At 65.5% G+C, this 57,671-nt stretch carries 43 protein-coding genes and 2 tRNA genes (1 of these 45 running past the window's edge); 15 read left to right on the forward strand and 30 right to left on the reverse strand.

All coding sequences use genetic code 11. The features are described 5' to 3' along the window. Positions 1-550 (reverse strand): ATP-binding protein (locus QOL79_RS18455; RefSeq protein WP_283420342.1); only part of this gene is annotated, 550 nt, incomplete at its 3' end. Beyond that, complete coding sequence (gene istA / locus QOL79_RS18460) at positions 537-2,051, reverse strand: IS21 family transposase (protein ID WP_283420343.1); 1,515 nt, start codon at positions 2,049-2,051, stop codon at positions 537-539. The genes istA and QOL79_RS18455, both read right to left, overlap by 14 nt. Positions 2,052-2,281: 230 nt before the next feature. Between istA and QOL79_RS18465 the strand changes: the two genes are divergently transcribed. Both QOL79_RS18465 and QOL79_RS18470 read left to right on the forward strand, forming a co-directional pair. After that, positions 2,282-2,971, forward strand: coding sequence for a helix-turn-helix transcriptional regulator (locus QOL79_RS18465; protein WP_058455295.1), 690 nt, complete (start codon positions 2,282-2,284; stop codon positions 2,969-2,971). Between the two features lie 47 nt (positions 2,972-3,018). Beyond that, positions 3,019-3,678 carry a class I SAM-dependent methyltransferase gene (locus QOL79_RS18470; protein ID WP_058455296.1) on the forward strand — a complete coding sequence of 220 codons (660 nt, stop codon included), beginning with the start codon at positions 3,019-3,021 and terminating at the stop codon, positions 3,676-3,678. Between the two features lie 25 nt (positions 3,679-3,703). Here QOL79_RS18470 and QOL79_RS18475 read toward each other — a convergent pair whose 3' ends face one another. The 12 genes from QOL79_RS18475 to QOL79_RS18530 form a co-directional block, all read right to left on the reverse strand. Continuing rightward, a complete protein-coding gene (locus tag QOL79_RS18475; protein WP_058455297.1) occupies positions 3,704-4,009 on the reverse strand; it encodes a hypothetical protein in 306 nt (101 codons plus the stop codon). Between the two features lie 190 nt (positions 4,010-4,199). After that, entirely contained in the window at positions 4,200-4,844 is a 645-nt protein-coding gene (locus QOL79_RS18480; protein ID WP_058455298.1) for a DsbA family protein, read from the reverse strand. Then, positions 4,841-5,275, reverse strand: coding sequence for a disulfide bond formation protein B (locus QOL79_RS18485; protein ID WP_058455299.1), 435 nt, complete (start codon positions 5,273-5,275; stop codon positions 4,841-4,843). The genes QOL79_RS18480 and QOL79_RS18485 overlap by 4 nt, the downstream gene beginning before the upstream one ends. Next, on the reverse strand, positions 5,272-5,757 hold the full coding sequence (locus tag QOL79_RS18490) for an SRPBCC family protein (RefSeq protein ID WP_058455300.1): 486 nt from the start codon (positions 5,755-5,757) through the stop codon (positions 5,272-5,274). The genes QOL79_RS18485 and QOL79_RS18490 overlap by 4 nt, the downstream gene beginning before the upstream one ends. Before the next feature lie 13 nt (positions 5,758-5,770). Next, positions 5,771-8,950: an efflux RND transporter permease subunit gene (locus tag QOL79_RS18495; protein ID WP_058455301.1), complete on the reverse strand. Its 3,180-nt coding sequence runs from the start codon at positions 8,948-8,950 to the stop codon at positions 5,771-5,773. 44 nt (positions 8,951-8,994) lie between these two features. Beyond that, entirely contained in the window at positions 8,995-11,535 is a 2,541-nt protein-coding gene (locus tag QOL79_RS18500; RefSeq protein ID WP_058455302.1) for a heavy metal translocating P-type ATPase, read from the reverse strand. Between the two features lie 190 nt (positions 11,536-11,725). Further along, positions 11,726-12,196 carry an SRPBCC family protein gene (locus QOL79_RS18505; RefSeq protein ID WP_058455303.1) on the reverse strand — a complete coding sequence of 157 codons (471 nt, stop codon included), beginning with the start codon at positions 12,194-12,196 and terminating at the stop codon, positions 11,726-11,728. Positions 12,197-12,277: 81 nt separating this feature from the next. Beyond that, the gene (locus QOL79_RS18510) at positions 12,278-12,622 is read right to left on the reverse strand and encodes a DUF190 domain-containing protein (protein WP_058455304.1); all 345 of its coding nucleotides are present in this window, start codon (positions 12,620-12,622) and stop codon (positions 12,278-12,280) included. Positions 12,623-12,631: 9 nt separating this feature from the next. Then, on the reverse strand, positions 12,632-15,874 hold the full coding sequence (locus QOL79_RS18515; protein WP_058455305.1) for an efflux RND transporter permease subunit: 3,243 nt from the start codon (positions 15,872-15,874) through the stop codon (positions 12,632-12,634). Positions 15,875-15,877: 3 nt separating this feature from the next. Then, positions 15,878-17,047 (reverse strand): efflux RND transporter periplasmic adaptor subunit, encoded by a 1,170-nt coding sequence (locus QOL79_RS18520; RefSeq protein WP_058455306.1) that lies wholly within the window; start codon positions 17,045-17,047, stop codon positions 15,878-15,880. Between the two features lie 109 nt (positions 17,048-17,156). Beyond that, complete coding sequence (locus QOL79_RS18525; RefSeq protein ID WP_156416613.1) at positions 17,157-18,464, reverse strand: TolC family protein; 1,308 nt, start codon at positions 18,462-18,464, stop codon at positions 17,157-17,159. Positions 18,465-18,529: 65 nt separating this feature from the next. Further along, on the reverse strand, positions 18,530-18,892 hold the full coding sequence (locus QOL79_RS18530) for a hypothetical protein (protein ID WP_058455308.1): 363 nt from the start codon (positions 18,890-18,892) through the stop codon (positions 18,530-18,532). Between the two features lie 564 nt (positions 18,893-19,456). On the opposite strand from QOL79_RS18530, the gene QOL79_RS18535 reads away from it, so the two are divergent. From QOL79_RS18535 to QOL79_RS18555, 5 genes are all read left to right on the forward strand, one after another. Further along, positions 19,457-19,795 carry a hypothetical protein gene (locus QOL79_RS18535; protein ID WP_156416612.1) on the forward strand — a complete coding sequence of 113 codons (339 nt, stop codon included), beginning with the start codon at positions 19,457-19,459 and terminating at the stop codon, positions 19,793-19,795. A gap of 64 nt (positions 19,796-19,859) precedes the next feature. Next, complete coding sequence (locus QOL79_RS18540; RefSeq protein WP_058455310.1) at positions 19,860-21,095, forward strand: TolC family protein; 1,236 nt, start codon at positions 19,860-19,862, stop codon at positions 21,093-21,095. Then, positions 21,092-22,354 carry an efflux RND transporter periplasmic adaptor subunit gene (locus QOL79_RS18545; RefSeq protein WP_058455311.1) on the forward strand — a complete coding sequence of 421 codons (1,263 nt, stop codon included), beginning with the start codon at positions 21,092-21,094 and terminating at the stop codon, positions 22,352-22,354. The genes QOL79_RS18540 and QOL79_RS18545 overlap by 4 nt, the downstream gene beginning before the upstream one ends. Before the next feature lie 17 nt (positions 22,355-22,371). Then, positions 22,372-25,533, forward strand: a complete 3,162-nt coding sequence (locus QOL79_RS18550; RefSeq protein WP_058455312.1) for an efflux RND transporter permease subunit — start codon at positions 22,372-22,374, stop codon at positions 25,531-25,533. A gap of 117 nt (positions 25,534-25,650) precedes the next feature. After that, entirely contained in the window at positions 25,651-26,247 is a 597-nt protein-coding gene (locus tag QOL79_RS18555; RefSeq protein ID WP_283420344.1) for a cation efflux transmembrane domain-containing protein, read from the forward strand. 195 nt (positions 26,248-26,442) lie between these two features. Here QOL79_RS18555 and QOL79_RS18560 read toward each other — a convergent pair. Then, positions 26,443-26,517 (reverse strand) — tRNA-Gly (locus tag QOL79_RS18560). A gap of 191 nt (positions 26,518-26,708) precedes the next feature. Here QOL79_RS18560 and QOL79_RS18565 point away from each other — a divergent pair. Both QOL79_RS18565 and QOL79_RS18570 read left to right on the forward strand, forming a co-directional pair. Continuing rightward, positions 26,709-27,620, forward strand: a complete 912-nt coding sequence (locus QOL79_RS18565; protein WP_283420345.1) for a tetratricopeptide repeat protein — start codon at positions 26,709-26,711, stop codon at positions 27,618-27,620. Continuing rightward, complete coding sequence (locus QOL79_RS18570) at positions 27,620-28,273, forward strand: LON peptidase substrate-binding domain-containing protein (RefSeq protein ID WP_204993440.1); 654 nt, start codon at positions 27,620-27,622, stop codon at positions 28,271-28,273. The genes QOL79_RS18565 and QOL79_RS18570 overlap by 1 nt, the downstream gene beginning before the upstream one ends. Before the next feature lie 16 nt (positions 28,274-28,289). Here the strand turns inward: QOL79_RS18570 and QOL79_RS18575 are convergent, their stop codons facing one another. The 4 genes from QOL79_RS18575 to QOL79_RS18590 form a co-directional block, all read right to left on the reverse strand. Further along, positions 28,290-28,997: a sigma factor gene (locus QOL79_RS18575; protein WP_283420346.1), complete on the reverse strand. Its 708-nt coding sequence runs from the start codon at positions 28,995-28,997 to the stop codon at positions 28,290-28,292. A 93-nt stretch (positions 28,998-29,090) separates the two neighbouring features. After that, a complete protein-coding gene (locus tag QOL79_RS18580; RefSeq protein WP_283420347.1) occupies positions 29,091-30,320 on the reverse strand; it encodes an FAD-dependent monooxygenase in 1,230 nt (409 codons plus the stop codon). 67 nt (positions 30,321-30,387) lie between these two features. Further along, positions 30,388-32,481 (reverse strand): RelA/SpoT family protein, encoded by a 2,094-nt coding sequence (locus tag QOL79_RS18585; protein ID WP_058456042.1) that lies wholly within the window; start codon positions 32,479-32,481, stop codon positions 30,388-30,390. Between the two features lie 166 nt (positions 32,482-32,647). Further along, on the reverse strand, positions 32,648-32,977 hold the full coding sequence (locus QOL79_RS18590; protein ID WP_282950250.1) for a CC_3452 family protein: 330 nt from the start codon (positions 32,975-32,977) through the stop codon (positions 32,648-32,650). 127 nt (positions 32,978-33,104) lie between these two features. Between QOL79_RS18590 and QOL79_RS18595 the strand changes: the two genes are divergently transcribed. From QOL79_RS18595 to QOL79_RS18605, 3 genes are all read left to right on the forward strand, one after another. Beyond that, positions 33,105-33,614, forward strand: a complete 510-nt coding sequence (locus QOL79_RS18595; protein ID WP_058455974.1) for a winged helix-turn-helix transcriptional regulator — start codon at positions 33,105-33,107, stop codon at positions 33,612-33,614. 91 nt (positions 33,615-33,705) lie between these two features. Then, positions 33,706-34,836 (forward strand): sensor histidine kinase, encoded by a 1,131-nt coding sequence (locus QOL79_RS18600; RefSeq protein WP_058455973.1) that lies wholly within the window; start codon positions 33,706-33,708, stop codon positions 34,834-34,836. Beyond that, entirely contained in the window at positions 34,833-35,639 is an 807-nt protein-coding gene (locus QOL79_RS18605) for a LytR/AlgR family response regulator transcription factor (RefSeq protein ID WP_283420348.1), read from the forward strand. Before QOL79_RS18600 ends, QOL79_RS18605 begins: the two co-directional genes overlap by 4 nt. Positions 35,640-35,758: 119 nt before the next feature. Here QOL79_RS18605 and ribA read toward each other — a convergent pair whose 3' ends face one another. The 9 genes from ribA to gdhA all read right to left on the reverse strand — a co-directional run bounded on the left by ribA (position 35,759) and on the right by gdhA (position 52,302). Then, a complete protein-coding gene (ribA, locus tag QOL79_RS18610; RefSeq protein ID WP_283420349.1) occupies positions 35,759-36,826 on the reverse strand; it encodes a GTP cyclohydrolase II in 1,068 nt (355 codons plus the stop codon). Then, positions 36,823-37,614 carry an exodeoxyribonuclease III gene (locus tag QOL79_RS18615; RefSeq protein ID WP_283420350.1) on the reverse strand — a complete coding sequence of 264 codons (792 nt, stop codon included), beginning with the start codon at positions 37,612-37,614 and terminating at the stop codon, positions 36,823-36,825. The genes ribA and QOL79_RS18615 overlap by 4 nt, the downstream gene beginning before the upstream one ends. Positions 37,615-37,916: 302 nt before the next feature. Beyond that, on the reverse strand, positions 37,917-38,558 hold the full coding sequence (locus QOL79_RS18620; protein ID WP_283420351.1) for a LolA family protein: 642 nt from the start codon (positions 38,556-38,558) through the stop codon (positions 37,917-37,919). 110 nt (positions 38,559-38,668) lie between these two features. Then, positions 38,669-40,981, reverse strand: a complete 2,313-nt coding sequence (locus tag QOL79_RS18625) for an FtsK/SpoIIIE family DNA translocase (protein WP_283420352.1) — start codon at positions 40,979-40,981, stop codon at positions 38,669-38,671. 196 nt (positions 40,982-41,177) lie between these two features. Then, complete coding sequence (locus QOL79_RS18630) at positions 41,178-45,509, reverse strand: hypothetical protein (protein ID WP_283420353.1); 4,332 nt, start codon at positions 45,507-45,509, stop codon at positions 41,178-41,180. Between the two features lie 3 nt (positions 45,510-45,512). Next, positions 45,513-47,453 (reverse strand): hypothetical protein, encoded by a 1,941-nt coding sequence (locus QOL79_RS18635; protein WP_283420354.1) that lies wholly within the window; start codon positions 47,451-47,453, stop codon positions 45,513-45,515. A gap of 3 nt (positions 47,454-47,456) precedes the next feature. Continuing rightward, positions 47,457-49,433, reverse strand: coding sequence for a heme-binding protein (locus QOL79_RS18640; RefSeq protein ID WP_283420355.1), 1,977 nt, complete (start codon positions 49,431-49,433; stop codon positions 47,457-47,459). A gap of 4 nt (positions 49,434-49,437) precedes the next feature. Next, the gene (locus tag QOL79_RS18645) at positions 49,438-50,898 is read right to left on the reverse strand and encodes a multiheme c-type cytochrome (RefSeq protein ID WP_283420356.1); all 1,461 of its coding nucleotides are present in this window, start codon (positions 50,896-50,898) and stop codon (positions 49,438-49,440) included. A gap of 48 nt (positions 50,899-50,946) precedes the next feature. Continuing rightward, complete coding sequence (gene gdhA / locus QOL79_RS18650; protein WP_283420357.1) at positions 50,947-52,302, reverse strand: NADP-specific glutamate dehydrogenase; 1,356 nt, start codon at positions 52,300-52,302, stop codon at positions 50,947-50,949. 158 nt (positions 52,303-52,460) lie between these two features. Between gdhA and QOL79_RS18655 the strand changes: the two genes are divergently transcribed. Continuing rightward, positions 52,461-53,399: a tetratricopeptide repeat protein gene (locus QOL79_RS18655; RefSeq protein WP_283420358.1), complete on the forward strand. Its 939-nt coding sequence runs from the start codon at positions 52,461-52,463 to the stop codon at positions 53,397-53,399. Here QOL79_RS18655 and putA read toward each other — a convergent pair. Continuing rightward, on the reverse strand, positions 53,396-56,488 hold the full coding sequence (gene putA / locus QOL79_RS18660) for a bifunctional proline dehydrogenase/L-glutamate gamma-semialdehyde dehydrogenase PutA (RefSeq protein WP_283420359.1): 3,093 nt from the start codon (positions 56,486-56,488) through the stop codon (positions 53,396-53,398). The two genes, QOL79_RS18655 and putA, sit on opposite strands and share 4 nt — an antisense overlap. A 99-nt stretch (positions 56,489-56,587) precedes the next feature. Here putA and QOL79_RS18665 point away from each other — a divergent pair, with 99 nt between their 5' ends. Continuing rightward, positions 56,588-57,058: an Lrp/AsnC family transcriptional regulator gene (locus tag QOL79_RS18665; protein WP_283420360.1), complete on the forward strand. Its 471-nt coding sequence runs from the start codon at positions 56,588-56,590 to the stop codon at positions 57,056-57,058. Between the two features lie 51 nt (positions 57,059-57,109). After that, positions 57,110-57,183: transfer RNA gene (locus tag QOL79_RS18670), tRNA-Gly, on the forward strand. On the opposite strand, the gene QOL79_RS18675 is transcribed toward QOL79_RS18670, so the two are convergent. Next, positions 57,149-57,671: the 3' portion of a transglutaminase-like domain-containing protein gene (locus tag QOL79_RS18675; protein WP_283420361.1), read on the reverse strand. The gene runs 284 nt beyond the window's last position; only the last 523 of its 807 coding nucleotides appear in the window; its start codon lies off the right edge, out of view; its stop codon occupies positions 57,149-57,151. The two genes, QOL79_RS18670 and QOL79_RS18675, sit on opposite strands and share 35 nt — an antisense overlap.

Genomic DNA, 57,671 nt, shown 5'->3' on the forward strand with positions numbered 1-57,671 from the left:
GATGGAACAGTAACTGGCCGCCTGAGCGGGCGAACGGCAGATAGCCCAGCTCATCGAGCACGATCAGATCGAGGCGGGATAGCTGGGCGGTGAGTGTGCCGCCCTTGCCGATCCTGGCCTCCTCTTCGAGGCGGGTCACCAGATCGACGGTGTTGAAGTAGCGGCCTCGCGCACCCGAGCGAACGACATTGGCGGCGATGGCGATGGCCAGGTGGGTCTTCCCGGTGCCCGTGCCGCCGACCAGGACGATGTTGCGCCGAGCGGGCAGGAACGCGCCGCTGTGAAGCGAACGCACCAGTCCTTCATTGATCGGCGTGCCCTCGAACCGGAACGCGTCGATGTCCTTCACGACCGGCAGCCGGGCGGCCGCCATCCGGTATCGGATCGACGCGGCATGGCGATGTGTTGCTTCCGCCCGCAGGAGGTCGGTCAGTATCTCCATCGTGGTGCGCTGGCGCTGAAGGCCGGTGGTGACCGCATCATCGAACGCGCCCGCCATGCCCTTGAGCCCAAGCCCGCGCATCGCCTCGATCATGTCATGCCGCTGCATCGAAGGTCCTCAGCTGGTCGTAACGGGCGCAGTCGGCGATCGGCGGATGGCGCAGCGCGCTATCCTCGGAGGTGATGATCGTAAGTGGGCGCGGCGGCTCGCGGTGCCGCGCCAGGATGTTGAGGATCAGATCGTCGCTCGCCGTGCCGGTCGCCAACGCTTCGCGCACGGCCGCTTCGACCGGCTCGAGGCCATCGGTCAGCACGGCCGACAGCACACGGACGAACCGGCGGTCGGCATCGTCGCCATTACCAAGCTTGCGGCGCAGGCGCGCCAGCGCAGGTGGCAGGTCCCAGTCCTGGAAAGGGGCGCCGTTCCGCAGCGCGCCGGGCTTGCGGGCCAGCACCGGCAGATAATGCCAGGGGTCGTAAATCGTGCGGTTACGCCCGAAGGTGCGAGGATGCTCAGCGACAACCTCCTCGCCGCAGCGCACGATGATGCGGTCGGCATAGGCACGGACCTGCACCGTGCGCCGCGCCATCGTCGAGAGAACCGAGTAGCGGTTGCGGTCGAAGCTGATCAGGCAGGTGCCCGTCACCGCATGCTCGCTCTCGTTGAAGCCGTCGAACGGCCCCAACATCGGTTGCAGTGCCGATCGTTCGATCTCCAGCGCCTGCGCTACGGTTAGCTCGCCCTGTTCAGGATGCGCCTGCCGTTCCGCCCAGCGCCGACACTCGGCCTCCAGCCAGCCATTGAGCTCCTCGAGGCTGGCGAACCGCAACCGGGGCTGGAAGAAGCGACCCCGGATCGTCTGCACCTGGTTCTCGACCTGCCCCTTCTCCCATCCCGCCGCAGGTGAGCAGGCGGTCGGCTCGATCATATAATGGGCGGTCATGATCAGGAACCGCCGGTTGAAGACCCGTTCCTTGCCGGTGAACACGCTCGTCACCGCCGTCTTCATATTATCGTAGATGCCGCGGCCTGGCACCCCGCCGAAGAAAGCAAAGCCGCGCGCATGCGCGTCGAACAGCATCTCCTGGCTCTCGCGCGGATACGCCCGGACATAGACTGCCCGCGATGCACACAGTCGCATATGCGCGACCTTCACCCGCATCGGCTTGCCCGCGATCTCCACATCCTCATGGCTCCAGTCGAACTGGTAGGCCTCGCCGGGCTTGAACATCAGCGGGATGAAGGCGGTGACACCATCGCCGGCATCCTTGCGCCGATCGGCCTTCCAGCGCGCCTCGTAGCGCCGCACGGCATCGTAGGAACCCTCAAAACCCTCGCGCTCCAACAGATCATGGATCCGCGTCATCCGCAGCCGCTCGCGCTTGCCGCGCACCTCATTCTCTTCCAGCAGTGTGTTCAGGCGATCCTGAAACGGCCCGATCCGCGGCAGCGGCTGAACCTTGCGCTGATAATCGAATGCGCCTTCCGGCGCCCGGATCGCCTTGCGGATCACCTTCCGCGATACATGCAAATCCCGCGCGATCGCCTTGATCGCCTTACCACCGGCATACTCGCGCCGAATCCGAACCACTGTCTCCAAAACCAACATCCCGATCTCGCCGCCTGATTATCCAGCCGGCTGCTTAAACCATCGAAATGAGGGGTCCCTTTTAGACGCCGATCACCCCGCTAACGGGGTCCTTTTTGCACGCCGATCCACAATCACGGGGTCGGCGCGCTCCTCCCAGGCTGTGCTGGGGCCCCCGAAAAGAGCCTCCGAGCCAGAGAGATTACCCGGCGCCCGTTACGCACACGAGTTAGGCCTGCTATCGAAACCCGATGCCCGACACGTCCAACTGGAACGGCCGACTTAGCCTCGGCGACTATCATGCTCTCTGGTCGGGTTCGGTTGGCGATGCCGCCGCGCACCGCCATTTTGCAGCGCAAGCAGTGTTTTGTTCCGAGCCGCTCACGGTGGTCGACGCCGTTGGTGCGCGCCTTTCGGGGCGCTGCTTGCTCATCGAACCCGATGCCGCACACCGGCTGCTTCCCGCGCCCGCAGCCGAACTATGGTTCGTCGAGCCGACAGTGGGCTTCGGTCCGCCGGTAGAACTGAAAAACCGGCTGATTTGCTCCGATCCGATTCATGTCGCGATGCCGGGACAGCAGTCATTCTGGAAAAACTGGCTCACGCGAGGCGCCCGCCCCCCGCTCGATCCGCGCATCACCCGCGCCGCCGCCTCGATTGACCGCCTGATCCCCACGGGCTCTGTCCGGCTCGCGGATGTGGCGGAGGAGAGCCGCCTTTCGCTCGGCCGATTCCGGCATCTCTTTGCCGCCGAGATCGGCATGCCTTTCCAGCGATTTGTGCTCTGGCGACGCTTGATCATCGCCTTCGACGTTTTGGGAAGGCGCCGCAGCGCGACCGAGGCCGCACATATGGCGGGGTTCAGCGACAGCGCGCATTTCGCCCGCACGATCAAGGTCATGTTCGGTATTCGGGCAAGCGACCTTTTCATCGAACCATAGCCTCTCCGTTCAAGCCGGTGCGTGACGGCACCTAGTAGAGGGGCGTCATGTCAGACGCACACAGAGACTTCGTCCCGGCACTCGGCAAGAGCGGATCGCTCGACCGCTATGATGCCGCCATAGCCCTCATGACCAGAGAGAAAAGATGGCGAAGCGACTTGCTGTGCTTCGCCGAACCGCAGCCGGGCGAGCGGATCGTCGATATCGGGTGCGGCACGGGGACGTTTGCAATCGCCCTTAAGCAGGCGGCGCCGGAGAGCATGGTCCTCGGGGTCGATCCCGATCCCGCCGTACTGGAAATCGCACGCGCCAAGGCTAAGGTTGCCGAAGCCGAGATCCAATGGTTCGAGGCCATGGGGGACGAGCTGGACGGCATCGACGCACTCCGGCAATGCGACAAGATCGTATCGAGCCTCGTTCTCCACCAGTGCCCAATGGACGTGAAGAAGGCGATTGCCGCGCAGATGTTCAGGCTCCTGAGGCCCGGCGGGACTCTCTTCATAGCCGATTATGGCGAGCAGCGCTCGCTGCTGATGCGCATGCTTTTTCGACAGATCCAGCTGCTCGACGGGTTCGAATATACCGAACCCAACGCGAAGGGCTGCGTCCCGGAAATCCTTACAGCCGCGGGTTTCGAGGCTGTCGAGGAAGTGAAGGTCATCCCGACACCGACCGGCTCGATCTCAATCTACCGGGCGAGGCGGTAGCCTCTCGCCCAGCGCGCGGATTCCGCTAACCGCGCCAGTGACGCCCACGGTGGTGGTGGTGCATCCGGCGCTTCTGGTAGCGCCGCTCGTAGCGGTCCCGGCGTTCATAGCGGCGGTCGTTTCCGCGATAATAGGGGTCGTAACCGCGATAGCCCCGGTCATTGCCATAATAGGGCCGGTCGTGCCGGTTGGAACGATAGTCGCGATCATGGCCCCGCGGCGCATCATGGCCGCGGCTATATCCGCCGCGATCGCCATGGTGCTGGGCAAGCGCCGTTCCGGGGAGCGCGAAGGCGAGCATCGCGGCCGCGATCGTCATCAGTTTTCGCATGTCAGTCTCTCCTTTGCGTGGCGTTCAAACTCCCCCTTCGTCGTTGAATGCGCTGTGAATATTAGCTCTTTCTTCCCCGATTCGACGGTGACCCGGCATCTCCATGCGACGGGCCGATGGCGAGTGAGGCAGCATCGCGACGGATGCTAGGCACCCGTCCCGCGTGGACGAAGCGGGACGGGTGCGGGTCTTATTTGCCCTTTGCCGCTACCGCGGCCTGGACTCGGGCCTCGACCTGTTCGGGGCTGGGTTGGACGAGCATCTCGCCATTGACGAAGAAGGTCGGGGTGCCCTTGACGCCGACCGCGCGCGCGTCGGCAATGTCCTGCTCCATCCACGCCATCGCATCGGCGGTTGGCATCGCGCGCGCCTTCGCGACATTGAGGCCGGCCTTCTCGGCCGCGGCCCAGGCGCCGTCCATCTTGCCGTCGTGCCAGTCGGGCTGCGCCTCAAGCAGCGCCGCCGTCACCGGCTCGAGCTTGCCCTGGACACGCGCGGCTTCGAGGATCACGATCGCCTCGGCCGAACCGGGGTGCAGCGGCAGGTAGCGCATCACGAGACGCACATCCTTGGGATATTTGGCGACGATACCCTTGACTGTCGGATAGAAGGCACGGCAGGCCTCGCACGACGGGTCGAAGAATTCGACGATCGTGACCGGGGCATTTTTCGGCCCAATGATCGGCGAGTGCGGGCGAATGAGGCTGTCGACGGGTCCCGCCACGACCTTCTTGGTGGGTTCGCCCTCGGCGCTCCCGCTGTAGAGCATCGCGCCACCGGTAAAGGCGAGCGCCGACAGGGCAAGCGTGGCCATCACTCCGATTCGACGGTTCATGATTTCAGTCTCCTTTGGAAGTTGAGCAAGAGGGTCAGGATGAGCGCGAAGGCGGCCAGCGACAGGAGGGGCAGCGGCACGCCTCCGACTGCCATGCTCTCTCCCGAGCATGACGGGCCGCCGGTGCAGGGGACGATCGGAGCCGGAATGACGCCGACATAGAGCAAGCTGTGATAGAATGCGACGAGAGCACCGCCGGCCGCCAGCGCCAGTCCATAAGGAACAACGGCGCGGTCCGACTTGAACGCTGCGATGCCGAGAATGATCGAGAGCGGGAACATGAAGGCGCGCTGGAACCAACAGAGATCACACGGCACTTGGCCCATGACCTCGCCGACGAAGAGGACGGCTAGGCTCGACAGGAAGGCAATTGCCCAAGCTACGCCGAGCGGACGCCATTTGTGCGGTGCCAGCAGCGGAAAGCTCGTCATCGCCGACCACCTTTGAACTTGGACTTGGGCCGTCGCGGCGGCGATTGCGGCTTGCTGTATTTGGACTTCAGGTAGCTGAGCAGGATGCCGTCGATCGAGGCGAGCATTCTTTGAAAGCTGGTGCGGAGGCCGGGAAGCGGGAGCCAGGCAAAAGGCCCGCGGCAGCGATAGCGGTGAACGAACTTCGTCCCGCTTGCCGTCGGCGTCAGGATATAGCTTTCCTCAAACTGGAGGATGAAGCTCGGCTTTACGTCGAGTATCAGCTCTTCCCCGGGGCGCGCGGAGAGCACCGCCGCGGAAACTTCAAGAAACTTGGGCTTTTGCGGATCCATGCGCATCGAATAGCGGATCGCGACCGGGTCCTCGGCAAGCCGCTCGATCCGGACATAAGGGTTCCAGATCCGGTGATTGTCGAAATCGCCGAGGACCGCCCATATTTGTTCCGCACTATAGGGGAGGTCATGCTCCCGCTCGAACTCCATCAGCTTCACTCCTCTATCGATCGGCCGCCGGGCTTTGCCCCGCGCCGATGTCGGTGACGCCCGCAGGCGATGGGTCGGCATGCGCGCCGCCCGTGGTGAACCAGCGGCGCAGGCGCGGTGCCATCCTGCGTTCGAAGCCCGCCGCAAGGCTGAAGGACGCCGGCACGATCAGCAGCGTCAGCATCGTCGAAAGGATAAGCCCGCCGATCACCGTGACCGCCATCGGCGCGCGCCATGCGCCGTCGCCGGTCAGTGATAGCGCGGTCGGGATCATGCCCGCGACCATCGCGACCGTGGTCATCAGGATCGGCTGCGCGCGCTTGTGTCCGGCGTCGACGATCGCCTCGTCGCGCGGCACCCCGGACGCCATTTCCTCGATCGCGAAATCGACCAGCAAGATGCTGTTCTTGCCGACGATACCGAGCAGCATCAGCACGCCGATGAACACGGGAAGCGAGAGCGGATAGCCCGTCAGCAGCAACGCGATCGCCCCGCCGAGGGGGGCGAGCAGAAGCGAGCCCATGTTGACGAAGGGTGGGATGATCTTGCGATAGAGCAGGATCAGGACCGCCAGCACGAGGAATATCCCCGAAACGACCGCGATCGCGAAGTTGCGCAGCATCTCGGCCTGCCATTTGGCACTCCCGAGCACCAGCCGGGCGACCCCGGCGGGTAACGTCTTCAGCGCCGGCAACGCCTCGACTTTCTCCATCGCCTGACCGGTCACGAGACCCGGAGCAAGGTCGGCCCCTATGGTGAGCTGGCGCACCTGGTTGGTCCGATTGATCTGGGTGGGGCCGGCGCCGAAGCCAATCTCTGCGACGACAGAAAGCGGCACCGTTCCCCCGTTCCGGGTCGGAACCGGCATGTTGCGCAGTGTATCGAGCCGCTCGCGCGCGGTTTCCGCTAGCGCGACGCGCACCGGTATCTGCCGGTCGGACAGCGAGAATTTGGCGCTGTTCTGGTCGATCTCGCCAAGCGTCGCGACGCGGATCGACTGGCTGAGCGCCTGGGTGGTGACGCCGAGCTGCGCCGCGAGCGCGAAGCGCGGGCGAATGACGATCTCGGGCCTTTGGAGATTGCCTTCGACACGCGGCGAGCGAATCTCCTTCACACGGGCCATTTCGGCAAGCAGCCGGTTGCCGATATCTTCGAGCTTCTTCGGGTCGTCGCTGCCTAGCGTGATCGAGATGTCACGGCTGCTCCCGCCGCCACCGCCATGCTGCGATTGGAAGTTGATGCGGGCATCGGGAACCTGCGCCAGCCGCGGCGCGCGGTCCTTTTCGAACTCGGTGGAGGTGAGCTCACGGTCCTTGCGCAGTTTCAGATAGACCGTCGCCGTGCCGACATCGATCCGCGACAAGGCGGATTCGACGAGCGGATCGCGCTTCATGAGATCGGTCACTTCGTCGGCCACCGCCTCGGTCTGTTCGAGCGTCGCACCCGGTGCGAGCTGGATGGCGACGCGGCTCGTATCGGAATCGATCGACGGCTGGAAGGTCATGGGAAGCAGCGAGAAGCTGAAGATGGTCGCGAACAGCGCCAGCACGCCGATGCCGACCACCCAGATGCGATGGTCCTTTAAATAGCCGAGCCATTTCCAGCGCCCGCCGCGCGCACGCGCGGCAGCGGCCCCGCTGGTATCGAGGCTCCAGCGCAAGATGCGCATATAGGTGTCGATCAGCGGGCCCTCGCCATGCTTTTGCGGGCCCTGCGCAGAGAGAAAATAGGCAGCGAGCATGGGCGTGATCATGCGCGCGACCGCGAGGCTCATCAGCACCGCGGCCACGACCGTCAGCCCGAAATTCTTGAAATATTGCCCGGCGACGCCCGGCATCAGCCCGACCGGCAGAAACACCGCGACGATCGTCATCGTCGTGGCGAGCACCGCGAGGCCGATCTCGTCGGCGGCGTCGATCGAGGCCTGATAGGCCGATTTGCCCATCCGCATGTGGCGCACGATATTCTCGATCTCGACGATCGCATCGTCGACCAACACGCCGGCAACGAGGCTAAGCGCGAGCAAGGTCATCATGTTGAGCGAGAAGCCCATGAGGTCCATGAACAGGAAGGTCGGTACCGCCGACAGCGGGATGGCAAGCGCCGAGATCAGCGTCGCCCGCCAGTCGCGCAAGAAAAGGAAGACGACGACGACCGCGAGGATCGCGCCTTCGACCATCGCATTGATCGCCGAATGATATTGGCCCTTGGTATATTCGATATCGCTGAACAGCTCGGTGAATTTGACCTTGGGATTCTCCTTCTCGAGCTTGCGCAGCTCCTCGACCGCCGCGTCGTAAACGGTGACATCCGAGGCGCCCTTGGCGCGCTCGAACCCAAAGGTCAGCACCTGCCGCCCGTCCTGCTTCGAGACCGAGCGCTGCTCGGCGTAGAGATCCTTGACCTCGGCGATATCGGCGAGGCGCACGGTCCGGTTCGTTCCGACCGAGATCAGCGTCTCGCCGAGGGCGTTGGCGCTGCTGGCGTTGCCGAGGATGCGGACCGCCTGCTCGGAGCCTGCGACCTCCATCCGGCCGCCGGCCGCATTGACGTTGAGCTGGACGAGCTGGGTGTTCACCGCGGCGGCGGTGAGACCATAGGCACGCATGCGCTCGGGGTTGAGGATGACCCGGATTTCGCGGCTGACGCCGCCCCGTCGGTAGGCGTCGCCCATACCGGGGACCGCGATCAGCCGCTTCGCGACGACATTATCGACATACCAGCTCAATTCCTCGAGCGTCATGTCGGTGGCCGAGGCCGACCAATAGGCAAGCGTGTTGCCCGAGGTCGACAGGCGGATGACCTGCGGTTCGAGGATGCCGTTCGGCAGGTTGCTGCGGATCTGGGTGATCTTGTCGCGGATATCGGTCACCGCCCGGTCGATCGGTGTGCCGATCGCGAACTGGACGAAGGTCTGAGACTGGCCTTCGGTAACCGTCGAATTGAGCTCGTCGATCCCCTCGATCGTCCGCACCGCCGCCTCGACGCGCTGCGTGACCTGCGTTTCGAGTTCGGTCGGCGCGGCGCCCGGCTGGGCGATGATGACGATGGCGCCCGGAAAATCGATGTCGGGATCGCTCTGGACCCCCATCATGAGGAAGGAGACGATGCCCGCCACCGTCAGACCGAAGAACATGACGAGCGGCGGGATCGGGTTCCGGATGGACCAGGCCGAGATATTCTTGAAGTTCATCCTCTCTCCCCCTTCCGGTTCGATCGCGCCGCGACTGCGCGCCCTCAGCCCATGCTGCGATCGCGATAGGCGAGCAGGCGAAGCGCGTTGGCGACGACGACGAGGGTCGAGCCTTCGTGCGCCGCGACCGCCGCACCAATTCCGAGCCCGAAGATCGTCGCCGGCACGAGGACCACGACGACGCCGAGGCTGACCACCAGATTCTGGCGGATGATGCGGCGCGTCTGGCGGCTGAGCCCGATCGCGAACGGCAGATGAGCGAGGTCATCGGCCATCAGCGCGACGTCGGCGGTTTCGAGGGCGACATCGGACCCTGCGGCGCCCATCGCGATCCCGACGGTGGCGCTCGCCATCGCCGGTGCGTCATTGACGCCGTCGCCGACCATGGCGACCGGCTGCTGCGCCTTGAGGTCGCGAATGGCATCGACTTTCTGGTCGGGCATAAGGTCGCCCCAGGCCTCGTCGATCCCGACTTCTGCGGCAATCGATTCCGCGACCTTCTGGTGGTCGCCCGAAATCATGATCATCCGGCCGATGCCGAGTTCGCGGAGTTTGGCGATCGCGGTGCGCGCCGCTTCGCGCGGCGTGTCCATCAGGCCGATCGCGCCAAGATCGCGGTCGCCCATGCGGACCACCATCGTCGTGCGGCCCTGTTCGCGGAGGCCTGCGATCGCCGCCGCCACTTCGCCCCCGATCGGTGCGATGCCGTCGGCACCGAACATTTCGGCCCTGCCGATCAGAACGGTCTCGCCCTCGACCTTCGCCGTGACGCCGCGCCCCGTCAGGCTGTTGAGGTCGTCCGCGATCGGTACGCGCGCCGATGTCAGCATGGCCTCGCCATCGCGCGCGATCGCAGCGGCAAGGGGATGGTCGCTCAGCCGTTCGACGGCCACCGCGATGCGCAGCAGTTCCTCCTTCGGCACGCCGCTTGCCGGCAGAACATCGGTGATGCGCGGCTTGCCCTCGGTGAGCGTGCCCGTCTTGTCGAAAGCGAGCGCAGTCAGCGAGCCGAGATTTTCGAGCGGGCCGCCGCCTTTGACCAGCACGCCGCCGCGCGCCGCACGCGCAACGCCGGACAGGACGGCGCTCGGCGTCGCAATGGCGAGCGCGCACGGGCTTGCCGCGACGAGGACCGCCATCGCCCGATAGAAGCTGTCGCGGAAAGGCTCGTCGACGACGACCCAGGCGAAGAGCAGGACGAACACCAGCGCGAGCACGCTCGGCACGAAAATCCGCTCGAACTTGTCGGTGAAGCGCTGGGTTGGCGATTTCTGCGTCTCCGCCTCGCTCACCATCTTCACGACCTTGGCGAGCGTGGTATCGGCAGCGAGGCGCGTCACAGCGATCTCGATCGCGCCATGACCGTTGATCGTGCCTGCGAAGACGCGATATTTCGCCTCGAGCACATCGGGCTTCGCGGCGGCAGCGGCGCGATCGGGTACCGGCTCCTTGTCGACCGGAACGCTCTCGCCCGTCACCGGAGCCTGATTGACCGCCGAGCGTCCGACGATGACGAAGCCGTCGGCGGGCAGCCGCTCGTTGGGCTTGACCACCACGGTGTCGCCGATCTGCAGAAGCTCGACCGACACTTCGCGGGTGCTGCCGTCGGCCCCCTTCACGATCGCGGTCTGCGGCGCCAGCTCGGCGAGCGCCTCGATCGCGCGCTTGGCCCGGCCCATAGCATAATGTTCGAGCGCATGACCGAGGCTGAAGAGGAAAAGGAGCAGCGCGCCTTCGGCCCACGCACCGAGCGCTGCGGCGCCCGCAGCGGCGACGAGCATCAGCGTGTCGATCTCGAAGCGCTTGAGCTTCAGATTCTCGATCGCCTCGCGGACCGTAAACCAGCCGCCGAAACCATAAGCGGCAATGTAGAATGCGAGCGGTACCCACTCCGGCGCCGCAGCCAGCTTCTCGATGGCAAAGCCGATGCCGAGCACGAGACCGCACAGCAACGCGAAGATCAGCTCGGTCCGCTCGCCGAAAATGCCGCCATGATCATGGCCATGGTCGTGGCTGTCCTCGCCCGTGTGGCCATGTTTGTGATCAGGCCCATGCGCATGATCCGGTCCATGGTCATGGCCATCATCGCCATGTTGGTGCGGGGGTTGTGCCGGGGTAGCCGCGGCGACGGCAGTCGATTTCTGTGTGACGCCCATATCCGACAGTGTCTTTCTGATCGTTTCGATGGAGGTCTCCGAGCGCTGGAACTCGGCGCGCAGCGTGCCGGCGGCCCCGACTTCGGCCTCGATCACGCCCGGCATTTCGCGAAGCTTAAGTCCGATCGTCCGCGCGCGCCGGGCGTGGCCGACGCCTTCGAGGTCGTCCCAGAAGAGATGCTGATATTGGTCAGTGAGCTCGGCACCGGCGCTGCGCGCGAGCTGCCGCACGCGTTCGAGCGGGAGAATATCCGGACGGTAATGGATGCAGAGCTGCGGCGGCGAACCATCGCTTGAGCGGACCACATGGACCTTGTCGACGCCTTCGCGTCCTTCGAGTTCGCCCATCAGGCGCGCGACACAGCGGTCGGCGGTATCGGCGACTTCGGGGAGGAGAAGCGGAATATCGAGCCGCAACTGGTCACTCATGATGCCATCCTTTTCTCTTGGCCATCGGCACTGTGATCCGGACATACACTAAACGCCGGGCAGGATGAGGTGCGGGAGCCTCTGCGGGATGCGACCCGGCTCCCGCACCTCCCCGACCGCCGGAGATCCCTGCCCGTGGTGAGGGGGGCGAATGAGAGGGGCCTCCGACGGCCAGGTTTCGAATTTACAATCATGCGCGACGTCCGCTCGGCCGCGCGTAGCGGGACTGAACGGTCGTGCGGCGGAAATGCTTTTCGAGCGCAGCGTTTGAGCGGCGCAGGAACACCGCGCACGCGCGGCGCAGGAATGGATAGCCGAGCCACGAGAAGAAGCCGCGGCAATCGAGCCGATGCGTCACCTCGACGCCTTGGCCTAACTTCTCGAGCCGATAGCTCTCCTCGATCACGAGCAGGCCGCGCATGCCCGTTCGCCACGAAAAGCCCTTGAGCCAGTCGAGACCGGTGATCCGCCCTTCGGCGGCCAGCTCCGGCCCGCGCGGCCCACGCGGGGAATAGACATAGTCGATGCGCTCCTCATCTCCCGGATGCTCCGATAAGCGCAATGTCGGATGCCAGTCGGCATAGCGCTCGATGTCGATGAGCAACCGCCAGACGCGGCCGATCGGGACCGGCAGGCGGAGCGAGGTCCCTACCGAGAACATCGGCAGCTCCCTCGCTCCGGCAAGCTGGTCCGCGACGCAGGCCGGGGACCTGCGCCGCGGTGGAAACCGGCAATTTGCCGGTCAGCTCTGGACATCGGGAGGCTCCACGGCGGATTTCCCGCCGAGGATGTCGACCGCTTCGAGCGTTATGAGCCCTATGTCCGGTATTTCGGACAGCTGCGCCGCAAAGTCGCGGAGCCGCTGCTCCTCGTCGATGATCTCGATCACGACCGCCCGGTCATTCTCCAGCGCATGCTTGCGGTGGAGATGTGCCGAGCGGCCGAAACCGAGGACCGCTTCGAGGACGGTGACCCCCGCCAGCTTTTGCTGGCGGGCGAGTTCGGAAATGAACTCGAAGACGCGCTGGTCGCCGAAGAAGGCAGACTCGTCGGTATAAACGCGCAATAGCTTGGATGCTTTTTGCATGGTCCTCTCCTATTCCGTGACCGGCGCTTCGGCCGGCTCGGTTTTGCGTTTCAGGAAACCGGGCTGCCAATTCGCGCCAAGAACGACCTTCGCGATGGCCGGGAGCACGAGAAGCGTCAGGATGGTCGCTGCGATGAGGCCGCCGATGACGGTCGTCGCGAGCGGCTTCTGCACCTCGGCGCCTGTCCCCGTCGCGATCGCCATCGGCACGAAGCCGATCGCGGGCACGAAGCCGGTCATAATCACCGCGCGCATCTTCTCGATCATGCCCTCGCGGATCGCCTCGGTGAGCGGCACGTCATTCTCGAGCCGCTCGCGGATCGCCGTCATGACGACGAGACCGTTGAGCACCGCGACGCCGGCGAGACAGATGAAGCCCACCGCTGCGGACACGGAGAAGTTGATGCCCGTAAGCGCGAGGGTGAACACCCCGCCTGCGAGCCCCAGCGGGACCGCAAGGAACACGGCAGTTGCTCGGCCGAAAGTGCCAAGCGCCATGTACAGCAGGATGAAGATACCCGCGAAGCAGAGCGGCACCACGATGGAAAGCCGCTTCGAGGCGGCCTGCAGGCTTTCGAACTGCCCGCCCCATTCGAGATAATAGCCCGCCGGAAGCTTCACATTGGCAATCTTCGCTTGCGCCTCGGCCACGAAGGAGCCCGCATCGCGGCCTTCGAGGTTCACCTGTACGACGACGCGCCGCTTGCCATTCTCGCGGCTGATCTGGTTGAGCCCTTCGGTCAGCCGGATCTGCGCCACTTGCGCAAGCGGTATCTGTCCGCGGTTCCCGCCTTCCGAGGGAAGGAGCACGGGAAGCGCGCGAATGTCGTCGAGATTGACGCGGGTCGCGTCGGGAACGCGCACGGTGATGTCGAACCGGCGATCGCCTTCGTAAAGGAGACCCGATTCACGCCCGCCAAGCGCCGCCGACACGGTGTCGGCGACTTCCTGCACCGACAGGCCGTAACGCGCGATCGCATTGCGATCGAGCTTCACGTCCAGCGTCGGAGCGCCGCCGACCTGGTCGGCCTTGACGCTGCCCGCACCCGGAATGCCCTGGAGCACCTTCACCATCTCGTTCGCGGCGAGCGACATCTTGTCGAGGTCGTCCCCGTAGAGCTTGATGGCGACGTCGCCGCGGACACCCGCGATCAGTTCGTTGAAACGAAGCTGGATCGGCTGGCTGACCTCGTAAAGCTGGCCGAGCTGGCCGCCAGCGGCCTTCTCGATCCGCTCGACGACATCGGCCTTGCTATCGACGCCCGCCGGCCACTGGTCCTGCGGCTTCAGGATCACGAAGCCATCCGAGATGTTCGGCGGCATCGGATCGGTCGCCACCTCGGCGGTACCCGTCTTCGAGAACATCAGTTCGACTTCGGGCAGGCTCGAGATCGCCGTCTCGACATTACGTTGCATGGCCAGCGACTGTTCGAGGCTCACCGAAGGCACGCGCGTCGAGGCGAGTGCCATATTCTTCTCGTCGAGCTGCGGAATGAATTCCGAACCCAGAAGCCCAAACGCGGGGATCGCGAGAAGGAAGAAGACGAAGCCGCCCGCGATGAAGGTCCAGGGTTTCGCGATCGCCTTGTCGAGCAAGGGCAGATAGCGTTCCTTGGACTTGCGGATGGCCCAGACTTCCTTCTCGGCCACTTTGCCGCGGATCATCAGCGCGACGAGCGCCGGGACCAGCGTGATGGCAAGGATGAAGGCGGCGACGAGCGCGAGCATGATGGTGATGGCCATCGGCGAGAAGGTCTTGCCCTCGACGCCTGTGAACATCAGCAGCGGCGCGAAGGCGAGCAGGATGATCGCCTGGCCGAAGACCGTCGGTTTGATCATCTCCTGGCTGGCCCGCATCGTCTCCTCGAGACGTTCGCGAAGGTTAAGCAATCTCCCTTCATGCTCCTGCCTGTGTGCCAGTCTCGCCAGACAGTTTTCGATGATGATCACCGCCCCGTCGACGATCAGACCGAAGTCGAGAGCGCCGAGGCTCATCAGGTTACCGGGGACCCGGAACGCGTTCATGCCCATCGCCATCATCAGGAAGGAGAAGGGGATGACGAGCACCGCGATGATCGCGGCGCGCCAGTTGCCGAGCAGGAAAAAGAGCGCGGCCGCGACGAGCAGCGCGCCTTCGGTCAGGTTCTTTTCAACCGTGCCGACGGTCGCGTTCACGAGCTTGGCGCGGTCGAGCACCACCTTCACTTCGACGCCAGGCGGCAAGGTTTTCGACACCTGCGCGATCTTCGCCGAGACATCCTCGGCGACGGTGCGGCTGTTCTGGCCGATCAGCATGAGCACGGTGCCGATCACCGCCTCCTTGCCGTTCATGCTGCCCGCACCCGTTCGAAGGTCGCCGCCAATCTTCACATTGGCAAGCTGCCCGACGGTGACAGGAACCCCGCCGCGCGTTGCAACGACGGCATTGCGGATCTCGTCGACCGAGCGAACGCGCGCATCGACGCGGACGAGATAGGCCTCGCCGCCGCGGTTGTAATAGTTGGCGCCGACCGCGAGGTTTGCGCGTTCGAGCGCTTCGCCGAGTTCGCTGTAGGAAATGCCATAGCTGGTGAGGCGTGTCGGATCGGGCTCGACCACGAAGGTCTTGGCATAGCCACCGATCGAGTCGACGCCGGCAACGCCGCCGACCGACTTCAGCTGGGGGCTGACGATCCAGTCCTGGACTGTGCGAAGATAGCCCGACTTCGCGATCTCGTCGGTGAGGATATCGCCCTCGGGGGTCAGATAGCTGCCGTCGGGTTGCCAGCCCGGTTGGCCCGCAACCTTCTTGGCGCCCTTCCCGTCAGGATTTTTATAGCCGACGGTGTACATCACGACCTCGCCGAGACCCGTCGTTACGGGACCGATCTGCGGCTGCGCCCCATCGGGCAGATTTTCGCCCGCCTGGAGAAGCCGTTCGCCCACCTGCTGGCGCGCGAAATAGAGGTCGGTTTCATCGGAGAAGATGGCCGTCACCTGGCTGAAGCCGTTGCGCGAGATCGACCGTGTCGTCTCGAGCCCCGGAATGCCGGCCAGCGAGATTTCGATCGGATAGGTTACGAGTTTCTCGATTTCGACCGGCGAAAGGCGCGGGTCGATCGTGTTGATTTGCACCTGTTTGTTGGTGATGTCGGGAACGGCGTCGATCGGCAGCTTGGTGAGCTGCCAGACGCCGAGGCCCGCGATCACGAGGAAGAGGAAAAGCACCGCCCAGCGCGCGCGGACGGATAGCGCCATCAGTTTCGCGATCACGGTCTATTCCTCCTCGCCCGCGCCCTTGCCGAGTTCGGCCTTGAGCAGGAATGCGTTCTTGGTCGCGACAATCTGGCCGGGCTTCAGCCCGGAGAGGATTTCGACACGGCCCGCGCTACGCTGACCGACGGTCACCTGCTGCGCGCGGAAGCCGGTCTTCGTGCGCACGAACACCACGTCGCGGCCCTCGAGCGTCTGGAGCGCCTCGTCGGCGATCACGATCGTTGCGGGACCACCGGTCGCGGCGCCGCGGGTGGGAAGCAGGCGTACCCGGACCGCGAGGCCGGGCTGCAGCGCGCCGGGAACATCGAGGACGGCGGTTGCCGAGCGGGTTTCGCCCGAAAGGCCAGGCGTCACCGCGCGGACACGCGCGTCGATCGTCTGTCCGTCGGGCAGTTCTATGATCGCGCGGTCCCCCGGGGACAGCCGCTGCGCGTCGGCCGGACCGACCGCAGCCTCGATCTGCACCTTGCTCGGATCGGCAACCCGGAACAATTCGGTTTCGGGCTGCACGAAGGCACCGAGGCTCGCGCTCTCGGCCGTGATCCGTCCCGAGATCGGGCTCGCGACGATCACACTACTTCCATCGCGGGTGACCTGCGCCGCGTTCGCTGCGGCGCGGGCACGTTGCGCTTCGGCCGCGGCAGCCGCGGCTTCGGCCTGCGCCTGCTCGTAATCGACGCGTGCCGACACCTTCTGGTCGAACAGCGTCTTCTCGCGGTGGAGATTCTTCTGCGCGAGCGTCGAGCGCGCATCGGCCGCAATCCGTTCCGCCGCAATCTGCGCTGCGTCGCGGCTTTGCACGATCGCGATCGTTTCGCCGGCGCGGACCGGATCGCCGAGCCGTTTGAAGAGGCGGGTCACCGCACCACCTGCGCGGGCGGTGACGATCGCCTCGCCGCTCGGCGCGGCAGTGACCGTGGCCTGCGAGATGATTTCGGAGCCGAGACCGCCGGCGCCGATTGCCTCGACGCCGATTTCGGCGGCCTTGATCGCTTCAGGTGTGATAGCGAGGCTGCTTGGAAGCGCTTCGCTTTCAGTTGCGGCTTCGCCTTCGGCAGCCGGCGCGGGGGCCGGATCAGCGGTGCAGCGGGCGACGCCGAAGCCGGTGACGGCGGCGAGGGCGATGGCGCCCGCGACAGTGCCGAGAAGGCGCTTGTCCTTGGTGATCATATTCTATCTCCGCTGATGATGCGGTTCGCGCGCCGACCGGCAGCGCACCCCTGTTGACTTGAAAGGACGGCGGCGAAGGCGCCTCCGTCCGCTGGAAGGATCGGCGCGCTCATGGCTGATGGTCCGCATCGCCATCGGCGGCCGCCTGGCGCGAAAGGATCGCACGGGCCGCGGCCCGGGCTTGCCTCGCGGCGATCAGTTCGGCCTGCGTCGCCGCATAGGCCTGCTGTGCGTCGATATATTCGACGAGCGAGGACTTGCCGGCGCGGTAGCTGAGCTCGGCAAGCCGGACCCCTTCGCGCGCCTGCTCGATGCCGCTGCCTTCGAGCGCCGCGAGACGCGCTTCGGCCGCCTCGAGTTCGGCTTGCGCATTCGCGATTTCCGCCTGGGCGTTGACCACGGCATTTTCGCGCCGAGCGATCGCGGCGGCGACATCGGACTTGGCAGCCGAGATGTTGCCGCGATTGCGATCGAAGACCGGTAGCGGTACCGAGACGTTGGCGACGAGCGCGCGATCGCCGGTCTCGCGAAGCTGGCGCACTCCGAACCCGACCGATGGGTCGAGCCGGCCGTCGGCCCGCTGCCCCTGGAGCCGCGCCTCGGCAATGAGCTTCTCGGTTTCGGCAAGTCGGACGTCGAGCGTTGCGAGCGAGTCCACCGTCGCCGGTGTCACCCACAAATCGCCATCAACCAGTTCGGCCGGCGGGACCGAGCTGCCGAGGAGAGCCGCGAGCGAGCGGCGTGCGGTCCGCTCTTCGGCCTCGGCTGTGCGCAATTCAGCGGTCGCCTGCACAAGGGCCGCATTGGCGCGGAAGGCCCGCAGCGGCGGCTCGTTTCCCGTGTCGACCATCGCCTGCGCGACGCGAACAAGTTCGCGGGCTCGGGCTTCGTTCTCGCGCGCAAGCGCCAGATTGTCGCGGGCCGCGGTCGCCGTCGCGAACTGATTGCGCACGTCGAACGCGAGGTCCGCGCGGGCAATTTCCAGTCGATATTGCGCGGCCAGAAACTCCGCGTCGGCGAGCGTCATGCGGGCGCGGCGGCGCCCGCCTATGTCGAGCCGCTGGTTGACCGACACGGTCGTTTCGAGGCCATTGAGCCCCGAATAGGGACCCGTTCCGGCAAAATTCTCGACGTCGACGTTCAGCGTCGGGTTGTAGCGATAGCCCGCTTGGCGCTGGCGGCCGCGCGCGGCCTCCACTTCAGCCTGGGCGGCAACCACGCGCGGCGACCGCGCGTCGGCTTCCTCCATCGCCTGGGCGAGGGACAATCGGGCGGGAAGCGGGCCGGTGCGGACCGCCTCGTCGGATGAAGAAGGCGGACCCACGAGCTCCGTTCCTGCCAATTGGGCAGCAACGGGCGCGGCATTTGCGCCTGCAACGAGCGCCGCGAAAGTCGCGGCGACAACTATGGATTTCATGAAAAGGAGACTCCTGACGTTTCCAGGGAGAGGCGCGCGCAGAGGGCGCGCGCAAACCTAGAGCGTCAGGCGATTGGAGGGCGGAATGTCCCGATGTAGGCGACGGGCGGCAACGTGGCCGCGGGCACGAGCGCGTGCGACTGGCTGCAAGGCACTTCGGTCGATGCGGTCAGCGTCTCCGCCGGTACACCCGAGTGATGCCCATGGCAGCCGTGAGGGGCAGCCGGGAGCGGCTGCTGTTCGCCAGAAGACGACTTCTTCTTGTCGGTTTCGGCGCTTTCGGTTGCCGGCGCGGCGACACAGCCGGCTTCGATCGCGGCGACCAGGAAGCTCGTCTCGGCCCGTTCCTCACTCGCATGCGCGAGCGACCCAGCAACCGTTCCGGATGCAAGGAGAATGGTCAGCAGGAAGAGGATCACCCGTCGCATTGGAACAGGCCCCTAGCATCGAAACGGCAGGATGAAAAGTAGAAGATTTTCAATCTACTTCGAGACACCCTGCTGGCCGCCCAACGCTATCTGTAATGTTATCACATTATCAAGCCAAAATTCATGTATTGAATATTTTGATACTTATTAGAACCCGAGCCAAATCAAAGCACTCATCGAATATCATCGTCACAATTAGAATATTTTTGGGAGAATGCTTCATATTCCTATGAAACCATAGCATGGGCCCGAGACTATTGCAGACCAATAGGTTCCACAGGACTCTGGTTCATCGCGTGAGATTGGAACGGACCGCGCTACGTACCGGCCTGCGACATGAGCCGCCGATCCTATATCTACTATAGATTGCTAAGTCGGTTCGAGGAGATGGCAGGCAGAATGGACGCCAATCGGGTTCGGAACCCCGTCCTCTGCGCCCGGGCTGAACGCAAGCGCGAAGCGGAAGTCCATTGCCACGTGCATCATGCATGCGATGGGCTCGCAGCACCGGTTGCGCCCGATTTGGACTTTCGGAACAATCCATTCGCTGTTAGGGGCGCACCGATGTCCGGCGCTCCTTTACGCCTTCTGCTTGTGATTATCCTGCTTCTGAGCGGGCTCCACAATGCTGCGCCGGCGGCGGCGGGCATGACGCACCATGCCACCGATTCGCATCTCGCTCACCATGCGGAATCGGGTCATGCCTCGGGCAAGGATTCGTCCAACGGTCAGCAGGATGCCGACATCCACGGCAGTCACCATAATTGCCCGGTCGCATCCGACCAGGCCCTCGCAGGCCATGACGATCTGTCCTGTTTTTCCGGCGGCCTCCTCTTTGTGCTGCCCGCGACGCGCCTCGCTTCGCGCGCTCTTGCTCCCCCCCTGAACCCTCCCCTCGCCTGAACCACGCCTGCCGCGCGGCCCTTTCCGGCCTGCGCTCAGTCGTCTCGTTCAGGAGTGAGAATTTATGCATATCCATATGCGCGCCGCCCTGTTGGCCGGGGCTGCGCTGCTGGCGGGGTCCGTTTGGGCCCAGCCGCTAACGCTCGACCAGGCGGTCGAGCGGGCCATCGCCGCATCGCCCGAGCTTAGAGCGGGCGAAGCGGGGGTCGACGCTGCGCGCGGCGATCAGCTGCAAGCCCGTGTCCGTCCCAATCCGACCGTTTCGGTCGATATGGACAATGGCGTCGGGACAGGCGGCTATGGCCTGTTCCGGCAGTCCGAGTTGACCGTCACCTATTCGCAGCCGCTCGAACGCGGCGGCAAGCGTGAGGCGCGCATGGCGCTTGCCGAGCGCGGCGTCGTGCTGGCCGAAGCGCAATGGCGGATTGTCCGGCTCGATATCGCCCAACAGGTCCAGCGCGCCTACATCAACGTCCAGATCGCCGAACAGATGGTCTGGATCGCCGAAGACCGCGTCAAACTCGAAAAGGAGATACGCGCCGAGGCCATCCGGCGGGTGCGCGGCTACAAGGACCCGCTGTTTGTCGAAACAAGGGCCGATGCCCGCATTCTCGAAGCCGAGCTGGCCCTGAAGGAAGTCCAGGCGAAACGCCAATCGGCACGCGCTCTGCTCACGTCCTTCTGGGGCGGCGCTCCCGACAGCCTCGTTATCGCGGAAGGGATCGAGAAGCCCGATCCGCGTGACCCGCCGCTGGCCGAAGCCGACGCCGCAGTCTTCGATGCTGCCGTCGATCGCGCCCGGGCACAGGTCGTCGTCGAGCAGAGCCGTGCGCATCAGGATTATACGGTATCGGGGGGGACCCGTTTCCTTCGAGAGACCAATGATGTCGCCGTCCTCGGCGGCATCTCGATCCCGCTCGGAAGGTTCGACCGCAATCAGGGCAATATCGCGCGGGCACAAGCGGAGCGGCGGCAGCTCGAATATCAGTCCGAGGCCAACCGTCTCGAGCGCTTGCGGCGTCTCGCCTCGCTTCGGGCGGATGCCGATGCAGCCCGGGTGCGCGCCGAGGGCATCATGAACACCGTCTATCCCAAGGCGGTGAAGACACTCGCGCAGGTGCGCGAAGGCTATGCCCGCGGCGGTTTCCTGTTCGCCGACGTACAGGACGCAGCCGACGTCATCATCCAAATCCAGGGTCAGTGGGCCGATGCCATGACGAGTTACCGCGATTTGCTCGCGGAGATCGATCGCCTGACCGGCCGCTTCGATGCGGCTCCCCTTGCGGAGAATATTCCATGAAGAAGTTTCCATTTCCCGCCGCGGCTGCGGCGCTGTTCCTTGCCGTGCCTCTCGCTGCCTGCGGCGGCGGAGCCGAGGGCGAAGACAAGCATGAAGAAGGCGAAAGCCACGCCGAGGGCGAAGGCGAGGAAGATGCCAAAGGCCCGAACGGTGGCAAATTGCTCAAGAATGGCGATTTCGCGGTCGAGGTCACGATCTTCGAGAATGGCACGGAGCCGCAATTCCGCGTTTTCGCAACGCGGGACGGCAAACCGGTCGACCCGAAGGATGTCCAGCTCGCCATCACCCTCACGCGGCTTGGCGGCGACGTCCATCGCTTCACCTTCCGTCCGCAGGGCAAATTCCTCGCAGGGCAAGGTGTCGTCACCGAACCGCACAGCTTCGATGTCGAGGTCGTCGCGGTCGTGGGCGGCAAGCGGCACGTCTGGAAATATGCGAACCCCGAAGGGCGCACGCGGATCGCGGCCGACGCCGCCAAGGCCGGCGGCATCGAAACCGCGGTCGTCGGACCGGCGACGGTGGGCGAGATGCGCGAACTCTACGGCACCGTCCAACTGTCGCCGACCGCCCGCTCCGAAATTCGCGGCCAATTCCCCGGCCGCGTCGTCTCGGTGACCAAGGCGTTGGGCGACAGCGTCCGGCGCGGAGAGCTTCTCGCGCGCATCGAGTCGAGCGAGAGCCTCCAGGTCTATCCGGTATATGCGACCGTCGGCGGCGTGATCGCCGAGCGCAACGCCAACCCCGGCGACGTCACCGACGGGCGCGCCCTCTATGTGGTCACCGACCCGGCGCAGACCACGGTCGTCTTCAACATCTTCCCTCGCGACCTCGCGATTATCCGTCCGGGCATGCGGGTAACGGTGGAGACGCAGGACGGCGCCGAAATCGCGACCGCGCCGCTCGGGCAGTTCCTGCCCGACGGCAATGTCGAGGCGGGCACTGCGCTCATCCGAGCGACCATCCCGAACCGCTCGGGAACGCTCCGCCCGGGCATGGCCTTGCGCGGCCGCGTGATGGTCAACCCCGTCACCGTGCCGCTCGCCGTGCGCACCGAGGCAATCCAGCCCTTCCGCGACTTCAAGGTGGTCTATGCCAATTTCGGGCAGGACTATGAGGTCCGGATGTTGAAGCTCGGCCGTTCGTCGCCCGAATGGACCGAGGTCCTGTCGGGCATCAAGCCCGGCACCGCCTATGTTACCAAGGGCAGTTTCCTCGTTCGCGCCGACATCGAAAAGTCCGGCGCGGGCCACGACCATTGATCGGGGGGCAGGATAACATGCTAGCCAGAACCATAGGCTTTTCGATCCGGCAACGATGGCTCGTCCTCGCGGTCGTCGCGCTCCTCTGCGCGATCGGCGCGTGGAGCGCGACCAAATTGCCCATCGACGCCGTTCCCGACATCACCAACGTCCAGGTCCAGATCAACACCAAGGCGGAAGGCTATTCGCCGCTCGAATCCGAGCAGCGCATCACCTATCCGATCGAGACCGCGATCGCGGGCATCCCGAACCTCAACTATACCAGATCGATCTCGCGCTACGGGCTCAGCCAGGTCACCGTTGTCTTCGAGGACGGGACTGACATCTATTTCGCGCGCCAGCAGGTCAACGAGCGGCTCCAGGCCGCGCGCGGCCAGCTTCCACCCGGGATGGAGCCCGAAATGGGCCCGATCTCGACGGGTCTCGGCGAGATCTTCATGTTCTCGATCGAGGCGGAACCGGGCGCGCGAAAACCCGACGGTTCGCCTTATACGGCGGAAGACCTCCGGACGATGTCCGACTGGGTCATCCGGCCGCAGATGCGCACGATCCCGGGGGTCGCCGAGATCAACACGATCGGCGGCTACGCCCGCCAATATCATGTGACCCCCAACCCGGCCTCGCTCGCCTCGCTCAATCTCTCGCTCAACGATGTCGTCACCGCACTCGAGGCCAATAATGCCAACCGCGGCGCCGGTTATGTCGAGCGCAGCGGCGAACAGATTCTGATCCGCGTGCCGGGTCAGGCCAATAATGAGCGCGACCTGTCGCAGATCATCGTCACCACTCGCGGCGGGGTTCCGATCCGGATCGCCGACGTCGCCGATGTCGCGATCGGTTCGGGGCTCCGCACAGGCGCCGCGACGGAAAATGGCAAGGAAGTCGTCCTTGCCACGGTCTCGATGCTGATCGGCGAGAATCCGCGCGTGGTCGCGCAGGCCTCGGCCGAACGTCTCGTCGAGGCCTCGCGTGCCCTTCCGAAGGGCGTCGTTGCCAAGCCGCTCTACGATCGCACCGCGCTCGTCGAGCGGACGATCTCGACGGTGCAGAAGAACTTGGCCGAAGGCGCGCTCCTCGTCATCGTGATCCTGTTCCTCCTGCTCGGCAATTTCCGGGCGGCGCTGATCACGGCGGCGGTCATTCCGGTCGCGATGCTGATGACGCTGACGGGCATGCTCCAGACGCGGACATCGGCGAACCTCATGAGCCTCGGGGCGCTCGACTTCGGCCTCATTGTCGACGGGGCCGTCATCATCGTCGAGAACTGCCTCCGCCGGCTCGGCGAGGCCCAGCACAGGCTCGGGCGCCTGCTCGATCGCGACGAACGCTTCGGGCTCGTCGCCTCGGCCAGCGCGGAGGTAATCAAGCCGAGCATCTTCGGCATCATCATCATCACCGCGGTCTATCTGCCGATCTTCGCGCTCGAAGGCATCGAGGGCAAAACCTTCCATCCGATGGCGATCACCGTCGTCCTCGCGCTTACCGCCGCACTTCTGCTGTCGCTCACCCTGGTTCCGGCCGCGGTGGCGCTGTTCGTGACCGGCAAGGTCGAGGAAAAGGAGAACTGGCTGATGCGCGGTCTCGGCAAGGGCTATCGCCCGATGCTCGACCGCGTCCTCAATTGGCCGAAGGCTGCACTGGCTGGTGCTTTGGTGCTTGTCGCGCTGAGCGGCGTGGCGGCGACCAGTCTCGGGTCCGAGTTCATCCCGGACCTCGACGAAGGCGATATCGCGATGCACGCGATGCGTATTCCCGGAACGAGCCTGACCCAGTCGATCGCGATGCAGGAGGCGCTGGAGAAGAGGATCAGGCAGTTCCCCGAAGTCGAGCGGGTGTTCGCGAAGATCGGAACACCCGAGGTCGCGACCGATCCGATGCCGCCATCGGTCGCCGACAATTTCATCATGCTCAAGGACCGGAAGGAGTGGCCCGACCCAAGGAAGCCGCGCGACCAGCTTGTCGCCGAGCTCAACAAGGCGGTGAACGAAGTGCCGGGGAATAATTATGAGTTCACCCAGCCAGTAAAGATGCGCATGAATGAGCTGATCGCCGGCGTTCGCGCCGACGTGGCAATCAAGCTGTTCGGCGACGATCTCGATCAATTGCTCGAATCGGGGCAGGCGATCGAGGAAGTCGCCGGCGGAATTGCGGGCGCGCAGGACGTGAAGCTCGAACAGGTCACCGGCCTGCCTATGCTCTCGGTGACGCCTGACCGCGACAAGCTCGCGCGCTACGGCGTCAGCATGGAAACGGTGCAGGATGCGGTTTCGACAGCGACCGGCGGCCGTCAGGCCGGCGAGCTTTTCGAGGGTGACCGCCGCTTCGACGTGATCGTCCGGCTTCCCGAGGCCATTCGCACCGATCTCGCATCGCTCGGGAATCTCCCCGTTGCACTTCCGGCCGGCGGCTTCGTGCCGCTTTCGGAGCTGGCGGAGATATCGCTCGCGGCGGGGCCGAACCAGATCAGCCGCGAAAATGGCAAGCGCCGCGCGGTGATCACGGCCAATGTCCGGGGGCGCGATCTGGGTTCGTTCATCGACGAGCTCACGCAAAAGGTCGAAGCTGAGGTCGTGCTGCCCGATGGCTACTACATCGAATATGGCGGGACGTTCGAGCAGCTTCAGTCCGCGACCGAACGGCTTCAGATCGTCGTACCGCTGGTGCTGGTGCTGATCTTCGGCCTGCTGTTCATGCTGTTCGGTACGGTGCGCGATGCGGCGATCGTCTTCTCGGGCGTGCCTCTGGCGCTGACGGGAGGGGTCGCGGCGCTGGCGCTGCGCGACATTCCGCTCTCGATCTCGGCGGGCGTCGGCTTCATCGCTTTGTCCGGGGTAGCGGTGCTGAACGGCGTGGTGATGCTCTCCTTCATCAAGGATTTGCGCGAACGCGGAAAAGCCCTCGTTGATGCGATCCGCGAAGGCGCCCTGACCCGCCTCAGACCGGTGATGATGACCGCGCTGGTGGCGTCGCTCGGGTTCGTACCGATGGCGCTCAATGTCGGGGCTGGGTCCGAGGTGCAGCGGCCGCTGGCGACTGTCGTCATCGGCGGGATCATCTCGTCGACGATCCTGACGCTCCTGGTGCTGCCTGCGCTCTACCTTCTGGTCCATCGACGGACCGCGAAGGCCGAAGAGGAAGAGTTGGCGCGCCCGAGCGGCGTGCCCAGCCCGGCACGCTGAGGCCCTCCCGGATGGCCGCCATTCCCCCCTGTCGGCGGCAACCGGGAGTGCTGACTGGGGCGGAACCCAAGCGGGTTCCGCCTCCTTTTAGGGATGGTGAGGATTGAGGAACTTGCAATGAATGAAAAAGCATCCGGGAGCGAACGCGAAAAGCGAACGCTCCAGATCGTTCTCGTCCTGAACGCGGCTATCGCGATCGCCTTCCTCGTGACCGGCGGGCTCGGCGATTCGAGCGCGCTCATCGCCAATGGGCTCGACAATCTGTCCGACGCCGCGGTCTATGCCTTGAGCCTCGTTGCGCTCAGCCACGGCCTGAAATGGAAAACCCGTGCTGCCACGGCATCGGGCGTCATGCTGCTGGTCTTCGCGGCCGGCGTCCTGTTCGATGTGGGACGCCGCTATTTCGAAGGCAGCGAACCGATCGGTCCGACGATGATGATCATGTCGGCGGTCGCTGCGGTGGTGAACTATGCTTGCCTGAAGCTCTTGCAACGCATTCAGGATCCGGACGTCAACCTCAGAGCCGCGACAACCTTCAGCTACAACGACTTCATCTCGAACGGCGGCATCCTGATCGCGGGTGTCCTCGTCTGGTGGCTCGGTACGAACTGGCCGGACCTTCTGGTTGGATTTGCGACTGCGCTGATCGCTATCAAGGGCGGGATCGAAATCCTCCGCGACGCCCGCCAAGAGACCAAACAGCAGAGAGGCTAGAGCATGTGAGGCGTCTCGGATCGGCGGATTAATGTTCGAACCTCTGCGAACAACGTCGCCGATCCTGCCCTAGAGGCACCCGACAGCTCGCTCTCATCATATTACGTCCTTATTACGCGAGGCAAAAATCGAGCCCGCGTAACGACGCATATTACGCCGCCATTCGGCGTAAGTGTCTGAAATTGTTAGGAAAACTGGAGCGGGCGAAGGGATTCGAACCCTCGACCCCAACCTTGGCAAGGTTGTGCTCTACCCCTGAGCTACGCCCGCTCTGGCGGCTGGAAACTGGTCGGTTCCAGCGGGTGAGGCGGGCGATTAGCACCGGCCTTTTGACTCGGCAACCCCTGATTGTGCATTTTCTCCGAAGGGTTGGCATATCGCCGGAAATTCCCACATAAGCGGGGAAAGAGTCTTTCCATCGTCACAGAAGCGACGGGAAATCAAAACAGGAGCATGTTTGCGTGGCCACGCTCGGTCTGAACCCCACTGAAAAAGAAGCCGTCGAAGCCTTTCGCCGTGACGTCGTCGAGCCATCGATGTCCAGCCTCGTAATTCTCGACTTCTGGGCCGAATGGTGCGGACCGTGCAAGCAGCTTGCGCCTGTGCTCGAAAAGGTCGCGGCCGACTACGCCGACAAAGGCGTCATACTCGCCAAGGTCGACGTCGACGCGAACGGCTTCATCGCCAGCCAGTTCCAGGTCCAGTCGATCCCGACCGTCTATGCGATCTTCCAGGGCCAGCCGGTTGCGAATCTGACCAATGCGCGGAGCGAGAGCCAGCTGAAAGCGATTCTCGATCAGTTGCTCGCGCAGCTTCCGGTCGAAAGCGCCGCAAAGGATCTGGCGGTCGAAATCGCGCCGTTGATCGAGATGGGCGAATCGGTGCTCGCCGAGGGTGACGGAGCGCGCGCCGTCGGCATCTTTTCGCAGATCGCCGAGATGGCGCCCGACAATGCGGCCGCGCGCGGCGGGCTGATTCGGGCGCTGCTGCTGACGGGCGATACCGAGGGCGCGGGGCTCGCGCTCGATGCAGTGCCCGCCGAGATTGCGGGCGATCCCGCGATCGTGCAGGCGAAAAGCGCGCTGGCGCTCGCCGCCGACGCGCCCGACGCGAGCGAGCTGGCGGGCTTCGAGGCCGCGGTCGCCGCGAATCCCGACGACCATCAGGCGCGTTTCGACCTCGCCGCCGCCGAAATCGGTGCCGGACGGCGCGACGCCGCCGCCGACAATCTGCTCCATATCATAGCCGCCGATCGCGAGTGGAACGACGGCGCGGCACGTACGAAGCTGTTGTCGCTGTTCGAAGCCGTCGGCCTCGAGGATCCGTGGGTCGCGGCGCAGCGGCGCCGCCTGTCGCTGATCCTGTTCGGCTGATGGGCGCGACCGCTCCCCTGCATACCATCCAGCGGATCGCGATCTTTCCGCTGCCCGGCGCGGTGCTGTTCCCGGGGCTGCATTTGCCGCTTCATATCTTCGAACCGCGCTACAAGGCGATGGTGCAGGAGGTGCTGGCGCGCGACCGGCAGATCGGGATGATCCAGCCGCGCCAGATCCCCGGCGAGGAAAATGTCGAGCCGCCCGCGCTCTACGACGTCGGCTGCGTCGGGCGGATCGTCGATGTCGAGGCACTCGACGAGGGCCGCTTCAACCTCGTCCTCGAAGGTGTCGCGCGCTTCCGCGTCCGCCGCGAGCTCGACGTCACGACGCCGTTCCGGCAGGTCGAGGCCGAGATCGAGGTCGAAGCCGAAGAGGACGCCGTCCTCGCCAGCATCGAGCGCGCAAGCCTTGAGCGTGAGGCGAAGCGCTTTGCGGCGCGGCAGGGTTATGTCGTCGACTGGGATTCGGTCGGCCAGCTTGACGACGCGACGTTGGTCAACGGCATCGCGCAGGTCGCGCCCTTCGACGCGGCCGCGAAGCAAGCGCTGCTCGAGGCGAGCCCGATCGACGCGCGCGCCGAACTGGTCGTCCAGATGATGAAATTCTTCGGCCGCTTCGACGGCGAGGACGGACGCGCGACGTTGCAGTGATCCAGGCGGTGGAGAATCAGTGCGGTTTGGCGCCGGCAAGCCGCGCCATCTCCGCGAAGGCACGGCGTACCGTATGGCGGTCGGCCTCGCCAAGCCGTTCGACCAACGCCTCGGTGTGGGTAAGCTGGCGCCGGACGAGGACGCCTTCGTCGCGCACCTTTGCTGCAACCCGCGCCGGCGCCGCCGCGCCGCGCGGCGTTCGCAGCAGCGCCGATTGCCGGCGCGACGTCCATTCGGCGACGAGCCGGTCGGCGACGAGCGCCGCCATTCCGTCCGACGCGGCCTGCTCGGTCGCTTCCTCGGCCGCCGGATCGACGAGCCATTCGTCGACGCCCTCGTCGGCGAGCGCCTCGTAGGACAAGGTGGCGGCGACCTGCCGACGCCCCGCGCAACGCTGGTCGCCGTGCAGGCGGAGGCGAAGCGCCTGCAGTTCGGCGCGAATCTGCCAGTTCACATAGGTGGTGAAGCGCGCCCGCGCGGGGTCATAATGGTCCGCTGCGCGGTGCAGCGCGATCGCGCAAGCCTGGTGCGCGTCCTCAGCGACGTCCGACAAGCCGTAGGTGCGCGTGAAATAGCGGATGCGCGGCGCCGCCAGCCTGGCGAGCTGCGCAAAAGCGCGGTCGACACGGGCGCGGGCGCGGGCACCCGGCGCGGCTTCGAGCGCGGCGCGCGCCTGGATCAACGCGGTGACCGCCTGTTCGAGAGCATCGCTTTTCGCTGACATGATCGTTCCCCCATCGAGGCCGTCCGGCGGCCGTGCGACAGGGATAGGCGGCGATGGTTAGCGGGCGCATGGCGCGCGCCTAGGTAATAATACCTATATTTCGGCGCCCGCGAGCAGGCGCGGGAGGTCGCCAGCTTCACCGCGCGCCTCGTCCATGAAGAAGCGCTTGAGCATCGGCATTCGCTGGACTGCGCCGAGCCCCGCGCGGCGGACCGCCGACGCGGTGCGGCCGGGGATCCCGAACAGGCGGGTGAGCCCGTCGGTCGCGAGGCTGACCATCAGACTGTCGAGTCCGCGCCAGCGCTGGTAGCGCGCGAGAAGCGCCGCATCGCCGAGATCGAGCCCCAGCCGCGCACCCTCGACAAGCACTTCGGCAAGCGCGGCGACGTCGCGCAGGCCAAGGTTGAGCCCCTGCCCCGCGATCGGGTGGATCCCGTGCGCCGCGTCACCGACGAGCACGATGCGGTCGCCAACGATCTTTGCGCTGTGATGGAAACCGAGCGGATAGGTCATGCGCGGCGCGACGAGGGCCATCGACCCGAGCAGGTCGCCGGCGCGCTTTTCGAGTTCAGCGGTAAAGCCGCGATCGCCGAGCTTCGCGAAGCCCGGCCCGTCCTTCTCGGACACCGTCCACACGAACGCCGAGCGGTGGCGCCCCTGGTCGTCGTCGACGAGCGGCAGCAGCGCGAAGGGCCCGGAGGGGAAGAAGATTTCGTGCGCGACATTGCCGTGCGACTTGCTGTGCGCCACGGCGCCGATCATCGCGTGGTGATGATAGGACCAGTTCGCGATGCCAAAGCCCGCCGCATCGCGCGTCGGTGACCGGCGCCCCTCGGCGACGATCAGCAGCGGCGCGGCGAGCCTGGTGCCGTCGCCAAGCGTCAATGTGACGCCATGAGTGCCCATGTCGCGATGGATGACTGTTGACGGCATGAACAGCCGCACGAGCGGCGCTTCGCCAAGCGCCGCCGCGAGCGCAAGGCGAAGCTGGCGATTCTCGACCATCGTGCCGAGCGCGCGGTCCTCGGGCGACGTCACGAAGTCGAGTTCGCCAGCCTGTCCGCCATCGCTGACCTTGATCGCATGGATCGCACAGCCATGCCCGGCGAGCCGGTCGGCGATCCCCAGCACCTCGAACATCTGCCAGGTCGCGCTGGCGATCGCCGAGGCGCGCCCGTCGAAGCCCGGGGCGATCGTCGCGACCGGGTCGGCCGGATCGACGATCTGCGACGACAGGCCATGATGCGCCAGCGCCAGTGCCAGCGCCTGACCCACAAGGCCGCCGCCGGAGATCAAGACATCGCTGCGCAGAATTTCGGTCATGGATTGGCCCTAGCATCTTTCCCGCCGAAGGAAAGATTTCCCACCATCACGCCAGCCCGGTTTTCGGCTAAAGCCGCTCGGCCTGCACGATGCTGTCCGACGCGCGCAGCGCCGAAAGGATGCGCATCACATGGTGGACGTCGCGCACCTCGACGACGACGTCATAGGTATGGAAGCCGCCCTCGCGGTTCGACAGGCGCAAATTGGTGATGTTCGCCGAATTGGCGGCAAGGATACCCGACATTTCGGCAAGGGTGCCGGGTTCGTTGAGGATCACGACGCACAGCCGCGCGTTGCCGCCTTCGCTATCCTCCTGCCACCTGAGGTCGATCCAGTCGGCGTCGACACCGTCGGCAAGCCTGGGGCAGTCGATGACATGCACCTCGATCCCCTCACCGGGGCGCGACAGGCCGACGATGCGATCGCCCGGCACCGGATGGCAGCAATCGGCAAGCTGGTAGGCGACCCCGGGGGTCAGCCCCGCGATCGACACCGCCGCGCCCTGCGCCAGCTTGCCAGGCTTGGTCTTCATCTCGGCGGTGATGCCGGGGACGAGCGCCTCCAGCACCGCATTGTCCGACACCCGCTGCTTGGCGATCGCGACATAGAGCGCGCTGTCGTCCTCGAGCTTGAGCCGCGTCAGCGCCGCCGCGCGCGCCTTGTCGCCGACCTTGTTGGGCAGCCGCGCGACGATCTCGTCGTACATCTTGCGGCCGAGCGCCGCGAGTTCGACCTTTTCCTTCGAGCGGACATGGCGGCGGATCGCGGCGCGCGCCTTGCCGGTCACCGCGAAGCCGAGCCAGGCCGGCTGCGGCGTCTGCTTGTCGGAGGAAAGAATCTCGACCGTGTCGCCGTTCGCCAGCTGCGTCCGGAGCGGCACGAGCCGGCCGTTGACCTTCGCCCCCACGGTGCGGTCGCCCAGCTTGGTATGCACGGCATAGGCAAAGTCGACCGGGGTCGCGCCCTTCGGCAACTGGTGCAAACTCCCCTTCGGCGTGAAGGCGAAGATGCGGTCCTGATACATCGCGATGCGGGTATTTTCGAGGAATTCTTCGGGATCGTGGGTCTGTTCGAGGATCTCGAGCAGATCGCGAATCCACCCCGCCTGCCCATCGGGCGCCGCGCCGCCCTGCTTGTACGCCCAATGCGCGGCGAGCCCGAATTCGGACTGCTGGTGCATGCCCAGGCTGCGAATCTGGATCTCGATCCGCATATTCTGCTGATGCATGATCGTCGTGTGCAACGACTTGTAGCCGTTGCGCTTCGGGGTCGAGATATAATCCTTGAAGCGGCCGGGAACCATTTTCCATTTGCGATGGATCAGTCCCAGCGCGGCGTAGCAATCGGCGTCGGACGGGGTGATCACGCGAAAGGCGATGATGTCGGTCACCTGCTCGAAGCTGACGTGCCGCTCCTGCATCTTGCGCCAGATCGAATAGGGATGTTTCTCGCGCCCCGAGACCTCGGCCTCGATCCCCGCCTCCGCCAGCAGATCCTTGATCTCGCGGCTGATCGCGGCGACCTTGTCCTTGCCGCCCGCGGTCAGCTTGGCGAGGCGGCCGGTGATTGTCGCATAAGCCTCGGGTTCCAGCTCGCGGAACGCCAGCAGCTGCATCTCGCGCATATATTCATACATGCCGATCCGCTCCGCGAGCGGCGCATAGATATCCATCGTCTCCTTGGCGATGCGGCGGCGCTTGTCGGGATTCTTGATGAAATGCAGCGTGCGCATGTTGTGCAGCCGGTCGGCGAGCTTGACGAGCAGCACGCGAATGTCGTCGGACATCGCGAGCAGGAACTTGCGCAGATTTTCGGCGGCGCGCTCATTCTCGGTCTGCGCCTCGATCTTCGAAAGCTTGGTCACGCCGTCGACGAGCCGCCCGACGTCGCTGCCGAACAGTCGCTCGATCTCGTCGGGGGTGGTCAGCGTGTCCTCAAGCGTGTCGTGGAGCAGCGCCGTAACGATCGTCTCGCTGTCGAGGTGCAGGTCGGTCAAAATCCCCGCGACTTCAACCGGATGGCTGAAATAGGGGTCGCCCGAGGCGCGCTTCTGGCTACCGTGCTTCTGCACGGTGAAGACATAGGCGCGGTTGAGCAACGCCTCGTCGACGTCGGGGTCATAAGCGCGCACGCGCTCGACAAGTTCATATTGCCTGAGCATCAAGCCCAATGTCGTTCATGCGGGCGCAATTGCAATGCGAAATCTGCTTGCGCGGAGCGCGAGGTCGCCGCAATTTTGCTAAGTCTCGTCAAAAGCTTCGTTCACCGGAGTGGGCCGGGCGGCGGCGGAGAGGGGAGAGCATTCACGCGCCGCCCGGCCGGCCGGCTTATTTTACGCTGTTGCAGCGTGCCAGATCGTCGGCCTCGAGCGCCTTTCCGTCGGCGACGAAGCTCTTCACTTCGCCGGCCTTCTTGGCGAGCCCCGTGCAGATGAGCAGCGGCCGGCTCGTGCCGCGGCCGGCACCGCAATTCGCGCCGTCGCAAACCCAGACGACATCGCGCGCGACGAACTTGGCCGTCGGCGCCGGGCCGGCGAGCTCGGCGCGGTAATAGCTGCCGCCGGCGGCGTTCGCCGCGACGGGGGCAAGCGCGCCAAAGCCGGCGAGCATGGCGCCGGCGACCGCCAGCAGGGGCGCCGGCGAAGAAAGCTTGATCATGGGGAGTCCTTCCTGTTTTGCGCAACCCGAAGGGTTGCAAAATGCAATTGGGTTTGCGGGTTGCAAAATGCAACTAAGGGTCCATATTTTTTTGTGCGAGGGGCAAAATTACGTTAGGGCATGGGGCATGGGAAAATTACGCGAACCGCTGAACGACATTTACGGCAACAACTGCGCGCTGCCGCTCGCGCTGGAGGCGATGGGCGAGCGGTGGTCGTTCATGATCCTTCGCGCCGCCTTCAACGGGGTCCATCATTTCGAGGAGTTCCAGCAGGAGCTCGGGATCGCGCGCAACATCCTGTCGAACCGGCTGTCGAAGTTGGTCGATCATGGCATCATGGCGCGCGAGGTGATGGCCGAGGATCGCCGCAAAGTGCAGTATCAGCTCACGCAGAAGGGCATCGAACTGCTGCCCGCGATGATCGCGCTGCGCCAGTGGGGCGAGAAATGGGGCGCGGGCGTGCCGTCGACCCCCGTGCTCGTCGACACGCGCGACGAGCAGCCGATCGGACCGGTGATGATCACCGCGCACGACGGCCGCTCGCTGGCTTATGGCGAGCTGGTATGGAAACATCGCTCCGAATTGCAGCCGCTCGGTCAGGCGCGCGTGCGAATGGCGGCGGTCGCGGCCGAATGATCGCTGCCGCCCCGCGCGCAAAGCCTTTGATCCAGCCCCGTTGACCATGGCGACCAAGCCCGCCTCCGCATCCGTGTCGGCATCCTCCTCGATGCCTTTGTTCGGCTTTTCGTCGCCGGGTCCCTTTTTCGGCAACAAGGTGCGCGCCTTCTGGAATCTCCAGATCCTCGGCTGGGCCGCCTGGCTCGGTCTGCGCGGGGTGTCGGGTCTCGCCAACGGCCAGCCCTTCACCTTCCTGATCCCACAGACGATTTCGGCGATCACCGGCTTCTCGCTGACGCTGATCTTGTCGGTCTGCTATCGTGCGCTGATCAATCGGCGGCCGATCCTGATGTGGGGGGTCAGCTTCGGGCTCGCGGGCCTCGCCGTCGCGCTCTGGGCGTTCATCGACGCGTGGGTCGCGCAGATCCAGAATCCGGCGAGCGAGGCGGGCTTCACCAGCCTGCTGCTTGGCGCGATCTATATCGATGCGACCTCGCTCGGCGCCTGGTCGGCGCTCTATTTCGCGATCAACTATTTCCTCCAGCTCGAGGAACAGAACGACCGGATGCTGCGGCTCGAGGCGCAGGCGGCGTCGGCACAGCTCGCGATGCTGCGTTATCAGCTCAACCCGCATTTCCTGTTCAACACGCTGAACAGTATCTCGACGCTGGTGCTGCTCAAGCAGTCCGAGCCCGCGAACGCGATGCTCTCGCGCCTTTCGGCCTTCCTGCGTTACACGCTTGCCAACGAGCCGACCGCGCAAGTCACGCTGGCGCAGGAGATCGAGACGTTGAAGCTCTATCTCGATATCGAGAAGATGCGCTTCGAGGACCGGCTGCGCCCGCATTTCCGCATCGACCCCGCGGTCCAGCGCGCGCGCCTGCCCTCGCTGTTGCTCCAGCCGCTGATCGAGAATGCGATCAAATATGCCGTCACGCCGCAGGAGGAGGGCGCCGACATCACGCTCTCGGCTCAGCTTGCCGGTCAAAACGTGCGGATCACCGTGTCGGACACGGGGGCGGGATTGTCAGAGGGAAGCGTTGATCCCACCACGGGCGCCGTTGCAACGGAATCGACCGGTGTGGGTTTAGCCAATATCCGGGACCGGATGGCGCAGGCTTATGGCGACCAGCAGCGGTTCGAGGTGCAGTCGGGCGCCGATGGCGGTTTCACGGTGATTATCGAGTTTCCGTTTCAGCCCGATGGACAAGTGACGACGATTGGAACCGAACGGACATGACGATCAGAACCATCCTGGTGGATGATGAAAAACTGGCGACCCAGGGCCTGCAATTGCGGCTCGAAGCGCATCCGGATGTCGAGGTAGTCGACACCGCGCAGAACGGCCGCGAGGCCATCAGAAAGATCAAGACGCACAAGCCCGACCTCGTCTTCCTCGACATCCAGATGCCGGGGTTCGACGGCTTTTCGGTGATCCAGGGTCTGATGGAGGTCGAGCCGCCGCTGGTTGTCTTCGTTACCGCCTATTCGGACCATGCCATCCGCGCGTTCGAGGCGCAGGCGGTCGATTATTTGGTCAAGCCGGTCGAGCCGGAACGGCTGGCCGACGCGCTCGACCGCGTCCGCCAGCGCCTCGCCGAAAAGCGCGGCGCGGCCGAGGTCGAGCGGCTGAAGACCGTGCTCGCCGAAGTCGCACCCGAAGCGGTCGAGGATTATGACGCCGAGGTTCAGACCGACGCGCATGCCGCCGACCGCTATGAAAAGATGATCAACATCAAGGACCGCGGCCAGATTTTCCGCGTCGACGTCGACAGCATCGAACGCATCGACGCCGCGGGCGACTATATGTGCATCTACACCGCCGACAATTCGCTGATCCTGCGCGAGACGATGAAGGATCTGGAAAAGCGGCTCGATCCGCGCAACTTCCAGCGCGTGCATCGCTCGACGATCGTCAACCTCAGCCAGGTCAAGCAGGTCAAGCCGCACACCAATGGCGAATGCTTCCTCGTGCTGGGCTCCGGCGCACAGGTAAAGGTCAGCCGCAGCTACCGCGACGTGGTGGCGCGGTTCGTCCACTGAGTCAGCGAAAACAAACCTCGTCATTGCGACCCCGGCGGAATCCGGGGAAAGCAGTCCACAGTGAGTTTACGCGCGCGCTGGATTGCCGCGTCGTTCGCTCCTCGCAATGACGAGCTTTTCTAAAGCTGATGCCCGGTCCTATCCCGCTTCGTCGCGAGATACTGCTCGTTATACTTGTTCGTCGGTAGCGCGAGCGGGATGCGCTCGACAACGTCGACACCTTCCTTCTCCAGCCGCGCGACCTTCTCCGGATTGTTGGTCATCAACCGGATACGCGGGATGCCCAGCAACTCCAGCATCCGTCCCGCAATCGCGAAATCGCGCGCCTCGACCGGGAAACCCAGCCTGAGGTTGGCGTCGACCGTGTCATACCCCTGATCCTGCAGCGCATAGGCGCGCAGCTTGTTGACGAGCCCGATCCCGCGCCCTTCCTGCCGGAGGTAGAGCAGCACACCCCACGGCGCGTCGGCCATCGCGTGCAGCGCGGCATGAAGCTGCGGGCCGCAATCGCATTTGAGGCTGCCGAGCACGTCGCCGGTCAGGCATTCGCTGTGCAAGCGGACCACCGGCGGATTATGATCGCGCCTGCCGATGACGAGCGCGACATGGTCGGAGGCTTCCTCGGGGCTACGAAAGGCGACGATCTCGGCCGTTTCGCTCGCCTCGACCGGCAAGCGCGCACGCGCCGCAATCTCGAGCCGCGACGGGTCGAGCAGCGCGGCGACGTCATCGACCGAACATTCGGTCTCCGCCGCACCCTTCGCTTCGCGGACAAAAAAGGCGGGGAGGAGGCCAGCGTGACGCGCCATCGTCATCGCCGCGCTGGCCGCCGCCTCGCCGCCGGTCGCAATCGTTTGGAACGGCCCTTTGAGCGGGTGGGCGAGATCGAGCGCGGGGTCGGCGATCGCCAGCGCGGCGGCGACGGTGTCGGCCGCGCCCGCGAGCCGCACCGGCCCCGGCGTCGCGGCGGGACGCTGGTTGGTGAGCTTGAGCGTCACCGCGCGTTCGCCCGACAGCAGCAGATCCTCGCTTCCGAAGTCGCTCAGCGCCGCATCGCGCGCGCTCTCGACCGCGAGCAGATCGAGTGCGCCGTCGGCGCCGGTCACGCGGAATGTCCAGCCACGGCGTAGCGCGTCAATCGCGCGCGCGGCCCTCCGCGCGCGCGGCTGGTCGGCGACCTCGCTCAAAAGGCGAACTCCGTAACGATGGGGATGTGATCCGAGGGGCGCTCCCAGCTCCGTGCGGGCTGGACGGTACGGTGCGCGACCGCCTTTGCCATCAGGTCGGGAGTGACCCACATATGGTCGAGCCGGCGGCCGCGATTCGAGGCTTCCCAGTCCTTCGCGCGGTAGCTCCACCAGGTGAAGAGCGGCGCCGGCGCCTCGACGAAGTGGCGGCCGAGATCAATCCAGTTCGACGCGGACTGCAACCGTGCAAGCGTTTCGACCTCGACCGGCGTGTGGCTGACGACGTCGAGCAATGCCTTGTGGTTCCACACATCGCTTTCGAGCGGCGCGACATTGAAGTCGCCGGTCAGGATCGTCGGCGTATCGACGAGCGTCGCCGACCATTCGGTCATGCGGCCGAAGAAATCGAGCTTTTGCCCGAATTTCGGATTGAGGTCGCGGTCGGGAACGTCCCCGCCGGCGGGGATATAGACATTGTCGAGCCGCACGCCCGACGGCAGCGTCACGCCGATATGGCGTGCCTCGCCATTCGCCTGCCAGTCATATTTACGCACTTCGGTCAGCGGCACGCGGCTGACCGTCGCGACGCCATGGTGCATCCGCTGGCCGTTGGTGACGATATGCGTGTAGCCGAGCTGTTCGAACATGGCCTTCGGGAAAAGGCCGCATTCGACCTTCGTCTCCTGCAGGCAGAGCACGTCGGGCGCTTCCTCGCGCAGGAATTTCTCGACGATGCCGATGCGGGCGCGGACGCTGTTGATGTTCCACGAAGCGATGCTGAAGGTCATTCGGCTGGCTCTATCGGCGCAGCGCGTCGTTAGCAACGGAGCGCGAGCGGCAAAAACGAAACGCGCAAACATAAACCCCCGTTCCAGGGGCGGTGGAACGGGGGTTCAAGGTCAGCGTTCGTCACGCTCTTGAATGAAGATGCCTGGCATTCCGGCTGGGGCAACAGGGGGAAACCCAAATCCGGAGGCCGTGGCGGCGTCTTCAAGAGTTGTTTAGCCCGGTTTCCCTGTCGCCAAGCTGAACAGCGTGCCATCGCCTGTCGTTCGTCGGCTCTGAAGCGCCGTTCGTCGAAGCATCCCGATCACACCTTCTTGCGCGGACGCGGATCGGTCCATTTGAAGGCGGAATCGGCGACCGCGACGTTGAACTTCTGGTTGCTGAGGTCGATGCGCGTGCGGTTGTTCTGCGAATCGAGCGCGACCCAGCCGCGCAGACGCAGGCCGGCCGGCGCAGACCCGTCGCGGATGAACACCATCGTGATCGTGCCATATTCGGGGCGCTTCGGATCCTTGACCTCGACGCTCAGCACCTCGTCGCTGCCGGTCGGAATGACCTTCGCATATTTCGACAGGTCGCGTTCGGGATCGAGCAGCGCACCGAGCGGCGAATTCTTCACCGGCCAGCTTTGCACCTGCCGCACCTGATAGTCGATCATTGTCAGCCGGCTGCCGTCGCCGACGATCAGCAGCGGCACATCCTTCTGATACTGGAAGCGGATCTTGCCGGGGCGCTTGAGGGTCAGCTTGCCCGACAGGCGCTGGCCGTTGCGGTCGGTCTGGACGAAATCGGCGGTCATCGAGCTCGTCGCCTTGAGGTGCGACTGCACCGACGACAACGTGCTGGCCGACTGCGCGATCGCCGGCGCGCCGATCGCGAAACCCGCGGCAAGCGCCGGAACGAGGGTGAAGGCCGCAAGGCGTTTGAGCTTGGTCTGGAAGATCATCGGGCTCTCTATTCTGCAAAGTGTCGGCCGGACATGGCGCGCGGGCATTGAACCCGCCCTGAACCCCGGCTTTAGATGCTGTTCAAGTCACAAGCGCGGCGTTGGTTCCCTTACCGCTGCTGGCCGTACTGGTCGGTCAGCACATCGCGGCGGCCGACATGGTTCGGCGCGCTGACAATGCCTTCCTCTTCCATCCGCTCGATCAGGCGCGCGGCGCTGTTGTAGCCGATCCGCAATTGTCGTTGCAGCCAGCTGGTCGAGGCCTTCTGGCTTTCGGCGACGATCTGGCAGGCCTTCGCATACATGCGGTCCTCGGCGCTGTCGCCGCCCGCCGGCGCGCCCTCCATCGCGAAGCCGCCGTCCTCGGGGTCTTCGGTGACGCTTTCGATATAGTCGGGACGGCCCTGGCCCTTCCAGTGATCGGCGACCGCGCGCACTTCGTCGTCGGATACGAAGGGGCCATGAATGCGCGTGATCTGCTTGCCGCCGGGAACGTAGAGCATGTCGCCCTTGCCGAGCAGCTGTTCGGCGCCCGCCTCGCCGAGGATCGTGCGGCTGTCGATCTTCGAGGTGACGTTGAAGCTGATGCGCGTCGGAAGGTTGGCCTTGATGACGCCCGTGATGACGTCGACCGACGGACGCTGCGTTGCGAGGATCAGGTGGATGCCGGCCGCGCGCGCCTTTTGCGCAAGGCGCTGGATCAGGAACTCGACCTCCTTGCCCGCGGTCATCATCAGGTCGGCCAACTCGTCGACCACCACCACGATCTGTGGCAGCGGCGCATAGTCGAGCGTCTCCTCCTCATAGACCGGCTGGCCGGTGTCGGGGTCGTACCCCGTCTGGACGCGGCGGCCCAGCGACTTGCCCTTGGCAAGCGCGCCGCGCACCTTGTCGTTGTAGCTCGCGAGGTTGCGGACCGACAGCGACGACATCATCCGGTAGCGGTCCTCCATCTGCTCGACCGCCCATTTGAGCGCGCGGATCGCCTTCTTGGGCTCGGTCACGACGGGCGCGAGCAAGTGCGGGATGTCGTCATAGACGCTGAGTTCCAGCATCTTGGGATCGATCATGATCATTTTTACCTGGTCGGGACCTAGGCGATAGAGCAGCGACAGGATCATCGCGTTGAGGCCGACCGACTTGCCCGAGCCGGTGGTGCCCGCGATCAGCAGGTGCGGCATCGGGGCAAGGTCGGCGATCATCGCGTCGCCGCTGATATTCTTGCCGAGGATGATCGGCAGCGCGCCGGTCTGGTCCTGGAACAGCGCGCTGCCGATGATCTCGTGCAGCACCACCGCCTCGCGGTGGGCGTTCGGCAGCTCGATACCGATGACGGTGCGGCCGGGGATCGGCGCAATGCGCGCCGACAGCGCCGACATGTTGCGCGCGATGTCGTCGGCGAGGTTCGACACGCGGCTCGCCTTGGTGCCCGGCGCGGGTTCGAGTTCGTACATGGTCACGACGGGGCCGGGACGCACCGCCGTAATCACGCCCTTGACCTGGAAATCCTCGAGCACCGATTCGAGCAGGCGCGCATTGCGTTCGAGCGCCGCCTTGTCGATCGCGCCCCCCTGCCGCTCGGGCGCGGGGGCGAGCAGGTCGATCGAGGGGAGCTGATAGTTGGTGAACAGCTCGGTCTGCGGCTTCGCCTTGGGCTTCGACGGCGCGGCGCGCTGCACCGGTTCGGCGATCTCGGGCGGGGCACGGTCGATCGGCTCGGCGCGCGGGCGCGGGCGGATCACGCGCTCCATCAGGTTGGGCGCCCTCGCACCGCCGTCGTCGGCGCGCGCGGGCTCCACAATCCGTCCCCCTTCGGCCGCCGGAAGCTTCAGCCGCGACGCCCATCCCTTTTCGAGCCGCAGCGCGCGGAAGGCGAGCCAGAGGCCGATCCCGACGAGCAGCAGGATCGTCCCGAAGCGGGCGAGCGCGGCGACGGGGTCGCCCGCCAGCTCGAACAAGGGCGTCACCGCCCCGCCGACGACGAGCGCGATGATACCGCCCCAACCCGCGGGCATCGGCGCGCCGTTCGCGGGCGCCCATAGTTCGGCGCCGAGCCCGACGAGCAATATACCCGTAAAGCTATAGGCGAGCTGGCGCGGCCAAAAGGGCTGCGGCTCGCCCGCCCATAGCCGCCACGCCATGATCCCGAGCAAGGGGAGCAGCAGCACGATCGGCGCCCCGCCGATCGACAGGCCAAGGTCGGCGAGCCACGCCCCCGCGCCGCCCATCCAGTTCGCGGCATTGCCGTTCGCGGCGGTATTGAGCGCCGCATCGGTGCTGTCATAGGTCAGGAAGGCGAGGGTCAGGAAGATCGTAAAGGCGGCCAGTCCCACCGCCGCCGCTATGACGAGGCTGCGCGCGATGCTCTGGCGAAAAATGGTGCGCCAATCGGCCTTTCCGGCGACGGGCTTGCGGCTGGCCATGCTGTTTTCGGTCCCCATGGGTGAGTGCAGGGCGATATGCGCATGGGGCGGACTCGCCGTCAAGCGAGCAGGGGCCCCGGTAAAGGTCAGGCCGGACGCGATCCGGCTTCCGCCTCTGCTGGCGACGTTTTGGACGCCGACTGTCGCAGGGGGTCGGTACGCTTGCGCAACGGGCGCCGTGCCGGGCCTGCGACGCTCAGTTCGCGTAGAGCAAGGGCGGCCGCCACGCCGCCTGATCGACCTCGTCGCGGACCTTGTAAACCTGGCCCTTGCTGTTGAGGAACAGCTTTTCCATCTCGCTCCGCGTGAACGGTCGCGAACCGACGCGGCCGAACACGGCGATCTGCCCGCCGCTCTCGTCGACCCCGCGGTCGCGGTCGAGACCCTTCGACAGCGCGATCGCCGGCGAGGGGGTCTTCGCCCACGCGATCAGCTCGGGCGTCGGCTTCGGCGAGAAGCCGTAAAGGCCGGGATTGTCGGGGCTGGTCAGCTGCAGCACCTTGATGCCGTTCCGGCCGTCGGCGACATAGGCAAAGAGCGAGGCGTTGGTCGACGCGACGATCACATCCTCGGCATCATCGAGCTTGCCGTCGAAGGTCAGCGCGGGCCAGACGACCGGCGCCGCGGGCTGCGTCACGTCGACGATCACCAGGCCGTCGGCCTTCGCCGCGACATACATATACGTCCGCGCGAGATAGATTTTCCGCGCATTGGCAAGCCGCACATTGCCTTCGGGCACCGGCACCGGCTGCGCCATGTTGGTGATGTCGAACAGGCTGACACCCCCGGCATCGGTGATCCAGAGGTAGCGGAACTGCACCGCGCTGGCGCGCGCGTCGGCCAGCGGCAACTGCGCCGTGACCTTGGGTTCGAGCGGCGCCGACAGGTCGACGACGACGAGCCCGGCGTCGGTGGTGATATAGGCGTAATTGCCAGCCAGCGTGACATGCCTCGCGCCCTTGAGGACATTGTCCGGATTCCACGTCAGCGCGCGCGTCAGCTTGTTGTCGCGGAATTCGCCGTTCGCCATCGTGTCGATATCGACGAGGACCAGCCCCTCGACGCTGTCGGTGATCACCGCGTAGCGATAGAGCGGGTGGAAGGACTGTTCGTGATTCTCGGGGAAATCCTTCACGATATGGTCGTTGCGCGAGATGCTGATCGGCTGGTTGGTGCCGATCGCCATGCAGGTCGCGTTGGTCGTCTTGACATGCGTGTCGTGACCCAGCGGCGAGAAGGGCGCGCGGACGATGCGTTCGGAGAAGCCCTTGTTGCCGATCGAGGCGACGTCATAGACGCGGAAGCCGCCCTTGCCCTCGGCGACGAACATATATTCGCCGCGCTGTTGCAGGCAGTTCACGCGGCCGCTCGTGCCCTGGTTGATGTTCGCAAATTCCTCGAGCGCATATTTCTCGCCCGAAATCTTCTTGTCGAACACCTTGCCGCGCACCCAGTTCTTGAGCTCGCGGCCATTCTTGTTGACGTGCATGTCCCAATAATCGGGATAGGCATATTTCTGCAGATAGCTGCCGATGACCGCCTGCGGCTCGTCCCATTCGGTGACGCGCGTCGCCTGGAAACTGTCTTCCTGCCCCGACCAGACGTTGAGCCCGACGAAGTTCACGAAGTTGGTGCCCATCAGCAAGAGCTGCGACATGATCGCATTATTGTCGTCGGCTTCGGACAGGTGGCAGTCGGTGCATTGCTTGGTTTCCTGACGCCGTACCGTGTGCGGGAAGTGCGGTGCGAAGGCCTGGCTCGAGAAGCCCGCGGCCGAAATGGGCGGCTGTTGCACATAGATGCGCTCGCGATTGAGGTTCGTCGACGACAGGATCAGTGCCGAGGTAGATCGTACCGGCGTGATGATCCCGCGCACCTCGCCGTTCGGGCCGGGTTCGCCGGGCTTGGTCAGCATGTGGCGGCCGAGCTGGAACATCTCGTCGCGCGCCACCTGCGGGTTGTAGGTCGCAAAGTTGCGTGTCTCCTCCCCCTCGAAATGGTGCATCTTGGTCTTCCAGTTCGCCTCGATCGGCAAATGGCAGCCGCCGCAACTCGTCGTCCATGAGAGGTGGCAGGTGAAGCAGGTCATCTTGTCGTCGCCGTGCGCGCGATCCTCCTTCGCGACGCCGGGGCCCCATTCGAACTTGCCGTCGTCGGCACCCGAGCGCGACATCAGTTTCGCGCGCGCCGCCTTCGCATTGAAATGCGGCCCCGGGGTCACCGCCTGCTTGACGAGGCTGACCTGCCATTCGAGCTTTGGATCGACGATCGAGCGCTGGATCAGGCCCGTGACCTCGCCATCGTCATTATACTGGAATTCGAAGCGGCGGCGCCCGTCGCTGTTGCGCAGCAGCGCCAGATTTGTGCCCTGCGGCCGCGCCGCGACGTTCGACGTGAGCAGGTTCGGCAACGCATCCGCGGTGCCGTGGCAATCCTTGCACCCGATCTCGACCGCGTTCGCGACCTCGCCCTGGATATAGCCGTTGCCGTGCGCATCTTGCGCGAAGTGGCAGTCGGCGCACTGCATCCCCTTTTCGGCGTGGATGTCCATCATGTGCACCGCCTTGCCGGGGTTGAGGCCCGGCGGCACGAACTTGCCCTCGCGGCCGTCGGGGGCCGCGGTCGACAGGCAGAGTTCGCGCTCCTTCGCCTCGGTATAGTGGCTGCAGCTCTTGCGCCATTTCTCGGGATCGGCGGGGTCGACAATATGCGCCTTGTCGGTGCCATAGGTCGACATATTGCCCTCGGCATCGAGCAGATTGCCGTTGCGGTCGCGCTTGAAGATGCCGCGGAAGTTCCAGCCGTGGCCGTGATAGTCGGCGAACTGGGTGTTCTGGTTGGTGTCGTTGACATCATAGACGTCGCGCAGGAACTCGACGTCGGACCATAGCCCGCGCGTCGCCGCCCCTTCGGGATTGCGTTCGAGCGTCTTGTGGACCTCGGCCGCGGTCGGATAATGCTGCTGCTTGTATTTCTTCTGATAGTCCTCGTCGCTCATCCCCGGCGGGCGCGGCGCGGTGTTGTTCGGCCCCGGCCACATCTGCGGCGCGTCGGACTCATAATCCCACATCGTGTAGCCGAGGTAGGAGTTCAGGAAGATGTTCGGCTGGTGCATGTGGCACGTCATGCACTGCGCGGTCGGGATCGCGCGCGTGAAGGCGTGTCCGATCGGGTGGCCCGATTCGAGGCGTTCCTTCTTTGCCTGGGCCTGCGGTCCGGCCTTTGCGGCGGCGGGGTCGACGAGCGCGCCATGCTGGTCCGGGTCGGGCGCGTGCTGCGCGCCGTCGCCATGGTCCGCCGCGCCGCCGCCATGGGTGTCGCCGTGCCCGCCGCCATGCCCGTCATCGTCGGGCTTCCATTTGCGGTCCCGGATCGTCGGGTCGACCGTCGCGGTCTCGCCGTCGCGGCCATATTGCGCATAGATCAGGCTGTGCCGCGGCTCGCGGTCGTTGGCATAGATGACGTGACAGCCCGCGCAGCCCGAATGGCGATAGTCGCCCGGCTGGTCGTTGGTGCCCATGAACCACATGAAGGGATCGTTGAGGCGCGTCTTGTGAATGTTGAGCACGGGGATCGCGACGCGCAGCCCGGTACCCGGACCGCGGTTCGACTGTTTAAGGTCGGGGCGGCCCGGCTCTTCGAGGCGCTGGATGCTGCCGCTCGGGTTCGGCAGGCCGATTTCGGCGAACTGTGTGTTGATGTTGCGCCCGCCGCGCTCGAACACGCGGAAGACGTCGCCCGGCGGAATCACGCTCCAGCGCGGGAGCGGATACATTTTCGCCAGCGCGCCGCGTTTCTTCTCGGCATCGGTCAATATCTTGTCGAAACCGAAGCTCGGCTTGCACGCCTCGGCATATTCCTCCTTCGTCAGCCGCGACGAGGGCGAAAGGATGCACGCGGGTTTGCCGTCGCGCGTATAGGCCTCGCCGAAGATGTAATTCTTGTAGGGGACGATGCCGTTGTTGTACGCGGCGCCGCCCCACAGCATCGCGCCGGTCGACATCAGCGAACGCTCGGTCGCCTCGATCACCTCGAGGTGGCACGCTCCGCACGCCTCCCGCGCGACGCGATAGTCGCTGGGGTTGACGAAACGGATATATTCGGGCGCTTCCTTGTTGAGCAAAGTATAGCTGCGCTTCGGGTTCGCGGGACTGTCGCCCCACGCGCCTGGCAAGGTCGGTTGCGGGTGCGCGGCCTTCTTCGCCGCGAGATTATAGGCGCTTTCATAGCCGAGTTCGGGCTTGCCGAAGGCTGCGGGCGAGGTCGAATCGCCGCCGTGGCAATCGGTGCAGCCGAGCCGCACCGCGGGCGTCTTGTGCATCGTCGGCTGGTCGGTGCGGACGTGGCAGCTATAGCAACCCGCCGATTTACCGGCCATTTCGGCCTCGCTCTGCTCCTTCGGTGCCGGGGGCGTGAAGCGATAGACGACCTTGACCGGCTTTTCCTCCTCGGACGCGCGCACCGCCTGGCCGCCGAACGCCAGCGCCATCATCAGGAAAGCGAAGAGAGCGAAGAGCTTGCGCGCCATCGGTCAGAAACTCACGATCACATTGGCAAGGATCGAGACATAGGCCTTGTCGCGTTCCTTGTTGTCGAACAAATCCTTGAATCCCTTGCCCGGAAGGAGGACCGCGGCGCTGAGGCGCCCGACGATATTCTGCGTCGCCTTCGGCCGCCAGATCCCCGCGACCGACAGGTCGAAACCGATATCCTTCGGAATCGAGCCCTCGACGCGGAGGTTCTGGAGTACCTTCGTATTGTCGAACCAGAGGTGGTTGGCATTGAAGCTGACGCGCGTTTCGGGCGAGAGGTCGAAATCGGCGCCCGCGCCGACAAACACCGTGCCCGGATTGTTGAAGTTCGACTGCCCCTCCTCCTTCGACGAGCGCAGCGAATTCAATATGCCGTTGCGGCCGTTGATCGAGATGACGCGGCCGCCGCCCGCGAAGGGGATCGTCTGGCGGATCCAGTAGCTGGTGTCGGCGCCGCCGAAGATCGGATTCTCGAAGATCGCGTCGAACCCGCCCTCGACATTATTATACGGGTTGCGGTCGCCGCTGGCATAGAGGCCCGACAGGCGGAAGCGCATCCAGTCATGGTCGTAGCTGAGCTCGGCGGCAGCGAAGCCCGCGCGGATCTTCGCCGGCTTGCTGGTGAAGAAGCTGTTCCGGTCCTCGCCGAGCGCGGCGTAGAAGCTGGCCGTGACGTTGATCCGCCCGATGCGTCCGTCGGCGCTGTAGCCGAGATAGGCGACGTCATATTCGCGCCCGCGCAGATCGCCGAGCAGCGCCGGCCGCACCGGGAAACCATTGTGGTCGATCTGCACGTCTTTCTTTTCGCGGTTCATATTGTAGGTCACGCTGACCTGGCTGGTCAGCCCGACGAACGGGAAATCCTGGCGATAAAGATTAGCGGTGAAGATGAAATCGTCGCGCGGCGTCTGGGTGATGTCGTTGAGACCGCTGTTGGTATCCTTCTCGAGCCGCCAGAAGGCGGCGAGGTTGTACTGGAAGCGGTTGTTGTCGCGGTTGCCGAAGAAACGGACGCCGAGCTGGCTGTCGTTGAACAGGAAGCCGCGGAAATCGCTCTGGAAAGGCTGGATGCCGATGCGGATCGAATGGAAATCGTAGCGGTCGCTGTCGTTGCCGAGGTGCTTGTCGACGAACAGTTCCTGCACGCCGAGGAAGCTGTCGTAGCGGTGGCTCGGTTTCGACGGACGCACGTCGAGGACGCGCCGTTCGGGCACGTCGACATAATTGGCCTGATAGGCGAGCGTGACGCGATATTCGACATCGGGCGGCTTGAACGCGGTCGATCCCTTGATCAGCGCGGCGCCGGCGATGAAGGTCTGCGCGAACACAAAGCTGCGGTTCTTGCCGAACACGTCGATGCTGCCTGGGCGCGAAGTCGTCTGGACGCCGACGGGGATCGGGAAGGTGCGCGGTTCGAAGACCGTGTCGGACACGGCATTGGCGACAAAGAACCAGTCGTCGCCCTTGATCGGCAACCATTTGACCTTGTCGCGGTTGACCGGCCGGTCGCCCTTCAACGTATTCTGGTGATAGGGGTCGAACCAGCGTTCCTTGACGACGCCGAGTGTCTCGATCAGCCGCCAGCGGTCGGGGACCGGAAGCTGGTCGTCCATCCCCGGAAAGGCCTGCGGCGGCGGCGGGCGCAGCGCGCCGACATTGTCCTGCGTCAACTGGTCGGGAAGGTCGGGCGTGTAGCCGGGGCGGCGTCGCCCCTCGATGATCTGGGTGACGAGGTCGTCCTTGATCACTTCCTGCCAATCGACGGGTGGCGGCGGCGGTGTCAGTTCCTCGGTCGCCGGCGCCTGATCGGTCGCCGATGGCGTGGCACTTCCGTCAGCGGTTGCCGGATCGGTCGCGGGCGGCGGCGGCGCCTCGGCCGCGGGCGTCCCCTGCGCCGCGAGCGTCGCGATGATCGGCAGCAGGCTGACGTCGACGCTCACCCGCTAAAGCCCCTGACAGACATTTTGCTGATTGGTGTCGAGGAAGGGTGCGAACGGACAGCCGACATAACGCAGCCGCACCGTCTTGCCGTCGGCGAGCGTCACGACGACATTGTCCGACCGGATCGCCATCGGGGCATTGCCGATCCCGCCGACCCTGGCCCCGCCATTATGCGTGCCCAGGAAGCTGATCATGTCGTCCTGGTCGATACCGTCGCCCGACACGCCGATCCCGCCCACCAGCGTGCTGCCGCGATAGATCGGCACCGAGCCAGGAAAGATCTGGATGCCGTTCTGCAGCCGATTCTGTCCTGCAGCGACATCGGGCAGGGTCGTGCAACGCGCCGGCGTGTCGGGGTTCGCGCCTTGCAGGAAGCCGACATGCTGGCCGAGGTTGCCGATGATCAGCGCCGACTGGAGCCCGGTCGAGAAGGGGTTGAATTGCGCGATCGGGCGCGAGAAGGGGCCGTTCGGCCGCCCGACCTCGCCATCGGGGAAATAGGGGCGCGACAGATTGCCGCCCGCGCGGTCGGGGAAGGCGATCGTTCCCGTCAGCGCCGCCGGATTGTTCAGGAACGTCCGGACCGCCGTCACGAACTGCCGGATGTCGGCGCTGGCGTTGGCGCTGAGCTCGGCGCCCGCATTGGGGTTCGAGAAGAAGGCGGCGGTGCGCGCCTTCTGCAAGGACACGTCGGACCCGAAGATCGGCGCGTCGGGCGAGCGCACCATGCCGAGCGGGGTGCCGAAGGTGTCGACAACGGTGATCGTGACCTGCGCGCGGCTGTCGAGCGGTTTGCGGATCTGCGCGCGCGCGCGGCTCATCACCGTGAACGCCTCTTCGAGCACAGCGCGCACTTCGGCCTGCGAAAGCGGGGTGGCAACCGCCGCGCCGTCAGTGGCCGCGCGGATCGGATAGCGGTTGTTGCCGCTGCCGTCGGTGAAGATGAACGCGTCGCGGTTCGAGAATTCGGCCGGGGTCGACGCACGAATGCCCGACGCCTCGGTGCCATAGGCAATGCCCGCCGTGACCGCCGCGGCCGAATAGCCCGGCACCGCGACGAGATTGCCCGCGGTTCCGTTGAACGAGGCGAAGCTGGCGCCGCCGCTCGACATCACGCCCGCGAAGGTCGCGTCGGAAAAGCGCAAGGTCGTGCCATCGACGCTGATCTTGTCGGCGGTGATTGCCGCCGGCGCCTCGAATCCCCGCGTGCCGGCGAGCGCGATGAACTCCTCGGGGTCGTTCTCGATATCGAGGATGTTCGGGTCGCTGCCATAGACGCCGTCGCCCATCACCCCGATGCCGCCGACGAGCACGCCATTCTTGTAGAGCGGCAGCCCGCCCGCATCGGCGGCGAGGCCGAGCGGCGAGCGTTTCGGCCCGATCAGCGCGGCGTTGCCCGCGGCACCGAAGCGCGACGAGAAATCGCTGCACGGAAGCTGGCTGAACTGCACCCCGAACAGCGGCCCGCTTTCGAGCCCGACGGTGGTCGGCGCGGGCGGGAAATGCTCCTGGACGATCTGGCTCGCGGTGCGCGTCGAAAAGGCGTTGCCGCCGCTCGACAGATAGGCGCCGGTGATCGCCTTCGCGATCGCGCCGCCCTCTGCCGGGAAGGTGACATTCTGCGCGTCGATATTCTGGCCGTTCGGCGCGGGCGACGTCGTTGCGGTCGCGCGCGCGCCGTTCATGCGAAAAACAGCGAGGACGTTGCCGACGCGGTCGGTCACCGCGATCACCGACGGAAGCCCGCGCGCCTGCGCCTCCGATATCGCGTTGGCGAGGATCGTCTGGACCTCAGTGACGCTCAGCGATTCGGCGGCGGGCGGGGTGAACAACCCGCCGGTCGGGGTCGGCGTGGGGGTCGGGGTTGGGGTGGGGGTCGGCGTCCCGCCGCCTCCCCCGCCGCCGCCGCAGGAGGCGAGCAGAAGCGAAGCAGCCGCGACGAAGGCCACCGAATGAAAGAGGCGGGATGTGGGTTGCATATCTTTACCGCAGCGCCCCGATGGCGCGCACCGCGCTGCCCAGCGAAGCCTGGAAATCGGCGGGGCGGAAGGCGTTCGGATCCTTGACCGCGGTATAGGCGCGGTCGATGTCGGCGCGGATGCCGGCCGCGGCGCCGACGGTGATCCGGCCCGACGACACCATCGCGTTGAGCAGCGTGTCGACCCCCATTACCGCCTGCTGCGACCCCGAATAGTCGGTCAGCCGGTCGCCCACCGCCTTCGCCGAAATCGCATCGACGAGGGTGAAGGCGTCGGCGCCCGAGAAGCTGCGTGCGGCAAAGGCGGCCTTCAGCGCCGAGACCGTCTGCTGAAGCTGCGCGGCAGCGCTGACCGCACTCGCGCGGTCGATCGTCATCGCCTTGTGGAAGGCGGCGGTGCGGGCCGCGAGCTGGTCGGCGAGCGCGGGCGCGGCGACGCGCGCCGCCGCCGACAGCATGATCAGATTCTCGTCATTATAGGGCGGCATGCCCTCGGGGATGTTCGTCCGCCCCGGATTGTCGAGGCTGGTCTTCACCGGCTTCGCCTGATCGTAGATGCGGCGGTGGCAGCTGTGGCAGTCGAGGAAGTAGAATTCGGGGAACATCCCTTCGGTCCCGCGCCGCGACTGGAAGAGCGCGAGGCTGCGTTCGAGCGCGACCGCCTGCCCGACCGCCCACATCTGGACATGGTTGGTGCGCCCCGAACCCGCGCCGAACTTGCGCCAGCCATAGTCGGCGTCTTCCTGATGATGCGCCTGGAGCGAGGAGAAGAGATCGAGTTCGAACGAGATGCGCGGGTGCCCTGCGGCCATGAGGCGGTGGGTGACGAACTGCCCTTCGCCCGCCGAACCGAAGTGGCAGTCGACGCAGACGCCCGCGCGCACCACCGGATCCTCGAGCTTCCAGAGACCCGCGCGAAGGTTCGAGAGATGCTTGTCGCGCATCTCGGCGTCGGGGTTGGCGTTGGTGCCGATACCGGCATAGTGGCTCGCGATCCAGCCGCCCGCGGGTCCGTGGCACGATTCGCAGCCGACGCCATCCTCGAGCGGCACCGACCCGCGCCGCGCGCCGCCCGACGCGGCGATCGCGCCCTGCGTGCTGTGGCAGCCGAGGCACATCGGCGCGGTCGACGGATCGCCGATCCCGAGATTCTTCGCGATGAACTGGCTGCGGCTGTTGCTGAGCACCGCCCAGGCGCGACTATGCGCGCCGCCGGGGGTCGAGGGTTCCTGCCAGCGCATCAGCTCGTCCTGGCGGACAACGGTGCCGTCGCCCTCCATCCGGCCGTGACAGGTCGATCCCGCGCAGGAGGCGACGCCGGTATAGCGACCGCCCGCTTCGCCCTGCGAGCGCGCGGGGGGCGCCGCGACGATCGCGGCGATCGTCAGCGCCAGCAGCAACGCCGCGAGCGTCCAGACGGTCGCCCACAGTCGTTCGCCGCGCCCCACAATCGCGTCGGTCGTCATGCCCATGTCCCCTTTTCCCGCCTGGCGCTTTTGCGCCTAGACTGCGACTTACACCACTCCGAATGCCAGCATCGCGTCGGCCACCTTCTTGAAGCCCGCGATATTGGCGCCCTTCACATAGTCAATATAGCCATTGCCCTGATCGCCATAGGTCAGGCAACTTTTGTGGATGCCGTCCATGATGTCCTTGAGCATCTGTTGCAATTCGGCCTCGCTCCAGCTGCGTCGGCCGCTGTTCTGGCTCATTTCGAGGCCCGAGACCGCGACACCGCCGGCATTCGCCGCCTTGCCCGGCGCGAACATGATCTTCGCATGCTTGAAGTGATGCACGCCCTCGAGGTTGGTCGGCATGTTGGCGCCTTCGCTGACCGCAATGCAGCCATTGGCGACCAGCGTCTTGGCGTCCTCGCCAAGCAATTCATTCTGCGTCGCGCACGGCAGCGCAACGTCGCAGGGAACGCCCCATGGCGTCTTGCCTGCGGTGAAGCTCGCGCCTTTGAACTCGTCGCAATAATCCTCGATCCGGCCGCGGCGGTGCGTCTTGTGCGCCTTCACCCAGTCGATCTTGTCCTGCGTGATGCCGTCGGGATCGTGGATGAAACCGCCCGAATCGGACAGGGTGAGCACCTTGCCACCAAGCTGGACGATCTTTTCCGCCGCGTGCGTCGCGACATTGCCCGAGCCGGAGATGACGGCGGTCTTGCCGACGAGATCCTGCCCCTTGGCGGCGAGCATGTTGGCCAGAAAATACACCGCGCCATAGCCCGTCGCCTCGGTACGGATCAGCGAACCGCCCCATTCGAGCCCCTTGCCCGTGAGGACGCCGGTGAATTCGTTGGTGATACGCTTGTACTGGCCGAACATGAAGCCGATCTCGCGCCCGCCCACACCGATGTCGCCCGCGGGCACGTCGACGTCGGCGCCGATGTGCCGGTACAGCTCGGTCATGAAGCTCTGGCAGAAGCGCATGATCTCGCGCACGCTCTTGCCCTTGGGGTTGAAGTTCGACCCGCCCTTGCCGCCGCCCATCGGCAGCCCCGTGAGCGCATTCTTGAACGTCTGTTCGAAGGCGAGGAATTTGAGGACGCTTTCGGTCACGCTCGGGTGAAAGCGGATCCCGCCCTTGTACGGGCCGATGGCATTGTTGTTCTGGACGCGCCAGCCGCGTTGGACGCGAATATTGCCGGCGTCATCCTCCCAGCACACGCGGAAGGACACGACCCGGTCGGGCTCGGCGATGCGCCGCAATATCTGCTGCGCGTGATATTCTTCCTTGTCGGCGATGAAGTCGAAAATATCTTCGGCGACCTCCTGGACCGCCTGCACGAACTCATCCTGGCCGGGGTTGCGCTTCTTCACCCCTTCCATAAACGTCGGAAAGTCGACGTGATCCGAAACTGCCATGCACCCCTCCCCCTGTTGGCTGGGAAAATCGGTGCGACCCCACTGACGATTTTGTCGTTGACCGACCTCGCGGGTCGAAGGCTACACCATCGCGAGGCAAAGGCAAGACGCGAGCGCGTCGCGTCCATGTTTTTTGCGAGCCGGACGAGGGGACAAAGATGAGTGAGAGCAAGAAGATGGCAAGCGGGATGACGCCCACGAATCGGGCGATCCTGATAGCCGCCGCGCTGCTGCTCGTCGCCGCGATCGGCTATGCAATCTGGCGCGATTCCGCCGATTCTGCACCGCAGAAGTCCGTCGAAGCCACCGCGCCACCGGGAGATCAACTCGCCGCGCTGGAGGCACGGACGCGCGCCGAACCGGGCAGCGCCGAGGCGTGGATGCAGCTCGGCGCAGCGCGCTTCGACATGGGCGAATACGCGGGCGCGGTCGCCGCCTACGAGAAAGCGACCGCGCTTTCTTCCGACTCGGCGGGGCTCTGGTCGGCACTCGGCGAGGCGCGGGTAATGGCGAGCGAGCGCGACCCGATGCCCGCCGCGGCGCTCGCGGCGTTCAACAAGGCGATCGCGCTCGACGCGAAGGATCCGCGCGCGCGCTATTTCCTCGCGGTGAAAAAGGATGTCGGCGGCGACCACAAGGGCGCGATCGAGGACTGGTTCGCGCTGCTCGCCGATACGCCGCAGGGCGCCCCGTGGGAGGCCGACCTCCGCCGCACGATCGGGCAGGTCGGCGCGATCCACAAGATCGACGTCGCGATGCGGCTGCAGAATACGCAGGCGCGGCCGCTGACCGCCAACGAGATGCCGGTCGCGGCGCGGGCGATCCCGGGACCGACCCGCGCCGACATGGAAGCGGCGTCCCAGCTGCCCAAGGGTCAGCAGGATGCGATGATCGAGGGCATGGTGAGCGGGCTCGAAGCCAAGCTGAAGGCCAACCCCAAGGATGTCGACCGCTGGATCATGCTGATGCGCAGCCGCATGACGCTCGGCGAGAGCGCGAAGGCGGCGCAGGCGCTGAAGGACGGCGTCGCCGCCAATCCGGCCGCCGCCGGACGGTTGAAGGCTCAAGCGCAGCTGCTCGGCGTGCCGGGGGCCTAACCCGCCATCAGCGCCGCATTGCCGCCCGCTGCGGTGATGTCGGTCGAGATCGACTTTTCCTCGGCGAAACGGTGGAGGTAGTGCGGGCCGCCGGCTTTCGGGCCGGTGCCCGAGAGGCCGCGCCCGCCGAACGGCTGCGAGCCGACGATCGCGCCGATCTGGTTGCGGTTGACATAGACGTTGCCGACCTGCGCGCGCGCCGCGATATGCGCTGCAACGCCGTCGATGCGCGTGTGGACGCCCAATGTCAGGCCGTAGCCCGAGCTGTTGATCGCATCGATGAGCTGGTCGAGCTCGCCGCCCTTCCACGTCGCGACGTGGAGCACCGGTCCGAAAATCTCGCGCTTGAGGTCGGTGACATGGTCGAGGCGGATCAGGGCGGGCGGTACGAAATGGCCGTCCGCGGGCAAGTTCGTGCGCCCCGCTTCGGCGATCACACGGCCCACCGCGCGGGCTTCGGCGACATAAGCCGCAATATTGGCTTGCGCCTCGTCATCGATGATCGGGCCGACGTCTGTCGACAGGATTGCGGGGTCGCCAACGTTCAGCTCGGCCATCGCGCCCGCGACCATCGCGATCATCGTGTCGGCGACATCTTCCTGCACGCAAAGCAGGCGGAGCGCCGAACAGCGCTGGCCCGCCGACTGGAAGGCACTGGCAACGGCATCGCGCGCGACCTGTTCGGGGAGCGCGGTCGAATCGACGATCATCGCGTTTGCGCCGCCGGTCTCGGCGATCAAGGTCGCGATCGGCCCGTCGCGCCCCGCAAGGCTGCGGTTGATCATCCGCGCGACCTCGGTCGAGCCGGTGAAGGCGACGCCGATGATATCGTCATGCCCGGTAAGCGCCGCGCCGACGGTCTCGCCGCGGCCCGGGAGAAACGCAAGGACGTCGCCGGGAACGCCCGCTTCGAGCAGCAGCTCGACCGCAGCGTGCGCGATGAGCGGGGTCTGTTCGGCGGGTTTGGCGAGGACGCTGTTGCCCGCGGCGAGCGCGGCCGACACCTGCCCCAGGAAGATCGCGAGCGGAAAGTTCCACGGGCTGATCGCGACGAAGACGCCCTTGCCTTCGAGGACCAGCTCGTTGCGCTCGCCCGTGGGACCGGGAAGCGCGACGGGGTAAGTGAAGTCGGCGCGCGCCTGCGCCGCGTAATAGCGGAGGAAATCGACCGCTTCGCGCACCTCGGCGATCGCATCGACCAGCGTCTTTCCGGCTTCGTCGATCGCGAGGCCGAGGAAGAGGGCGTCACGTTCTTCGAGCAGATCGGCGGCGCGTTCGAGGCGCGCGGCGCGGAATTCGCCGCCGGCGAGGCTCCAGTCGCCCTGCGCCTTGCGCGCCGCGGCGACCGCGGCGTCGACGGTTTCGCGGTCGGCCTCGATCACCTGCCCGACGATAGCGCCGGTGGCAGGGTTGCGCACCGGCTCGGCGGTGCCGCTCTGCGTGACGCCGCCGACGATCGGGGCGGCGACATGGTTGCTCTGGCGCGCCTTGGCGATCGCGGCGGTGAGCGCTTCGGGGACGCCGGGTTCGCCGAGGTCATAGCCGCGCGAGTTGCGGCGTGCGGGATCGAAGAGTTCGAGCCCGGTCGCGATCGACCGCGGGGTGCTCTGGGCGCTACGTGGATCGACCGCGAGCTGTTCGGGGGTGACGTCGGGGTCCGAGAATTGATGCACGAAGCTGGAGTTCGCTCCATTTTCGAGCAGGCGGCGGACGAGATAGGCGAGCAGGTCGCGGTGCGTGCCTACGGGCGCATAGACGCGCACCGGGCGCGGCGGCGGATAGAGCGCCATGATCGCATCATGCGCGCCCTCACCCATGCCGTGGAGCCGCTGCAGCTCATAGTCGGCGCCAATGAACAGCTCGGTCACGAAGGCGAGCGTCATCGCATTGTGGCTGGCGAAGGCCGGGAAGATGCAGTCCTGCGCAGCGCGGAGGATCTGCGCGCAATGCATATAGTTGAGATCGGTGTGGTTCTTCGCGGTGAAGACGGGGAATTGGCCGAGCCCCATCGTCTGCGCGCGCTTGATCTCGGTATCCCAATAGGCGCCCTTGACGAGGCGCATCGACAGCTTGACCCCCCGCGCGCGCGCCTTTTCCGCGACCCAGCGGATCGCTTCGGGCGCGCGCTTCTGATACGCCTGGATCACGATGCCGAGCCCGGTCCAGCCGTCGGCGATGCCGGCGTCGATCAGCGCCTCGAACACGTCCATATGCGGTTCGAGCCGGTCGCTTTCCTCGGCGTCGATCATCAGCGGGATGTTCACATCGCGCGCCGCGCGCGCGAGCGTGATGACGCTCGGGATCAGTTCGTCTCGGACACGGTCGGCCTGCAAATATTCGTAGCGCGGATGGAGCGCCGACAGCTTGATCGAGATGCCGTGGTTGGCGTGCGGGTCGCCGGGCTTTGCCTTCTTGCCGATGCGCGCGATGGCATTGGCGTAACTGTCGTAATAGCGCCGCGCATCCTCGGCGGTGCGCGCGGCCTCGCCGAGCATGTCGAAGCTCGCGAGTTCCGGCTTTTCCTTGTCGGCGCGCTTGACCGCGGCATCGATCGTCTCGCCCATCACGAATTGCTGGCCGAGCAGCTTCATCGCCGCGAGCGCGGCCTGGCGGATCACCGGCTCGCCCGAGCGGCGGATCATCGATTTGAGGAGCGAGAGCGGGTTCGCCTTGCTGCCCATCGCGTCCAGCATCAGCGTCGCCGACCCCAAGGAAAGCCCGCGCGCCGACAGCGCGACGATCAGAGGGCTGTCCTCGTCCTCGCCTTCCTTCCAGTGCCGCCCGGCGATCTTGTCGCGGATCAGGGCGTTCGCGGTCGCGCTGTCGGGGACGCGCAGCAGCGCTTCGGCAAGGCACATCAGCACGACGCCTTCCTCGGTCGAGAGGCGGTAGCGGTTCATCAGCTGCGCGACGAGCGTCTCGCTTTCGCCCTCGGCCTTCGCCTTGCGGATGAGCGCAAGCCCGCGGGCGGTTGTCGCCGCGACGGTCGCGGGCGAACGGGCGAGCTCGGCGCGCAGGTCGGCCACGATATCGGTTTCGGAACGGCGGGCGAGGGCGCGGAGCGCGGCGCGGTCGTTAGGCTGGGTCATGACGCGCACCCTACAACATCGCATCGCGGCGATCCGACCTAATATCGCGCCAAGAATTTATGTTTTGACCTATTTTGTGGCTTGTTTTAGTCGATAATCATGATGGAAGCCAGCAAGACAGTCGAATTGGATGATTTCGACCGGAAGATCCTTGCAATTCTGCGCAAGGATGGCCGTATCACCTTCACCGACCTTGCCCAGCAGGTCGGCCTGTCGAAGACGCCGTGCCAGCAGCGCGTCCGCCGGCTCGTCGAACAGGGCGTGATTTCGGGCTTTGCGGCGATCGTCGATCCGGCGAAGGTCGGGCTCGACCATGTCGCCTTCGCCGAGGTCCGCCTGTCCGACACGCGCGAGGCGGCGCTGCGCGAGTTCAACGCCGCCGTGCGGCGGATCGCCGAGATCGAGGAATGCCACATGATCGCGAGCAGCTTCGACTATCTGCTCAAGGTCCGCACCTCGGACATGCGGCGCTATCGCACGGTGCTCGGCGAGAAAATCTCGAGCCTGCCGCACGTCGCGAACACCTCGACCTTCGTCGTGATGGAAACGGTTCGCGAGGCGGCGCGCTGAGGCGGCAGGCCCATTGACCGTCGCCGCCCGCTGTGCCAATCGCGCGGGATCGCGGGTGTAGCTCAATGGTAGAGCAGAAGCTTCCCAAGCTTACGACGAGGGTTCGATTCCCTTCACCCGCTCCACCTCCTTCACCTTCACCTTCTGGCTGACGAACTCGATCTCGCTATAGGCCGTGAGAAAGGCAATGTCGGCGGCGTCGCGGCCGACGCAGATCCGTGCGGTTTCGGTCGGCTTGGTCATTCCGGTCGCATCGACCATATGCCAGTCGCCATCGAGATAGACTTCGGCGACGGCATGAAAATCCTGCGGATCGACGCCGAGCGCATAGACGCTCGCCATGCGCGCCGGGATATGCGCCGCGCGCGCCAGAGCGATCATGACATGCGCATAGTCGCGGCAGACCCCGCGCCGTTCGACGAAGCTGTCGAGCGCGCCGGTTTCCGAATTGCTCGATCCCGAGACATAGGTGAAGCGGCTTTCGATCCAGTCGCGCATACGCCCGATCTTCTTGCCGCCCTCATGATCGCCGAAACGACGCTCGACGAAGGCGTGGAATTTGTTCGACGGGCAGTATCGCGATTCGTTGAGATAGGGCACCGCTTCTGCAGGC

This window comes from Sphingopyxis sp. Geo48 (assembly GCF_949769155.1).
Taxonomy (GTDB): domain Bacteria; phylum Pseudomonadota; class Alphaproteobacteria; order Sphingomonadales; family Sphingomonadaceae; genus Sphingopyxis.

Bases quoted from the DNA above. Each gene is read 5' to 3' on its own strand.
- QOL79_RS18655 (WP_283420358.1), top strand. From the start codon at position 52,461: ATGAGTGAGAGCAAGAAGATGGCAAGCGGGATGACGCCCACGAATCGG.
- QOL79_RS18630 (WP_283420353.1), bottom strand. From the start codon at position 45,509: ATGGCGCGCAAGCTCTTCGCTCTCTTCGCTTTCCTGATGATGGCGCTG.
- QOL79_RS18520 (WP_058455306.1), bottom strand. From the start codon at position 17,047: ATGATCACCAAGGACAAGCGCCTTCTCGGCACTGTCGCGGGCGCCATC.
- QOL79_RS18555 (WP_283420344.1), top strand. From the start codon at position 25,651: ATGAATGAAAAAGCATCCGGGAGCGAACGCGAAAAGCGAACGCTCCAG.
- QOL79_RS18625 (WP_283420352.1), bottom strand. From the start codon at position 40,981: ATGGCCAGCCGCAAGCCCGTCGCCGGAAAGGCCGATTGGCGCACCATT.
- putA (WP_283420359.1), bottom strand. From the start codon at position 56,488: ATGACCCAGCCTAACGACCGCGCCGCGCTCCGCGCCCTCGCCCGCCGT.
- QOL79_RS18595 (WP_058455974.1), top strand. From the start codon at position 33,105: ATGGGAAAATTACGCGAACCGCTGAACGACATTTACGGCAACAACTGC.
- QOL79_RS18530 (WP_058455308.1), bottom strand. From the start codon at position 18,892: ATGCGACGGGTGATCCTCTTCCTGCTGACCATTCTCCTTGCATCCGGA.
- QOL79_RS18575 (WP_283420346.1), bottom strand. From the start codon at position 28,997: ATGTCAGCGAAAAGCGATGCTCTCGAACAGGCGGTCACCGCGTTGATC.
- gdhA (WP_283420357.1), bottom strand. From the start codon at position 52,302: ATGGCAGTTTCGGATCACGTCGACTTTCCGACGTTTATGGAAGGGGTG.
- QOL79_RS18620 (WP_283420351.1), bottom strand. From the start codon at position 38,558: ATGATCTTCCAGACCAAGCTCAAACGCCTTGCGGCCTTCACCCTCGTT.
- QOL79_RS18550 (WP_058455312.1), top strand. From the start codon at position 22,372: ATGCTAGCCAGAACCATAGGCTTTTCGATCCGGCAACGATGGCTCGTC.
- QOL79_RS18505 (WP_058455303.1), bottom strand. From the start codon at position 12,196: ATGTTCTCGGTAGGGACCTCGCTCCGCCTGCCGGTCCCGATCGGCCGC.
- QOL79_RS18615 (WP_283420350.1), bottom strand. From the start codon at position 37,614: ATGACCTTCAGCATCGCTTCGTGGAACATCAACAGCGTCCGCGCCCGC.
- QOL79_RS18545 (WP_058455311.1), top strand. From the start codon at position 21,092: ATGAAGAAGTTTCCATTTCCCGCCGCGGCTGCGGCGCTGTTCCTTGCC.
- QOL79_RS18475 (WP_058455297.1), bottom strand. From the start codon at position 4,009: ATGCGAAAACTGATGACGATCGCGGCCGCGATGCTCGCCTTCGCGCTC.
- QOL79_RS18500 (WP_058455302.1), bottom strand. From the start codon at position 11,535: ATGAGTGACCAGTTGCGGCTCGATATTCCGCTTCTCCTCCCCGAAGTC.
- istA (WP_283420343.1), bottom strand. From the start codon at position 2,051: ATGTTGGTTTTGGAGACAGTGGTTCGGATTCGGCGCGAGTATGCCGGT.
- QOL79_RS18465 (WP_058455295.1), top strand. From the start codon at position 2,282: ATGCCCGACACGTCCAACTGGAACGGCCGACTTAGCCTCGGCGACTAT.
- QOL79_RS18580 (WP_283420347.1), bottom strand. From the start codon at position 30,320: ATGACCGAAATTCTGCGCAGCGATGTCTTGATCTCCGGCGGCGGCCTT.
- QOL79_RS18525 (WP_156416613.1), bottom strand. From the start codon at position 18,464: ATGAAATCCATAGTTGTCGCCGCGACTTTCGCGGCGCTCGTTGCAGGC.
- QOL79_RS18640 (WP_283420355.1), bottom strand. From the start codon at position 49,433: ATGCAACCCACATCCCGCCTCTTTCATTCGGTGGCCTTCGTCGCGGCT.
- QOL79_RS18480 (WP_058455298.1), bottom strand. From the start codon at position 4,844: ATGAACCGTCGAATCGGAGTGATGGCCACGCTTGCCCTGTCGGCGCTC.
- QOL79_RS18585 (WP_058456042.1), bottom strand. From the start codon at position 32,481: ATGCTCAGGCAATATGAACTTGTCGAGCGCGTGCGCGCTTATGACCCC.
- QOL79_RS18535 (WP_156416612.1), top strand. From the start codon at position 19,457: ATGTCCGGCGCTCCTTTACGCCTTCTGCTTGTGATTATCCTGCTTCTG.
- QOL79_RS18470 (WP_058455296.1), top strand. From the start codon at position 3,019: ATGTCAGACGCACACAGAGACTTCGTCCCGGCACTCGGCAAGAGCGGA.
- QOL79_RS18645 (WP_283420356.1), bottom strand. From the start codon at position 50,898: ATGACGACCGACGCGATTGTGGGGCGCGGCGAACGACTGTGGGCGACC.
- QOL79_RS18600 (WP_058455973.1), top strand. From the start codon at position 33,706: ATGCCTTTGTTCGGCTTTTCGTCGCCGGGTCCCTTTTTCGGCAACAAG.
- QOL79_RS18485 (WP_058455299.1), bottom strand. From the start codon at position 5,275: ATGACGAGCTTTCCGCTGCTGGCACCGCACAAATGGCGTCCGCTCGGC.
- QOL79_RS18605 (WP_283420348.1), top strand. From the start codon at position 34,833: ATGACGATCAGAACCATCCTGGTGGATGATGAAAAACTGGCGACCCAG.
- QOL79_RS18590 (WP_282950250.1), bottom strand. From the start codon at position 32,977: ATGATCAAGCTTTCTTCGCCGGCGCCCCTGCTGGCGGTCGCCGGCGCC.
- QOL79_RS18540 (WP_058455310.1), top strand. From the start codon at position 19,860: ATGCATATCCATATGCGCGCCGCCCTGTTGGCCGGGGCTGCGCTGCTG.
- QOL79_RS18495 (WP_058455301.1), bottom strand. From the start codon at position 8,950: ATGAACTTCAAGAATATCTCGGCCTGGTCCATCCGGAACCCGATCCCG.
- QOL79_RS18665 (WP_283420360.1), top strand. From the start codon at position 56,588: ATGATGGAAGCCAGCAAGACAGTCGAATTGGATGATTTCGACCGGAAG.
- QOL79_RS18510 (WP_058455304.1), bottom strand. From the start codon at position 12,622: ATGCAAAAAGCATCCAAGCTATTGCGCGTTTATACCGACGAGTCTGCC.
- QOL79_RS18490 (WP_058455300.1), bottom strand. From the start codon at position 5,757: ATGGAGTTCGAGCGGGAGCATGACCTCCCCTATAGTGCGGAACAAATA.
- QOL79_RS18570 (WP_204993440.1), top strand. From the start codon at position 27,620: ATGGGCGCGACCGCTCCCCTGCATACCATCCAGCGGATCGCGATCTTT.